At 73.2% G+C, this 57,087-nt stretch carries 48 protein-coding genes (1 of these 48 only partly in view); 29 read left to right on the forward strand and 19 right to left on the reverse strand.

Features of this window, described 5'->3' with window-relative positions:
* Positions 1–108 precede the first annotated feature (108 nt).
* Both aceB and AB0946_RS29555 read right to left on the reverse strand, forming a co-directional pair.
* Positions 109–1,734, reverse strand: a complete 1,626-nt coding sequence (aceB, locus tag AB0946_RS29550; RefSeq protein ID WP_366763714.1) for a malate synthase A — start codon at positions 1,732–1,734, stop codon at positions 109–111.
* A gap of 184 nt (positions 1,735–1,918) precedes the next feature.
* Positions 1,919–2,527, reverse strand: a complete 609-nt coding sequence (locus AB0946_RS29555; protein ID WP_366763715.1) for a nucleotidyltransferase family protein — start codon at positions 2,525–2,527, stop codon at positions 1,919–1,921.
* Positions 2,528–2,672: 145 nt separating this feature from the next.
* On the opposite strand from AB0946_RS29555, the gene AB0946_RS29560 reads away from it, so the two are divergent.
* Positions 2,673–3,026: a DUF5955 family protein gene (locus tag AB0946_RS29560; RefSeq protein ID WP_366763716.1), complete on the forward strand. Its 354-nt coding sequence runs from the start codon at positions 2,673–2,675 to the stop codon at positions 3,024–3,026.
* 82 nt (positions 3,027–3,108) lie between these two features.
* Here the strand turns inward: AB0946_RS29560 and AB0946_RS29565 are convergent, their stop codons facing one another.
* Together AB0946_RS29565 and AB0946_RS29570 are read right to left on the reverse strand one after the other, a co-directional pair.
* Positions 3,109–3,531 carry a DUF6234 family protein gene (locus AB0946_RS29565; RefSeq protein WP_366763717.1) on the reverse strand — a complete coding sequence of 141 codons (423 nt, stop codon included), beginning with the start codon at positions 3,529–3,531 and terminating at the stop codon, positions 3,109–3,111.
* 108 nt (positions 3,532–3,639) lie between these two features.
* Positions 3,640–4,437: an IclR family transcriptional regulator gene (locus AB0946_RS29570; RefSeq protein WP_366763718.1), complete on the reverse strand. Its 798-nt coding sequence runs from the start codon at positions 4,435–4,437 to the stop codon at positions 3,640–3,642.
* A gap of 274 nt (positions 4,438–4,711) precedes the next feature.
* Between AB0946_RS29570 and allB the strand changes: the two genes are divergently transcribed.
* The 5 genes from allB to AB0946_RS29595 all read left to right on the forward strand — a co-directional run bounded on the left by allB (position 4,712) and on the right by AB0946_RS29595 (position 11,819).
* On the forward strand, positions 4,712–6,052 hold the full coding sequence (gene allB, locus AB0946_RS29575) for an allantoinase AllB (RefSeq protein WP_366763719.1): 1,341 nt from the start codon (positions 4,712–4,714) through the stop codon (positions 6,050–6,052).
* 53 nt (positions 6,053–6,105) lie between these two features.
* Positions 6,106–7,221 (forward strand): allantoicase, encoded by a 1,116-nt coding sequence (gene alc / locus AB0946_RS29580; RefSeq protein WP_366763720.1) that lies wholly within the window; start codon positions 6,106–6,108, stop codon positions 7,219–7,221.
* 127 nt (positions 7,222–7,348) lie between these two features.
* Positions 7,349–8,164 (forward strand): AIM24 family protein, encoded by an 816-nt coding sequence (locus tag AB0946_RS29585; RefSeq protein WP_366763721.1) that lies wholly within the window; start codon positions 7,349–7,351, stop codon positions 8,162–8,164.
* Positions 8,165–8,340: 176 nt separating this feature from the next.
* A complete protein-coding gene (locus AB0946_RS29590) occupies positions 8,341–9,249 on the forward strand; it encodes a DMT family transporter (RefSeq protein ID WP_366763722.1) in 909 nt (302 codons plus the stop codon).
* Between the two features lie 194 nt (positions 9,250–9,443).
* The gene (locus AB0946_RS29595) at positions 9,444–11,819 is read left to right on the forward strand and encodes an MFS transporter (protein WP_366763723.1); all 2,376 of its coding nucleotides are present in this window, start codon (positions 9,444–9,446) and stop codon (positions 11,817–11,819) included.
* Positions 11,820–11,907: 88 nt separating this feature from the next.
* Here the strand turns inward: AB0946_RS29595 and AB0946_RS29600 are convergent, their stop codons facing one another.
* Entirely contained in the window at positions 11,908–12,294 is a 387-nt protein-coding gene (locus tag AB0946_RS29600; RefSeq protein WP_366763724.1) for a ribonuclease domain-containing protein, read from the reverse strand.
* A gap of 112 nt (positions 12,295–12,406) precedes the next feature.
* Positions 12,407–12,607, reverse strand: a complete 201-nt coding sequence (locus tag AB0946_RS29605) for a hypothetical protein (protein ID WP_366763725.1) — start codon at positions 12,605–12,607, stop codon at positions 12,407–12,409.
* Between the two features lie 192 nt (positions 12,608–12,799).
* Between AB0946_RS29605 and AB0946_RS29610 the strand changes: the two genes are divergently transcribed.
* The 3 genes from AB0946_RS29610 to AB0946_RS29620 all read left to right on the forward strand — a co-directional run bounded on the left by AB0946_RS29610 (position 12,800) and on the right by AB0946_RS29620 (position 16,141).
* A complete protein-coding gene (locus tag AB0946_RS29610; protein WP_366763726.1) occupies positions 12,800–14,071 on the forward strand; it encodes a histidine kinase in 1,272 nt (423 codons plus the stop codon).
* A 100-nt stretch (positions 14,072–14,171) separates the two neighbouring features.
* Positions 14,172–14,855: a response regulator transcription factor gene (locus AB0946_RS29615; RefSeq protein WP_366763727.1), complete on the forward strand. Its 684-nt coding sequence runs from the start codon at positions 14,172–14,174 to the stop codon at positions 14,853–14,855.
* 101 nt (positions 14,856–14,956) lie between these two features.
* Positions 14,957–16,141: a cytochrome P450 gene (locus tag AB0946_RS29620; protein WP_366763728.1), complete on the forward strand. Its 1,185-nt coding sequence runs from the start codon at positions 14,957–14,959 to the stop codon at positions 16,139–16,141.
* Between the two features lie 60 nt (positions 16,142–16,201).
* On the opposite strand, the gene AB0946_RS29625 is transcribed toward AB0946_RS29620, so the two are convergent.
* Positions 16,202–17,218: a Gfo/Idh/MocA family oxidoreductase gene (locus tag AB0946_RS29625; protein ID WP_366763729.1), complete on the reverse strand. Its 1,017-nt coding sequence runs from the start codon at positions 17,216–17,218 to the stop codon at positions 16,202–16,204.
* Positions 17,219–17,348: 130 nt separating this feature from the next.
* Here AB0946_RS29625 and AB0946_RS29630 point away from each other — a divergent pair, with 130 nt between their 5' ends.
* The 8 genes from AB0946_RS29630 (at position 17,349) to AB0946_RS29665 (ending at position 28,509) form a co-directional block, all read left to right on the forward strand.
* The gene (locus AB0946_RS29630; RefSeq protein ID WP_366763830.1) at positions 17,349–18,086 is read left to right on the forward strand and encodes a GntR family transcriptional regulator; all 738 of its coding nucleotides are present in this window, start codon (positions 17,349–17,351) and stop codon (positions 18,084–18,086) included.
* A gap of 163 nt (positions 18,087–18,249) precedes the next feature.
* Positions 18,250–19,254, forward strand: coding sequence for a sugar ABC transporter substrate-binding protein (locus AB0946_RS29635; RefSeq protein WP_366763730.1), 1,005 nt, complete (start codon positions 18,250–18,252; stop codon positions 19,252–19,254).
* Positions 19,251–20,294, forward strand: a complete 1,044-nt coding sequence (locus AB0946_RS29640) for an ABC transporter permease (RefSeq protein WP_366763731.1) — start codon at positions 19,251–19,253, stop codon at positions 20,292–20,294. Before AB0946_RS29635 ends, AB0946_RS29640 begins: the two co-directional genes overlap by 4 nt.
* On the forward strand, positions 20,291–21,061 hold the full coding sequence (locus AB0946_RS29645) for an ATP-binding cassette domain-containing protein (protein WP_366763732.1): 771 nt from the start codon (positions 20,291–20,293) through the stop codon (positions 21,059–21,061). Before AB0946_RS29640 ends, AB0946_RS29645 begins: the two co-directional genes overlap by 4 nt.
* A 136-nt stretch (positions 21,062–21,197) precedes the next feature.
* Positions 21,198–22,343 carry an ROK family glucokinase gene (locus tag AB0946_RS29650; RefSeq protein WP_171151491.1) on the forward strand — a complete coding sequence of 382 codons (1,146 nt, stop codon included), beginning with the start codon at positions 21,198–21,200 and terminating at the stop codon, positions 22,341–22,343.
* Entirely contained in the window at positions 22,340–22,921 is a 582-nt protein-coding gene (locus AB0946_RS29655; protein WP_366763733.1) for a sugar kinase, read from the forward strand. Before AB0946_RS29650 ends, AB0946_RS29655 begins: the two co-directional genes overlap by 4 nt.
* A 96-nt stretch (positions 22,922–23,017) precedes the next feature.
* Positions 23,018–25,873 carry a DEAD/DEAH box helicase gene (locus AB0946_RS29660; protein WP_366763734.1) on the forward strand — a complete coding sequence of 952 codons (2,856 nt, stop codon included), beginning with the start codon at positions 23,018–23,020 and terminating at the stop codon, positions 25,871–25,873.
* A gap of 857 nt (positions 25,874–26,730) precedes the next feature.
* Entirely contained in the window at positions 26,731–28,509 is a 1,779-nt protein-coding gene (locus tag AB0946_RS29665) for an SWIM zinc finger family protein (RefSeq protein ID WP_366763831.1), read from the forward strand.
* Positions 28,510–28,675: 166 nt separating this feature from the next.
* Here AB0946_RS29665 and AB0946_RS29670 read toward each other — a convergent pair whose 3' ends face one another.
* Positions 28,676–29,911, reverse strand: a complete 1,236-nt coding sequence (locus AB0946_RS29670; RefSeq protein WP_366763735.1) for an MFS transporter — start codon at positions 29,909–29,911, stop codon at positions 28,676–28,678.
* A 145-nt stretch (positions 29,912–30,056) separates the two neighbouring features.
* Between AB0946_RS29670 and AB0946_RS29675 the strand changes: the two genes are divergently transcribed.
* Positions 30,057–33,440 (forward strand): BTAD domain-containing putative transcriptional regulator, encoded by a 3,384-nt coding sequence (locus AB0946_RS29675; RefSeq protein WP_366763736.1) that lies wholly within the window; start codon positions 30,057–30,059, stop codon positions 33,438–33,440.
* A gap of 63 nt (positions 33,441–33,503) precedes the next feature.
* Positions 33,504–35,228 (forward strand): RecQ family ATP-dependent DNA helicase, encoded by a 1,725-nt coding sequence (locus AB0946_RS29680; RefSeq protein ID WP_366763737.1) that lies wholly within the window; start codon positions 33,504–33,506, stop codon positions 35,226–35,228.
* Between the two features lie 83 nt (positions 35,229–35,311).
* On the opposite strand, the gene AB0946_RS29685 is transcribed toward AB0946_RS29680, so the two are convergent.
* Complete coding sequence (locus AB0946_RS29685) at positions 35,312–35,800, reverse strand: SPW repeat protein (RefSeq protein WP_366763738.1); 489 nt, start codon at positions 35,798–35,800, stop codon at positions 35,312–35,314.
* A 230-nt stretch (positions 35,801–36,030) separates the two neighbouring features.
* The gene (locus AB0946_RS29690; RefSeq protein WP_366763739.1) at positions 36,031–38,088 is read right to left on the reverse strand and encodes a SpoIIE family protein phosphatase; all 2,058 of its coding nucleotides are present in this window, start codon (positions 38,086–38,088) and stop codon (positions 36,031–36,033) included.
* Between the two features lie 253 nt (positions 38,089–38,341).
* Here AB0946_RS29690 and AB0946_RS29695 point away from each other — a divergent pair, with 253 nt between their 5' ends.
* The 5 genes from AB0946_RS29695 to AB0946_RS29715 all read left to right on the forward strand — a co-directional run bounded on the left by AB0946_RS29695 (position 38,342) and on the right by AB0946_RS29715 (position 42,574).
* Positions 38,342–39,169 carry an alpha/beta hydrolase gene (locus tag AB0946_RS29695; protein ID WP_366763740.1) on the forward strand — a complete coding sequence of 276 codons (828 nt, stop codon included), beginning with the start codon at positions 38,342–38,344 and terminating at the stop codon, positions 39,167–39,169.
* Between the two features lie 196 nt (positions 39,170–39,365).
* A complete protein-coding gene (sigJ, locus tag AB0946_RS29700; RefSeq protein WP_366763741.1) occupies positions 39,366–40,295 on the forward strand; it encodes an RNA polymerase sigma factor SigJ in 930 nt (309 codons plus the stop codon).
* Positions 40,296–40,379: 84 nt separating this feature from the next.
* A complete protein-coding gene (locus tag AB0946_RS29705) occupies positions 40,380–41,318 on the forward strand; it encodes an NADP-dependent oxidoreductase (RefSeq protein WP_366763742.1) in 939 nt (312 codons plus the stop codon).
* Positions 41,315–41,797, forward strand: coding sequence for a cupin domain-containing protein (locus AB0946_RS29710; RefSeq protein WP_366763743.1), 483 nt, complete (start codon positions 41,315–41,317; stop codon positions 41,795–41,797). Before AB0946_RS29705 ends, AB0946_RS29710 begins: the two co-directional genes overlap by 4 nt.
* 294 nt (positions 41,798–42,091) lie before the next feature.
* Positions 42,092–42,574 carry a GNAT family N-acetyltransferase gene (locus AB0946_RS29715; protein WP_366763744.1) on the forward strand — a complete coding sequence of 161 codons (483 nt, stop codon included), beginning with the start codon at positions 42,092–42,094 and terminating at the stop codon, positions 42,572–42,574.
* Positions 42,575–42,645: 71 nt separating this feature from the next.
* Here the strand turns inward: AB0946_RS29715 and AB0946_RS29720 are convergent, their stop codons facing one another.
* Positions 42,646–43,203 carry a hypothetical protein gene (locus AB0946_RS29720; RefSeq protein ID WP_366763745.1) on the reverse strand — a complete coding sequence of 186 codons (558 nt, stop codon included), beginning with the start codon at positions 43,201–43,203 and terminating at the stop codon, positions 42,646–42,648.
* Between the two features lie 148 nt (positions 43,204–43,351).
* Entirely contained in the window at positions 43,352–43,489 is a 138-nt protein-coding gene (locus tag AB0946_RS29725) for a hypothetical protein (protein ID WP_366763746.1), read from the reverse strand.
* A 94-nt stretch (positions 43,490–43,583) separates the two neighbouring features.
* Here AB0946_RS29725 and AB0946_RS29730 point away from each other — a divergent pair, with 94 nt between their 5' ends.
* On the forward strand, positions 43,584–43,988 hold the full coding sequence (locus AB0946_RS29730; RefSeq protein ID WP_366763747.1) for an ATP-binding protein: 405 nt from the start codon (positions 43,584–43,586) through the stop codon (positions 43,986–43,988).
* Positions 43,989–44,015: 27 nt separating this feature from the next.
* On the opposite strand, the gene AB0946_RS29735 is transcribed toward AB0946_RS29730, so the two are convergent.
* Together AB0946_RS29735 and AB0946_RS29740 are read right to left on the reverse strand one after the other, a co-directional pair.
* On the reverse strand, positions 44,016–45,701 hold the full coding sequence (locus AB0946_RS29735; protein ID WP_366763748.1) for a ribonuclease J: 1,686 nt from the start codon (positions 45,699–45,701) through the stop codon (positions 44,016–44,018).
* 219 nt (positions 45,702–45,920) lie between these two features.
* Positions 45,921–46,733, reverse strand: a complete 813-nt coding sequence (locus AB0946_RS29740) for a maleylpyruvate isomerase family mycothiol-dependent enzyme (protein WP_366763749.1) — start codon at positions 46,731–46,733, stop codon at positions 45,921–45,923.
* Between the two features lie 174 nt (positions 46,734–46,907).
* On the opposite strand from AB0946_RS29740, the gene AB0946_RS29745 reads away from it, so the two are divergent.
* On the forward strand, positions 46,908–47,822 hold the full coding sequence (locus tag AB0946_RS29745; RefSeq protein WP_366763750.1) for an acetoacetate decarboxylase family protein: 915 nt from the start codon (positions 46,908–46,910) through the stop codon (positions 47,820–47,822).
* Between the two features lie 14 nt (positions 47,823–47,836).
* On the forward strand, positions 47,837–49,483 hold the full coding sequence (locus AB0946_RS29750) for a succinic semialdehyde dehydrogenase (protein WP_366763751.1): 1,647 nt from the start codon (positions 47,837–47,839) through the stop codon (positions 49,481–49,483).
* 240 nt (positions 49,484–49,723) lie between these two features.
* On the opposite strand, the gene AB0946_RS29755 is transcribed toward AB0946_RS29750, so the two are convergent.
* Entirely contained in the window at positions 49,724–50,968 is a 1,245-nt protein-coding gene (locus AB0946_RS29755; protein ID WP_366763752.1) for an NADH:flavin oxidoreductase/NADH oxidase family protein, read from the reverse strand.
* 95 nt (positions 50,969–51,063) lie between these two features.
* Between AB0946_RS29755 and AB0946_RS29760 the strand changes: the two genes are divergently transcribed.
* Positions 51,064–51,660, forward strand: a complete 597-nt coding sequence (locus AB0946_RS29760; RefSeq protein WP_366763753.1) for a TetR/AcrR family transcriptional regulator — start codon at positions 51,064–51,066, stop codon at positions 51,658–51,660.
* A gap of 39 nt (positions 51,661–51,699) precedes the next feature.
* Here AB0946_RS29760 and AB0946_RS29765 read toward each other — a convergent pair whose 3' ends face one another.
* The gene (locus tag AB0946_RS29765; protein WP_366763754.1) at positions 51,700–52,404 is read right to left on the reverse strand and encodes a hypothetical protein; all 705 of its coding nucleotides are present in this window, start codon (positions 52,402–52,404) and stop codon (positions 51,700–51,702) included.
* A 44-nt stretch (positions 52,405–52,448) separates the two neighbouring features.
* Here AB0946_RS29765 and AB0946_RS29770 point away from each other — a divergent pair, with 44 nt between their 5' ends.
* Positions 52,449–52,688, forward strand: coding sequence for a DoxX family protein (locus AB0946_RS29770; protein WP_366763755.1), 240 nt, complete (start codon positions 52,449–52,451; stop codon positions 52,686–52,688).
* Positions 52,689–52,742: 54 nt separating this feature from the next.
* On the opposite strand, the gene AB0946_RS29775 is transcribed toward AB0946_RS29770, so the two are convergent.
* The 3 genes in view from AB0946_RS29775 to AB0946_RS29785 are tightly spaced (at most 47 nt apart) and all read right to left on the reverse strand, a layout consistent with a single transcriptional unit that may run on beyond the window.
* Positions 52,743–54,764, reverse strand: coding sequence for an acetoacetate--CoA ligase (locus tag AB0946_RS29775; protein WP_366763756.1), 2,022 nt, complete (start codon positions 54,762–54,764; stop codon positions 52,743–52,745).
* Between the two features lie 16 nt (positions 54,765–54,780).
* Positions 54,781–56,346, reverse strand: a complete 1,566-nt coding sequence (locus AB0946_RS29780) for a bifunctional 3-(3-hydroxy-phenyl)propionate/3-hydroxycinnamic acid hydroxylase (RefSeq protein ID WP_366763757.1) — start codon at positions 56,344–56,346, stop codon at positions 54,781–54,783.
* Between the two features lie 47 nt (positions 56,347–56,393).
* Positions 56,394–57,087, reverse strand: the 3' portion of a protein-coding gene (locus tag AB0946_RS29785; protein ID WP_366763758.1) for a fumarylacetoacetate hydrolase family protein. It continues 245 nt past the right edge of the window; the window shows 694 of its 939 coding nt (coding positions 246–939); its start codon lies beyond the right edge, outside the window; it ends in the stop codon at positions 56,394–56,396.

The following is a 57,087-nucleotide window of genomic DNA, read 5'->3' on the forward strand; positions in this document are numbered from 1 at the left end:
ACGTCCCGCCCTCCCGTTTTTTTGTTTCTGGTCTTTGTTCCTCGGGGTTTCCGTCGCCCCGGGGGGCGCGCGCCGGCCGGCCCCGGCCCCCCCCCGGCGGGCTCGGCGTCAGCCGCGCAGCTGCCGGTACGCCGGCAGGGTGAGGAAGTCGGCGTAGTCCTCGTCCAGGGCCACCTTCAGCAGCAGGTCGTGCGCCTCCTGCCAGTGACCGGCGGCGAAGGCCTCCTCGCCGGTCTCCTCACGGATGGCGTCCAGCTCCTCGGCGGCGATCTTGCGGGCCAGCTCCGGCGTGGCCTTCTCGCCGTTCTCGAACTCGACGCCCGCGTTGATCCACTGCCAGATCTGCGAGCGGGAGATCTCGGCCGTGGCCGCGTCCTCCATCAGGTTGAAGATGGCGACCGCGCCGAGCCCGCGCAGCCAGGCCTCGATGTACCGGATGCCGACCTGGACGGCGTTGACCAGCCCGGCGTACGTCGGCTTCGCGTCGAGCGAGTCGACGGCGATCAGGTCGGCCGCCTCGACGTGGACGTCCTCGCGGAGGCGGTCCTTCTGGTTCGGCTTGTCGCCGAGGACCTTGTCGAAGGACTCCATGGCGATCGGGACCAGGTCGGGGTGGGCGACCCAGGAGCCGTCGAAGCCGTCGTTCGCCTCGCGGTCCTTGTCGGCCCGGACCTTCTCGAAGGCGACCTTGTTGACCTCGGCGTCCTTGCGGGACGGGATGAAGGCCGCCATGCCGCCGATGGCGTGCGCGCCGCGCTTGTGGCAGGTGCGGACGAGGAGTTCGGTGTACGCCCGCATGAACGGGGCCGTCATGGTCACCGCGTTGCGGTCCGGAAGGACGAACTTCGCGCCGCCGTCACGGAAGTTCTTGACGATGGAGAACAGGTAGTCCCAGCGGCCGGCGTTCAGTCCGGAGGCGTGGTCGCGCAGTTCGTAGAGGATCTCCTCCATCTCGTAGGCCGCCGTGATGGTCTCGATCAGCACGGTCGCGCGGACGGTGCCCTGCGGGACGCCCACGTGGTCCTGCGCGAAGACGAACACGTCGTTCCAGAGCCGGGCTTCGAGGTGCGACTCGGTCTTCGGCAGGTAGAAGTAGGGGCCCTTGCCGAGGTCGAGCAGCCGCCGCGCGTTGTGGAAGAAGTACAGCCCGAAGTCGACGAGGGCGCCGGGGACGGCACGGCCGTCGGCGTCGGTCAGGTGCCGCTCGTCCAGGTGCCAGCCGCGCGGGCGCATGACGACGGTCGCCAGTTCCTCGTTCGGCCGCAGGGCGTACGACTTGCCGGTGCGCTCGTCGGTGAAGTCGATGTTCCGGGTGTAGGCGTCGATCAGGTTGAGCTGGCCGAGGACCACGTTCTCCCAGGTGGGGGCGGAGGCGTCCTCGAAGTCGGCGAGCCAGACCTTCGCGCCCGAGTTGAGCGCGTTGATGGTCATCTTGCGGTCGGTGGGGCCGGTGATCTCGACGCGCCGGTCGTTCAGCGCGGGCGGGGCCGGGGCGACCTTCCAGGAGTCGTCCGCGCGGACCGGGGCCGTCTCCGGCAGGAAGTCGAGCGTGGAGGTGCGGGCGATCTCGGCGCGGCGCTCGGCCCGGCGGGCCAGGAGTTCGTCACGGCGCGGGGTGAACCGCCGGTGCAGCTCCGCCACGAAGGCGAGCGCCGCGTCCGTGAGGACCTCCTCCTGCCGGGGCAGGGGCTCGGCGTCGACGATGGCCAGCGGGGACGGCGCTGGTGCGGACATGAGCTGTCACTTCCTTCAGCGGTGGCACCTGGTGCCAAGGGGCACGAGCAGGACGGTGAGCGCCGGATGTGCGGACAGGCGCTTCTGGTCAGTGGATACTAGTTTCCTCATCGTGGAAGTTCAATGGTTTGTTGATGTCGAGATTCTTCGGGTCGAGGCAAGGCGGCGCCCGGTGTCACCCCGGTCACCGCAGGTGGCTGAGGTCGGCCTCCGTGTCGATGTCGTACGGCTCGGCGACGTCCCCGCACTCCACGAGCCGGACCTCCCGCTCGTGCGCCTTCAGGTACGCCCGCGCCCCGCGGTCCCCGGTGGCCGTCTCCGCGATGCCCGCCCAGTGCGCCGCACCGAACAGCACCGGGTGCCCGCGTACCCCCGCGTAGGCGGCCGAGACCAGGGACGTCTCGTCGTGCCGGGCGGCGAGCACCCGCGCCGTCGCCGCCGGGCCGATGCCGGGCTGGTCGACCAGGCTCACCAGGGCCGCGCGGACGCCCGTGCCGGCGAGGGAGGCGAGTCCCGCGCGCAGCGAGGAGCCCATGCCCGCGGCCCAGTCCGGGTTGTCCACCAGCACACAGCCGTCGAGCCGGGCGCGGTCCCGCACCTCGTCCGCCGCGGCGCCCAGCACCACGTGGATCCGCCCGCACCCGGCCGCGCGCAGCACCCCGACCGCGTGCTCGACGAGGGGCCGGCCCCGGTGCGGGAGCAGTGCCTTGGGGCGTCCGCCGAGCCGTCTGCCACCGCCGGCGGCGAGCAGCAGACCCGCGACGTCCCCCTGGAGATCCTGGTTGTCCGTCATGGGTCCTGCATACCCCGACGGCCGTGGATTCGGCCGGTTTTCCGGTGCCGCTTCCGTGGGGCTGAATTTCGGCCCGCCCTGTGGCGCTCCCGCACGCGGTGGCGTTTACTGACCCGCGCACGACGGCGTGTCAGGGGGGAGGGCTGTGTTGCGGAGCTTGGGGCAGAGGCCAGTGACCGGCAGCGACGAGGACCCGAGGGTGGCGGAACTGCGGACCGCGGTGGCCCGTCTGCGCCGCGAACTGGCCGCGGTGCCCGCGGACTTCCCCGACCGGGTGATAGCCGAGGACGAACTCGCGGCGCTGGCCGCGATGGCCGCCGGCGGTCTGCCGGAGATCCCCCGCCTGCGCAGCTCCCTGTTGCTCGTCGCCGGCGCGATCGGCTCGATGAGCGCGCTGGCCAGGGGACTGTCCCAGGTGCGCGACGCCGTGGACCTGTTCGGCGAACCGCCCCGCGACTGGGCCCCGCCACGCCGGCCTGATCCGGACGAGAGGCCTTAGGGTCTTTCGTCTGGATCAGGCCGGGTCAGGCACCAGGGCCCGCGAGCCCGGCATGATCTGGACGAGAGGCCCCAGCCGTCCGCTACGGATGTTCGGCGCCCCGGCAGCCCGACGCCGTCGGCAGGTCACGGCAGCGCTGGTCCTCGTGGGACTGCGCGGCGGCCCCGCCGAAGACGAGGAGGCAGACCAGGACGGCCATGACGGCCTGGCTGACCACCGTGACGACGGCACCGGCCCGCGCGGCGACCAGACCCGCCACGAGAGCGAGGGCGCCGACCCCGCCGGCGGCGGCCAGGTAGTTCCACAGCGGATCGGTCGTGACGGTCTCCGCCGTGTCGAAGGTCCATCCCGACAGCGCCCACAGCCCGAAGATCACCACCAGGGCGACCAGCTCCAGGAACACCAGCCCGCACCCGGCTCCGACGTCGGCACCGCGGTCGGCACGGCGGCGGGGCCCGGGGCCGGTGGTGGCGTCGAAGGCGGGCGGGGCGACGGGGAGGTCCATGCCGTCGACCCTGCCCGGGCGGGCGGGGGCGGCGCATGAGTACGGGTACTCAGCCGGTACCGCCCGGGAGGGCGGTGCCCGTGCGAATCGGCTTCCGGCGTCCCGGGGTCAGCCCTGGTTCTGGCTGGCCAGTGCCGTCGACAGTTCACCGGCGATCTGCTGGAGCACCGGCACGATCTTCTCCGTGGCCGCTTCCGTGACCCGTCCCGCCGGTCCGGAGATGGAGATGGCGGCCGCCGTGGGGGAGTCCGGCACGGACACCGCGAGGCACCGCACCCCGACCTCCTGCTCGTTGTCGTCCACGGCGTAGCCCAGAGCGCGCACCTCCTCCAGCGCCGCCAGGAACCCCTCCGGCGTGGTGATGGTCTTCTCCGTGGCGGCCGGCATGCCCGTCCGGGCCAGCAGCGCCCGCACCTCGTCGTCCGGCACCCCGGCCAGCAGCGCCTTGCCCACACCGGTCGAGTGCGGCAGCACCCGCCGGCCGACCTCCGTGAACATCCGCATCGAGTGCTTCGACGGCACCTGGGCCACGTACACGATCTCGTCCCCGTCGAGCAGCGCCATGTTCGCGGTCTCGCCGGTCTCCTCCACCAGCCGGGCCAGGTACGGCCGCGCCCAGGTGCCGAGCAGCCGGGAGGCGGACTCGCCGAGACGGATCAGCCGGGGCCCGAGGGCGTAGCGCCGGTTGGTCTGCTGGCGGACGTAGCCGCAGGCGACCAGCGTGCGCATCAGCCGGTGGATGGTCGGCAGCGGCAGCCCGCTCGCAGCGGACAGCTCGCTCAGCCCCACCTCGCCGCCCGCGTCCGCCATCCGCTCGAGCAGGTCGAAGGCGCGCTCCAGGGACTGCACACCGCCGGCGGCGGAGGGCTTGGCGGAGTCGGTGGTGCTGGCGCTGGACGTCGGCACGGCGCGTTCCTTTCGGGACTGGCGGGGAGAGCAGAAGCCTACCCGGCAGTCGGTTGACTCCCTGCTTGTACGTAGCTACGTTCTGCTTACTGGAATTCTAATTCCGCTTTGTGGAAACGTCCAGACCCGGCGACGCTTCGATGCTGCCCAAAAGTGTGCCTCTTGACGACGGGGAAGCGTGGGTGAAGACTCCTTCAACAGAACGTTGAAGTCCGTTACGTGGGTGTAAATCCCGTTTCCTGGACGTAAAACGGCGGGAGAGAGAGGGGTTCGGGTGTCCGACGCTGAACTGGTGCTGCGCTCCACGCGCGTGATCACTCCGGAGGGGACACGGGCCGCCACGGTGACCGTGTCCGCCGGGACGATCACGGCCGTCCTGCCGTACGACGCCGAGGTCCCGCCAGGCGCCCGGCTGGAGGACGTCGGCGACCACGTCCTGCTGCCCGGCCTGGTCGACACCCATGTGCACGTCAACGACCCGGGCCGCACCGAGTGGGAGGGCTTCTGGACCGCGACCCGCGCGGCGGCGGCCGGCGGCATCACCACCCTGATCGACATGCCGCTCAACTCCCTGCCCCCGACCACCACGGTCGGGCACCTGCGGACCAAACAGGACGTCGCCCGGGACAAGGCGCACATCGACGTCGGTTTCTGGGGCGGCGCCCTGCCCGACAACGTCAAGGACCTGCGTCCGCTGCACGAGGCCGGCGTCTTCGGCTTCAAGGCCTTCCTGTCCCCCTCCGGCGTGGACGAGTTCCCGCACCTCGACCAGGAACAGCTCGCCCGGTCCCTGGCCGAGGTCGCCGCTTTCGACGGGCTGCTCATCGTGCACGCCGAGGACCCGCACCACCTGGCCGCGGCGCCGCAGCGGGGCGGCCGGAAGTACGCCGACTTCCTCGCCTCCCGGCCGCGCGACGCCGAGGACACCGCCATCGCGAACCTCATCGCGCAGGCCCGGCGCCTGAACGCACGCGTGCACGTGCTGCACCTGTCCTCCGGCGACGCCCTGCCGCTGATCCGCGCCGCCCGCGCCGAGGGCGTCCGTGTCACCGTGGAGACCTGCCCGCACTACCTCACCCTGACCGCCGAGGAGGTCCCGGACGGCGCCAGCGAGTTCAAGTGCTGCCCGCCCATCCGCGAGGCCGCCAACCAGGACCTGCTCTGGGAGGCGCTCGCCGACGGCACCATCGACTGCGTGGTCACCGACCACTCGCCCTCCACCGCCGACCTGAAGACGGACGACTTCGCCACCGCGTGGGGCGGCATCTCCGGCCTCCAGCTCAGCCTGTCCGCCGTCTGGACCGCGGCCCGCGAGCGCGGTCACGGCCTGGAGGACGTCGTGCGCTGGATGTCCACCAGGACCGCCGGCCTCGTCGGCCTCGGCGCCTCCAAGGGCTCCATCGCCCCGGGCCACGACGCCGACTTCGCCGTCCTCGCCCCCGACGAGACCTTCACCGTCGACCCGGCCGGCCTCCAGCACCGCAACCGGGTCACCGCCTACGCCGGCAGGACCCTGTACGGCGTCGTCAAGTCCACCTGGCTGCGCGGCGAACGCATCGTCGCCGACGGCGAGTTCACCGCCCCGAAGGGCACGCTGCTCGCCCGCCCCCAGTGAGCCACCACCGCAACCGCACCCGGCCGACTCCCAGAGAGGACCCACTGATCACCGTGACGGCGATTGAGAGCTTCACCGGCGACGCGAACCCCTACGGAGGCGGCGACCCGTACGCGGACTACCGCACCGCCGACTTCCCCTTCACCCGGTACGCCGACCTCGCCGACCGGCGGCTCGGCGCCGGTGTCATCGCCGCCAACGACGAGTTCTTCGCCGAGCGCGAGAACCTGCTGGTGCCCGGGCGGGCGGAGTTCGACCCCGAGCACTTCGGGCACAAGGGCAAGATCATGGACGGCTGGGAGACCCGCCGCCGCCGCGGCGCCTCCGCCGGGCACCCGTGGCCCACCGCCGAGGACCACGACTGGGCGCTGGTCCGCCTCGGCGCCCCGGGGGTGATCCGCGGGATCGTCGTCGACACCGCCCACTTCCGCGGCAACTACCCGCAGGCCGTCTCGGTCGAGGCCACGTCCGTACCCGGCTCCCCGTCCCCGGAGGAACTCCTGGGCGACGACGTGAAGTGGACGACGGTCGTCCCGCGCACCGCCGTCGGCGGCCACGCGGCCAACGGCTTCGAGGTCACCGCCGAGCAGCGCTTCACACACCTGCGGATCAACCAGCACCCCGACGGCGGCATCGCCCGCCTGCGCGTGTACGGCGAGATCGTCCCGGACCCCGGGTGGCTGGCGGCCCTCGGCACGTTCGACGTGGTCGCCCTGGAGAACGGCGGTCGGGTCGAGGACGCCTCCGACCTCTTCTACTCCCCGGCCACCAACACCATCCAGCCGGGCCGCTCCCGCAAGATGGACGACGGCTGGGAGACGCGCCGCCGCCGCGACCAGGGCAACGACTGGATCCGCTACCGGCTCGTCGCCCAGTCCCGGATCCGCGCCGTCGAGATCGACACGGCCTGCCTGAAGGGCAACAGCGCCGGCTGGGCCTCGGTGTCCGTCAAGGACGGGGAGGACGGCGCGTGGCGGGAGATCCTGCCCCGCACCCGCCTCCAGCCCGACACCGGCCACCGCTTCGTCCTGCCCGAGCCGGCAGTCGGCACCCACGCGCGGATCGACATCTTCCCCGACGGCGGCATCTCCCGCCTGCGCCTGTTCGGCTCCCTGACCGAGCAGGGCGCGAACGGCCTCGCCGCCCGCCACCAGGAACTGGGCGGCTGACCCGGCGCCCGCCCACGCGCGCGGAGCGCCCCGGCCGGACAGCACCGGGGCGCCCCGCGCGTCACCCGCGCGGAGCCTCGTTCCGGGCTGCCGGAACTCTTTCCTCCCGCTTTCGCGTTCCTTCCACGTGACCCTTAAGCAAGAGATCGTCGGCAACGCCATGCAGATGGCGGTCGTCAACCTGCACCCCGGCCAGACCGTGTACTGCGAAGCCGGGAAGTTCCTGTTCAAGACCACCAACGTGACCATGGAGACGCGGCTGTCCGGCCCGTCCGGCAGCGGCGGACAGCAGCAGGGCGGTCCGGGCGGCGGCATGGGCGGTCTGCTCCGCCAGGCCATGGGCACCGCCATGCAGGTCGGCCAGCGCATGCTCGCCGGTGAGTCGCTGGCCTTCCAGTACTTCACCGCCCAGGGCGGCGAGGGCACGGTCGGTTTCGCGGGCGTGCTCCCCGGCGAGATGCGCGCCCTGGAGCTGGACGGAACGCGCGCGTGGTTCGCCGAGAAGGACGCCTTCGTGGCCGCCGAGTCCACCGTCGACTTCGGCATCGCCTTCGCCGGCGGCCGCACCGGCATGAGCGGCGGCGAGGGCTTCGTCCTGGAGAAGTTCACCGGACACGGCACGGTGATCATCGCGGGCGCGGGCAACTTCATCGACCTCAACCCCGCGGACTTCGGCGGCCGGATCGAGGTCGACACCGGCTGTGTGGTCGCCTTCGAGGAGGGCATCCAGTACGGCGTCCAGCGCGTCGGCGGCCTCAACCGCCAGGGCCTGATGAACGCCGTGTTCGGCGGCGAGGGCCTGTCCCTGGCCACGCTGGAGGGCAACGGCCGGGTGATCCTCCAGTCCCTCACCATCGAGAGCCTCGCCAACGCCCTGAAGAAGGCCCAGGGCGGCGACAAGCAGGGCCCGACCGGCGGACTGTTCTCCACGCACGCCGGCTGAGCCGGACTCCCCGCGGCGAGCCGGGCGGCGCCGGAGCGCGTGGGCGCCCGGCCCCTGTCGGTGGAGGCGTCCTCGTCCTGGCCGGGGATCGTCGCGGCCGGTAGCGTGAGCGCGCCCCCGTGCGAGCCGCCGAAGTCTCCGCACCCCTTCCCGGAGACCAGGAGGGCCGCACCCCCATGTCCTCGCTCGCCGTGCCCGCCGCGCTCGCGCCCCGCCGGACCTGGCACACCGACCTGCCCGTGCTGCTCGTCGCGGTCTGCTGGGGCGCCAGCTACCTGGCGGCGAAGGAGATCACCACCGCCCGGACGGTGCTCGCCGTCCTCGTGCTGCGGTTCGCCCTCGCCCTGCCCGCCCTGGCCGTCGCCGGCCGCCGCTCCCTGCGCGCGCTCACCGGCGCCCAGTGGCGCGGCGCGGCCCTGCTCGGGCTGATCCTCGCCGGGATCTTCCTGCTGGAGACGTACGGGGTGGTGCACACCTCGGCGACCAACGCCGGTCTGATCATCAGCCTCACCATGATCCTCACCCCGCTCGCCGAGGCCGCCGTCACCCGCACCCGGCCCACGCCGTCCTTCCTCGGCGCGGCGGCCCTGTCGGTACTGGGTGTCGTCCTGCTCACCCAGGGCGCGGGTTTCACCCGGCCCTCCCTCGGCGACCTGCTGATGCTGCTCGCCGCGTGCGCCCGCACCGTGCACGTCCTGGCCATGTCCCGGAGCAAGGCCGTACGGGGCGCCGGCGCGCTGCCGCTGACGGCGGTCCAGCTCGGCTCCGCGGTCGCCGTCTTCGCCCTGCTGTCGGCCGCCGGCGGCGGACCGGCGCCGTGGACGGCCGCGACCGGCTTCGGCGCGCGGGAGTGGGCGGCGCTGCTGTTCCTGTCGGCCCTGTGCACGGTGTTCGCGTTCTTCGTGCAGATGTGGGCCGTCCGCCGCACCTCCGCCTCCCGGGTCAGCCTGCTGCTCGGCACCGAACCGCTGTGGGCCGCCGGCGCCGGTATCGCGCTCGGCGGCGACCGGCTCGGCGCGCTCGGCCTGGCGGGCGGCGCGCTGGTGCTCGCCGGGACGGCCTGGGGGCGCCGGGCGGCGGGCTGACCGGGGCCCCGCGCGCCCCGGTCCGTGACCTGCCGCACATCGCCCGGAGGGCCATCGAAACCTTTGAGTTTCGCTGCGGGATTGCCTACCTTTGCAGTACGAAACTGTTTCGGACCGATGGCGGCGGGGACACGGTCGTCCTGCCGGCGCTGACGCACAACCGAGCAATCCAAGCCCCCTGAGGGAGTTCCATCGTGGAAGCCATCCCGGTCGCCACCGTCCAGGCCGGGCCGTCCGGCCAGACCCACGCCCCGCCCAAGCACCGGTGGTGGGCACTGGCCGTGATCGGCCTCGCCCAGCTCATGGTCGTGCTCGACGCCACGATCGTGAACATCGCGCTGCCGTCCGCCCAGCAGGACCTGGGCTTCGACAACAACGGACGGCAGTGGATCGTCACCGCCTACTCCCTGGCCTTCGGCAGTCTGCTGCTGCTCGGCGGCCGGCTCGCCGACCTCTTCGGCCGCAAGACGACCTTCATCATCGGCATCGCCGGTTTCGCCGCCGCCTCCGCGGTCGGCGGCGCGGCGAACGGCTTCACCATGCTGGTCGTCGCGCGCGCCGTGCAGGGGCTGTTCGGCGCCCTGCTCGCCCCCGCGGCGCTCTCCCTGCTGACCACGACGTTCACCGAAGCCAAGGAACGCGCGAAGGCGTTCGGCATATTCGGCGCCATCGCCGGCTCCGGCGCCGCCGTCGGCCTGGTCCTCGGCGGTCTGCTGACCGAGTACCTCAACTGGCGCTGGACGCTCTACGTCAACGACGTCATCGCGATCCCCGCGCTGATCGGCGCGGTCGTCCTCATCGGCCGTTCCGTCCCGGCCGAGCGGCCCAAGCTGGACATCCTCGGCGCCGCCCTGGTCTCCGGCGGCCTGTTCGGTGTCGTCTACGGCTTCGCCAACGCCGAGACGCACGACTGGGACAACTGGATGACCTGGGGCTTCCTCGCCGCGGGCGGTCTTCTGCTGGTGGCGTTCTTCCTCTGGCAGGCCCGTGCGAAGCACCCCGTCCTGCCCCTGCGCGTCCTGGCGGACCGCGACCGCGCCGCCGCCCTGTCGACCGTGCTGATCTCCTCGGCCGGGATGTTCGGCGTCTTCCTCTTCCTCACCTACTACCTCCAGGCGACGCTGGGCTACTCGCCGGTGAAGAACGGCGTGGCCTTCCTGCCGATGGTGGGCGCGCTGATGGTGATGGCGCAGCTGTCCACCAACTGGCTGGTGCCGAGGATCGGGCCCAAGGTCGTCGTACCCGTCGGGATGCTGCTGGCCGTGGGCGGCATGGTCTGGCTGACCCGCCTCGACCTGCACAGCAGCTACGCGCCGCACGTGCTGCCGCCGCTGCTGCTGCTGGGCGCGGGTCTCGGAATGTCGATGCCCGCGGCCATGAGCTACGCCACCCTCGGGGTGCGGGCGAGCGACCAGGGCGTGGCCTCGGCGGCCGTCAACACCACCCAGCAGGTGGGCGGTTCGATCAGTACGGCCCTGCTGAACACCCTGGCCGCCAGCGCGGCCACCGACTACGCGAAGCACCACCTGACCGACCCCCTGGTCAAGGCGAACGCGGCGCTGCACAGCTACACCGTCGCCTACTGGTGGTCGGCCGGCTTCTTCGCCTTCGCCGTGCTCGTCACCGTGCTGCTGTTCCGCGCCAGGAAGAAGGCGAACGTGTCCGCCGAGGACGCCGGCGGGCCGGTCCGGGCGGAGGCCACCCCCGCCGCCGGGGCCGAATCCCCCGCCGGAGCCACGGCGGCCACCGAGACCGTGCCCGGGGCCGTCGGCACCACCGCCACCGCCCCCCTTCCGCCCGTCGGCGCGGACGGTGCGGCGGCCATCCGCGGGCAGGTGCGGGACGGTGCGGGCGTACCCGTGCCCCGTACCGCGATCACCGTGCTGGACACGGCGGGTCAGCAGCTGGCCCGCACCACCTCCGGGGACGACGGCCGGTACGCCGTGGACGCTCCCGTGCGCGGCAGCCTGGTCCTCATCGGCTCGGCGCCCGGGTACCGGCCGCAGGTCGCCACGCTCAGCCTGGACGGCACACCCGTCGCCCACGACCTCGTGCTCCTGCCCAGCCCCGGCGGCGTGGCCGGCACGGTGCGCGGCGGGGACGGGGAGGTGCTCCCCGGCGCCCTGGTGGTGGCCACGGACCGGCACGGTGACGTGACGGCTTCCGCGACCACCGGTACGGGCGGCGGCTACCGGCTCGGCGACCTGCCGCCCGGGGACTACACGCTCAGCGCCAGCGCGCCCGGTCACCGCCCGGCCGCCGTGCCGGTCACCGTCTCCGGCGAGACGACCCGCTGTGACATCCGGCTGTCCACGGCGGCGACCCTGTGGGGGACGGTGCACACCCAGGACGGACGGGCACTGGAGGACGCCCGGGTGACCCTGATCGACGCCGCGGGCAACGTCGTCGGGACCCGCACCACGAGCGTCGACGGCAGCTACTCCTTCACCGACCTCGCCAGTGAGCAGTACACCGTGATCGCCGCGGGGTACGCGCCGGTGGCCACGCAGGTCACCGTGGACGGCGGCCAGGCCGCGGTCGACATCCTGCTCAGCCACAAGGAGGCGTAGTCCGCGCCTCCGCGCGCGCCGGGCCGGGCTCCTCGCTTCCGGGTCCTCCGTGGGGGGAGCACACGGGGCGGGGAGCCCGGCCCGGACCTCAGCAGCCGAAGTCGACGAGGTCGAACGTGGCGTAGTGGTCGGAGGTGTAGTAGTCCTCCCGGTCCTCGTCGCCGGTGACGATCCGGCGGGCGCCGCGCGTGGGCGAGCCGGGGGTGATCACCGTGTACTCGTGGTAGTAACCGGACGGCCGGCCGGGCAGGACGCGTTCCCGGTTCTGGAAGACGATGCCGTCCTGCGCGTACGGGAAGGGCCCGCCCCGCTCGATCAGGCCGAGCGTGTCGTGCGCCTGTGCGGGCAGGTCGCCGTAGCAGACGCTGCCGACCGCGGCGGCCGCCGGGGTGGCGGTGACGGTGCCGCCGAGGAGGAGGGCGGACAGGACGGCGGCCGCGGCGCCGGCGCGTGTGATCCGTGGGGGGAATCTCATGGCCTCATGATGACGCGCGTAGAAGGTGGCATGTCAATGACAACACTGGCGAACGTCTCGTGAAGTCCGGGGAGTTTTCGCGCAGTCGGGCCGGTGCCGGGCGCCCGGCACGTCAGTCGGGCCCCGCGCTCTGCGCCGCGGCGAACAGGGCGAACGCCAGCAGCAGGAGCGCGACGCTCACGTAGACCTCGTAGCCTTCGAGGAAGCCGATCCGCTGCACGAGGCCCACATGCCAGTCGGTGAACTCGTGCGCCAGGCCCAGCGCGCCCTGCACCAGGGCGATGAACCCGAGGAACTCCAGTACCTGTTTCACCCCACGACTCTCGCCGGGCGACCGCCGTCCGCGCATCGGCCGCGGGACGGAGGCCCGGCGCCGAAAGGCCGCGCCCGCGCCGGCGGGCGGTGGCCGAAGGTCCACGGCGGTGCGACTTGGGTCGACGCTCCCGGTCGCCCGGTCGGTGATCCGGCGACCGGGACGGCCGCGGGGCCCGGTCCATGCGTAGATTTGCCGACCGTGACCGAAGACGAACAGGTGTGGGCGCCCAGGGAGTTCACCGGCCGCCGGTGGCTGTTCCCCTCCGCCCTCGTCCACGAGCTGGACCCGGACGCCGGGGTCCCCGGCCGACGGCCACGGCGCACGGCACGCGACTGGGTCGTCGACTTCTCCTGCTTCCTCCTGGCCGTCCTCCTCGGCCTGGCCGCCGCCCAGGGCCTCGACGAGGAACCCGGCCTGCCGCACTCCCTCGCCGTACTCGACCAGGTGCTGGGCGTCCTCTCCTGCGGCGCCGTCTGGCTGCGCCGCCGATGGCCCGTCGGGCTCGCCGTCGCCATGATCCCGGTCGGCCTGCTGTCCAACAGCTCGGGCGGCGCCGCGATGGTCGCCCTGTTCACGCTCGCCGTCCACCGGCCCTTCCGGTACGTCGCCTGGACCGCCGGCGTGGACCTCGCGCTCGTCCCGCTCTTCTACTGGATGCGGCCCGACCCCGACCTGCCCTACGCCGGTGTCGTCGCGTTCACCGCGCTGCTCACCGTGTCGGTCACCGGCTGGGGCATGTTCGTCCGCTCCAAACGGATGCTGATGCTGAGCCTCAGGGACCGGGCGCACCGGGCGGAGACCGAGGCCCGGCTCCGCGCCGAGCAGGCGCAGCGGCTGGCCCGCGAGGCCATCGCCCGCGAGATGCACGACGTGCTCGCCCACCGGCTCACCCTGCTCAGCGTGCATGCGGGCGCCCTGGAGTTCCGGCCGGACGCGCCCCGCGAGGACATCGCGCGGGCCGCCGGCGTGATCCGGGAGAGCGCCCACGAGGCCCTCCAGGACCTACGGGAGATCATCGGTGTCCTGCGGGCCGGGGAGTCCGAGGAGCCGCCCGGCGGGCGTCCCCAGCCGACGCTGACCGCGCTGGACGCCCTCGTCGCCGAATGCCGCGAGGCCGGCATGAACGTCACCCTCGACCACCGTGTCGCCGACCCGGCCGCCGTCCCCGCCTCCGCCGGCCGCACCGCCTACCGCATCGCCCAGGAGGCCCTGACCAACGCCCGCAAGCACGCCCCCGGCACCGAGGTCACGCTCCGCCTCACCGGCACGCCCGGCGACGGCCTGACGATCACGGTCGCCAACCCCGCCCCGCCCGCCGAGGTCCCGCCCGTCCCCGGCTCCGGACAGGGCCTGATCGGCCTGCGGGAGCGGGCCACGCTGGCCGGCGGGCACCTGGAGCACGGCACGCGTCCGGACGGGGGGTTCGCGGTGCGGGGGTGGCTCCCGTGGCCACGCGGCTGAGGGCCCCGGCGCCGTACACCGGCGTACGCACGCGCACGCGTGCCCCCGGCTCCCGGCCGATCCCCCCGTCCGGCCTCCGCACCCGTGATTACGTGACCCCATGACTGCGACGCCCATCAGACTGCTCCTCGTGGACGACGACCCCCTCGTACGCGCCGGTCTGGCGCTGATGATCGGTGGGGCCGGGGACATCGAGATCGTCGGCGAGGCGGCCGACGGCGCGGAGGCCGAGGAAGCGGTGGCGCGGGCCCGGCCGGACGTCGTCCTGATGGACCTCCGGATGCCCGCGGTGGACGGGATCACCGCGACACGACGGCTGCGCGCGCGGCCGGACGCGCCGCACGTCGTCGTGCTCACCACCTTCCACGCCGACGAACAGGTCCTGCACGCCCTGCGCGCCGGGGCCGCCGGTTTCGTGCTGAAGGACACCCCGCCCGCCGAGATCGTCGACGCCGTGCGCCGGGTCGCGGCCGGCGACCCGGTCCTGTCGCCCGCCGTCACCCGGCAGTTGATGCGGCACGCGGCCGGTACCGCCGCCGACGCCCGGCGCACCCGCGCGCGTGCACGTCTCGCCGTGCTCAACGACCGCGAACGCGAGGTGGCCGTCGCCGTCGGCCGCGGCCTCGCCAACGCCCGGATCGCCGGCGAACTCTTCCTCAGCGTGGCCACCGTCAAGGCCCACGTCTCCCGCGTCCTCACCAAGCTCGGCCTGGACAACCGGGTCCAGATCGCCCTGCTCGCCCATGACGCGGGACTGCTGGACGACACCGGCGACGAGACCTGAGTGGCCGGGCGACCGTGCGGCCGGCGGGCACGATCCGGGTGCCGTGCGCGTTGTCCCGGTACCGGCCGCCGTCCGACTCGGGGCAGTCCACAGGGGGAGACATGGAACGAGTGATCGACCTGACGGAGTGCGGCGAGGCGCTCCGCCGGGACCCGCACCCGATGTACGCGCGGCTGCGCGAGCGGGGTCCCGTCCACCGGGTCCGGCTCGCCATGCCGGGCGGAGCCTGGGAGACCTGGCTGGTGGTGGGGTACGAGGAGGCGCGGGCCGCCCTCGCCGACCCCCGGCTGGCCAAGGACAGTGCCAAGACGGGCTACGTGCCCCTGGACGAGCAGCTGATCGGCAAGTACCTGCTCGTCGCCGACCCGCCGCAGCACACCCGTCTGCGGGGCCTGGTCGCGCGTGCCTTCACCATGCGCCGGGTCGAGCGGCTGCGCCCGCGGATCCAGCGGATCACCGACGACCTGCTGGACGACATGCTGCCGCGCGGCCGTGCCGACCTCGTCGACGCCCTCGCCTACCCGCTGCCGATCACCGTCATCTGCGAGCTGCTCGGGGTGCCCGAGATCGACCGCGCGGAGTTCCGGAAGCTCTCCACGCAGGTGGTGGCGCCCACCGACGCGGACTCCGAACGCGCGGCGACCGTCCGCTTCGCCGAGTACCTCACCGAGCTGATCGAGGACAAGCGGCGCGCGGGCCCCACGGGCGACCTGCTCGGCGATCTGATCCGCACCACCGCCGAGGACGGCGACCGGCTCTCGATGGACGAGCTGCGGGGCATGGCCTACCTGCTGCTCATCGCCGGTCACGAGACCACGGTCAACCTCATCGGCAACGCCGTCCTCGCCCTGCTCACCCACCCCGCGCAACTGGCGGCCCTGCGCGCCGACAGCACCCTCCTGGAGGGAGCGGTGGAGGAGACGCTGCGCTGGGAAGGGCCGGTGGAGAACGCGACGTACCGGTACGCCGCCGAGCCGCTGAAGATCGCGGGCAGCAGCATCGGGCGGGGCGACGACGTGCTGATCGGCCTCACCGCCGCCCAGCGCGACGGCCGCCGGTTCGCCGACCCCGACCGCTTCGACATCCGCCGCGACACCCGGGGCCACCTCGCCTTCGGCCACGGCATCCACTACTGCCTGGGCGCACCCCTGGCCCGGCTGGAAGCCGGCATCGCCATCGGCACGCTCCTGGACCGCGCTCCCGGCCTCGCCCTGGACGGTGAGCCGGGGGAGTGGCTGCCGGGCATGCTCATGCGGGGCGTGCGAAGCCTGCCGGTCCGCTGGTGACGGGGCGCCGTGGCCCCCCGTCGGCAGGGCTGCGGGGCGCGCCGGCCGCGGACGAGGGGCCTACGGCACCCCCGTTGCGCCCGGCACCTCCGCCAGTGCCACCGGGCGCCGCTCGCGGCGGGAGCGTTCGCAGGCCTCGGCGACGCGCAGGGCCTGGAGCGCCTCGCGGCCGTCGCAGGGGTTGGGCCGTTCGCCGCGGACGACCTCCACGAAGGCGTTCAGTTCGGCCTCGTAGGCGGGGCCGAACCGCTCCAGGAAGCCCGTCCACGGCTTGTCCGCGGGCGGGGGACCGGTCGGCTCGGTGGACGCGAGGGGCGTACGGTCGTCCAGGCCCACCACCACCGTGTCGCGCTCCCCGGCCAGCTCCATGCGGACGTCGTAGCCGGCCCCGTTCAGCCGGGTCGCCGTCGCCGTGGCCAGGGTGCCGTCGTCCAGCGTGAGCAGCGCGGCGCCCGTGTCGACGTCCCCGGCCTCACGGAACATCGCCGGGCCGTGGTCCGAGCCGGCGGCGTACACGTCGGTCACCTCGCGGCCCGTCACCCAGCGCAGCACGTCGAAGTCGTGGATCAGCGTGTCCCGGAACAGCCCGCCGGACAGCGGCAGCCACTCCACAGGCGGCGGGGCCTGGTCGCAGGTCAGGGCCCGTACGGTGTGCAGCCGGCCGAGCCGGCCCGCGCGTACGGCCTCCCGCGCGCCGGCGTAGCCCGCGTCGAAGCGCCGCTGGAAGCCCATCTGCAGCACCGTGCCGGCCGTCTCCACCTCGGCGAGCGCGTGCAGCGTGCCCGGCAGGTCCAGCGCGATGGGCTTCTCGCAGAAGACCGGCAGGCCCGAGCGGGCCGCCCGGCCGATCAGCTCGGCGTGGGCCGCCGTCGCCGTGGTGATCACCACGGCGTCCACGCCCCACCGGAAGATCTCGTCGACGCCCGGCGCCGCCGTCTCGCCCAGCCGGTGCGCCAGCGCCTGCGCCCGCGCCGGGTCCGTGTCCGTCAGGATCAGGGACCCGACCTCGCGGTGACGGCTGAGCGTCCTCGCGTGAAGGGTGCCGATGCGGCCCGTACCGATGACCCCGATGCGCATGGAAACAAAGTGAGGGCCGACCCCGTACCCTGTCAATGCGTATGTCCGGACAACCGGACTACACGACTTCCCGTCAACCGGGCACGGGGCTACGCTCGGGCCCGTGCCGAAACCAGATGTGGACCCGACCGTGTCGCTCGACCTCCGCGTGGACCGTAGCTCCCCGGTGCCGCTGTACTTCCAGCTCTCCCAGCAGCTGGAGGCGGCCATCGAGCACGGCAGCCTCACCCCGGGCAGCCTGCTGGGCAACGAGATCGAGCTGGCCGCGCGGCTCGGGCTGTCCCGGCCGACCGTCCGCCAGGCCATCCAGTCCCTGGTCGACAAGGGGCTGCTCGTGCGGCGCCGGGGCGTGGGCACCCAGGTCGTGCACAGCCAGGTCAAGCGCCCGCTGGAACTGAGCAGCCTCTACGACGACCTGGAGGCGGCCGGTCAGCGCCCCGCGACGAAGGTGCTGGTCAACACGGTCGTCCCGGCCTCCGCCGCGGTCGCCGCCGCGCTCGGCGTTGCGGAGGGCGGTGACGTGCACCGCATCGAGCGGCTGCGCCTCGCGCACGGCGAGCCGATGGCGTACCTGATCAACCACCTGCCGCCCGGCCTGCTCGACCTGGACACGGACCAGCTGGAGGCCACCGGTCTGTACCGGCTGATGCGCGCCGCCGGGATCACCCTGCACAGCGCCCGCCAGTCCATCGGCGCCCGGGGTGCGACGGCCACCGAGGCCGAGCGGCTCGGCGAGGCCGAGGGGGCCCCGCTGCTCACCATGCAGCGCACCACCTTCGACGACACCGGCCGCGCGGTGGAGTTCGGCGACCACACCTACCGCCCGAACCGCTACTCCTTCGAGTTCCAGCTCCTCGTACGCCCCTGAACGACCGGCCGCCTTCGTCGCAATGTCCGGACAAGGTGACCCGTGGGGGCTCCCCGGTCATGTCACGGGTGTTCCCCGTGTTCGATACTGGAGCGTTTGGGGCCGCTGACGCGATCGACGGCCCCTTGCGTCTGTACGAACACGGCAAGAAGGGCACGGCCTCGTGGCACGGTTTCGGACCTGGGTAGGCATAGCGCTGGCGGGGGCACTCTCCGTGTCCCTGGCGGCATGCAGCAGCACCGGCGGCAAACGGGCGGAGGACGCCCGCAAGGCCGCCGCCGCCCGGGGCAGGGCAGCGGTGGACACTCCGCGCTGGACCTTCGCGATGATCACCCACTCGGGTGATGGCGACACCTTCTGGGACATCGTGCAGAGCGGCGCCAAGCAGGCCGCCGTCAAGGACAACATCAACTTCCTGTACTCGCACGACGACGAGGCCCAGCAGCAGGCCCAGCTGGTGGACGCGGCCGTGGACAAGAAGGTCGACGGCATCATCGTCACGCTCGCCAAGCCGGACGCCATGAAGGCGGCCGTGGCCCGTGCCGAGAAGGCCGGCATCCCGGTGATCACCGTGAACTCCGGCTCGGAGGAGTCCAAGGCCTTCGGCGCCCTCACCCACATCGGCCAGGACGAGACCGTCGCCGGCGAGGCCGTCGGCGAGGAGCTGAACAAGCGCGGGAGGAAGAAGGCCCTGTGCGTGCTGCACGAGCAGGGCAACGTCGGCCACGAGCAGCGCTGCGACGGCGTGGCCAAGACCTTCCGCGGCACGCTGCGCAAGCTCTACGTCAACGGCACCAACATGCCCGACGTGCAGTCCGCCGTCGAGGCCAAGCTCCAGGCCGACAAGTCCATCGACTCCGTCGTCACCCTCGGCGCGCCGTACGCCGACACCGCCGTGAAGGCGCGCACGGACGCGGGCAGCAAGGCCGAGATCGACACCTTCGACCTCAACGCCAAGGTGGCGGCGTCGCTGAAGAACGGCACCCTCGGCTTCGCCGTGGACCAGCAGCCGTACCTCCAGGGCTACCAGGCCGTCGACCTGCTGTGGCTGTACAAGTACAACGGCGACGTCCTCGGCGGCGGCCGGCCGGTGCTGACCGGCCCCCAGATCATCACCAAGGACCAGGCGTCCGCCCTCGCGGAGTACACCGAGCGGGGCACCCGATGAGCGCGGTCACGGACGACAAGCCGCTCGACGAGAGACTTCTGCGCGGCTCCCCGCTGCGGACGCTGCTGACCCGCCCGGAACTGGGCTCGGTCGTCGGCGCCCTCGCCGTCTTCGTCTTCTTCGCGTTCGCCGCCGACGGCTTCCTGCGCGCCACCAGCCTCAGCACGGTCCTGTACGCCTCCTCGACCATCGGGATCATGGCCGTACCGGTGGCGCTGCTGATGATCGGCGGCGAGTTCGACCTCTCGGCGGGCGTCCTGGTGACGTCGTCGGCGCTGGTCTCCTCGATGTCCAGCTACCAGATGACGGCGAACACCTGGGTCGGCGTGGGGGTGTCCCTGCTGGTCACGCTGGCCATCGGTGCCTTCAACGGCTTCATGCTCACCCGCACCAGGCTGCCCGGCTTCATCATCACGCTGGGCACCTTCCTGATGCTGACCGGCATGAACCTCGGCTTCACCAAGCTGATCGACGGCACCGTCTCCACCAAGACCATCGCCGACATGGAGGGCTTCTCCAGCGCCCACGCCGTCTTCGCCTCGACCATCGGCGTCGGCGGGGTCGACATCAAGGTCACCATCCTGTGGTGGCTGGGGCTGGTCGCCCTCGCCTCCTGGATCCTGCTGCGCACCCGCACCGGCAACTGGATCTTCGCCGTCGGCGGCAACGAGGACGCGGCCCGCGCGGTCGGCGTCCCGGTCGCCCGGACCAAGATCGGCCTCTACATGGGCGTCGCGTTCGGCGCCTGGATCTCCGGCCAGCACCTGCTGTTCTCCTTCGACGCCGTCCAGTCCGGCGAAGGCGTCGGCAACGAACTGATCTACATCATCGCGGCCGTCATCGGCGGCTGCCTGATCACCGGCGGCCACGGCAGCGCGGTCGGCTCGGCCGTCGGCGCGCTCCTGTTCGGCATGACCAGCAAGGGCATCGTCTTCGCCGAGTGGAACCCCGACTGGTTCAAGTTCTTCCTCGGAGCGATGCTGCTCCTCGCGACCCTGCTCAACGCCTGGGTCCGCAAGCGCGCGGAGGCCACCAAGTGACACTCGTCGAGCTGACCGACGTCAGCAAGCGCTACGGCACGGTGCGCGCCCTCGAAGGGGTCTCGCTGGAGGTCCACGCCGGTGAGATCACCTGCGTCCTCGGCGACAACGGCGCGGGCAAGTCCACCCTGATCAAGATCGTCGCGGGCCTGCACCGGCACGACGGCGGCACCCTGCGTGTCGAGGGCGAGGAGACGACCCTCTCCTCCCCGCGCGAGGCCCTGGACCGGGGCATCGCCACGGTCTACCAGGACCTGGCCGTCGTCCCCCTCATGCCGGTCTGGCGCAACTTCTTCCTCGGCTCCGAGCCCCGCAAGGGCGCCGGCCCCTTCAAGCGCCTGGACACCGACCTCATGCGCCGCACCACCCGCGAGGCGCTGCTCCGCATGGGCATCGACCTCCGGGACGTCGACCAGCCCATCGGCACGCTGTCGGGCGGCGAGCGCCAGTGCGTCGCCATCGCCAGGGCGGTCCACTTCGGTGCGAAGGTCCTGGTGCTGGACGAGCCCACGGCGGCACTGGGGGTCAAGCAGTCCGGTGTGGTCCTCAAATACGTGGCGGCGGCACGGGACGAGGGCCTGGGCGTTGTTCTGATCACCCACAACCCGCACCACGCGTACCTGGTGGGGGACAGGTTCGTGCTTCTGCGGAGGGGCACGATGGTGGGCCATTACACACGGGACGACATCACGCTGGACGAGCTGACCCGGCAGATGGCGGGAGGATCCGACCTGGACGCCCTGCGCCACGAACTGCGGCGGGGGTGAGGGACGCGGGGCCGTGCCGTCGTGCGGCCCCGCGTGGCGCGGGACACCGTGACGCGCCCGCACCCCGCGTCCGGCACGCACACCTCCCCCTGCCCCGCGCAGCACCCGGCGTGAGCGTGCGGCACAATCGAGCCCGATGAGCACCTACCGCGACCTCACCGCCCCCATCGGTTCCCGCCGAGCCCCGGTCCTGCGCACCGTGGGAACACGAGAGCGCCGGTCACATCTGACCGCACCCCGTGTCCCCACCGTCGGCATCGACATCGGCGGCACCAAGGTCATGGCGGGTGTCGTGGACGCCGACGGCAACATCCTGGAGAAGCTCCGCACGGAGACCCCGGACAAGTCCAAGAGTCCCAAGGTCGTCGAGGACACCATCGTCGAACTGGTGCTGGACCTGTCCGACCGGCACGACGTGCACGCGGTCGGCATCGGCGCCGCCGGCTGGGTCGACGCCGACCGCAACCGCGTCCTGTTCGCCCCCCACCTGTCCTGGCGCAACGAACCGCTGCGCGACCGCCTCGCCAGCCGCCTGTCCGTCCCGGTCCTCGTGGACAACGACGCCAACACCGCCGCCTGGGCGGAGTGGCGCTTCGGCGCCGGCCGCGGCGAGGACCACCTGGTGATGATCACGCTCGGCACCGGCATCGGCGGCGCCATCCTGGAGGACGGCCAGGTCAAGCGCGGCAAGTTCGGCGTCGCCGGCGAGTTCGGTCACATGCAGGTCGTTCCCGGCGGACACCGCTGCCCGTGCGGCAACCGCGGCTGCTGGGAGCAGTACAGCTCCGGCAACGCGCTGGTCCGGGAGGCGCGCGAGCTGGCCGCCGCCGACTCACCGGTCGCCTACGGCATCATCGAGCACGTCAAGGGCAACATCGGCGACATCACCGGCCCGATGATCACCGAGCTGGCCCGCGAGGGCGACGCGATGTGCGTGGAGCTGCTCCAGGACATCGGCCAGTGGCTCGGCGTCGGCATCGCCAACCTCGCCGCCGCCCTCGACCCCTCCTGCTTCGTGATCGGCGGTGGCGTCTCGGCCGCCGACGACCTGCTCATCGGCCCGGCCCGGGACGCCTTCAAGCGGCACCTCACGGGACGCGGCTACCGCCCCGAGGCCCGCATCACCCGCGCCCAGCTCGGCCCCGAGGCGGGCATGGTGGGCGCCGCCGACCTGGCCCGGCTGGTCGCCCGCCGGTTCCGCAGGGCGAAGCGGCGCCGGGTGGAGCGGTACGAGCGCTACGAGCGGTACGCCCAGACCCGCCGCGACCAGGACACCGCATGACACCGTCGCTGCCCCACCAGGGCGGCCCGCCGGACGAGCCGCAGCGGCCCGCCGAGGACCCGCGGCACAAGGCCAGACGGCGGGCGCTCACCCTGCTGATCATCGTGCTGCTGATCGGCGTCCCGGCCGGCTACCTGGTGATCTCCGCGAACCAGAGCCGCGACAGCGGCAAGGACAAGGAGGCGAAGTACTCGGCGACCGGGCTCACCCCGGGGTGGCCGTCGAAGGTGCAGCGCCGTCTCTACCAGGTGAGCGTCCCGCACCCCGCCGACGACATCGCCTACTACGAGACGAACAACTGGAAGACCAGCCGCCTCTACGTGCAGTTCCGCACCAACCCCGCCGGCCTGGACAGCTTCCTCCAGGCCATGGGCGTGCGCCGGGACCAGCTCAGGAAGGGCGACATCGCCGTCGGGGAACGCGACCGGAAGGTCAGCGGCTGGACCTTCGGCGGCACCGGCCCCTGGTGGGGCCTGACCCACGAGCAGAAGAACCCGGCGCCGACCCAGGACGTGGTCGTCAACCTGTCCGACCCGCAGTATCCGATGGTGTTCGTGGTCTCCCGCACGGTCCCGTGACGACGGCCGGCGCCCGCCTCCGGAGCCGATTGTCAGACCCCGCCCGTAGAGTCGGAGACGTCTGATCCGACACACGGGCGGGAGGTGGCAGGACGTATGAGCGGCACGGCTGCGGTGGCCGAGCGCACGGCGGGACTCCGGGAGACGGGGACCGGGCACCCGGTCCCGGTGCGCCTCGCGTCCGTCTACCTGCCCGCGCCCCTGCCGCGCCAGGGCCGCCTGGCCTTCTGGGACCCCGCCGGCGACCCGCTGCCCACCGCGGGCGGCGGCGACCTGGAGGAGCTGACGGTCGTACGACGGCACGGCGCCGGGGTGCGCCGCCGGCAGGTGCCCGCCCTGATCCTGCCCCTCGCCGAGGCACTGCCGCTGCTGGCCGGCGCCCGGCGCGACCCGGCCGCCCACCCGGCCACCGCATGCTGGAGCGCCGCCACCCTGCACGCGCTGCGGCTCGTCGCCCGCGGCCGGCTGCTGCCGGGCCTGACCCCGGCCGGCCACGACGCCTGGCGGGCCGGCCCGCTGGAACCCGGCGACATCGCCCATCTGCGGGCCATCGCCGCTGCTCTGCCCCCCGAGGGCCATGCCGTCCCCCTCCCCGGCCCGGGCGCGCTCCGGCTGCCCGAACCCGAGGCCCTGATCCGCTCCTTCCTGGACGCGGTCGCCGACTCCCTGCCGCGCACGCCGGCGGCCCCGTGCACGGCCGGCCGGCCCTTCGCCGCCCGCGAGCCCCAGGCCCTGCCCGCGGCGCACGAGTGGGCGGCCGAGGTCGCCGCCGGGATGGACGCGGGCGTCCGGATCTCGCTCCGCCTGGACCTGTCCGCGTACGACGTCTTCGACGCCGCCGCCGACGAGGGCGCCCGCGCCGCCGGAGCGGCCGTCGTCCAGGTGCACAGCCTCGCCGACCCCACGCTGGTGGCCGACGCCGCGGCCCTGTGGGCGGGCGAGGCCGACGCGGCGTTCGGGCCCCGCGCGCGCGTCGACGCCGCCCTCGCCGTGCGGCGCGCCGCCCGCGTGTGGCCGCCCCTGGACCGCCTCGCCGAGCAGGACGTCCCCGACGTCCTCGCGCTGTCCGAGGAGGAGCTGGGCGAACTGCTCGGGGTGGCCGCCTCCCGCCTCGCCGCCGCCGGCGTCGCCGTGCACTGGCCCCGGGACCTGGCCCGCGACCTGACCGCCACCGCCGTGGTCCGTCCGGCGCCCGGCTCGGCGACCGACGGCACCGGCTTCTTCGAGAGCGAGGACCTGCTCCGGTTCCGCTGGCAGCTGGCCCTCGGCGGCGACCCGCTCGGCGAGGCCGAGATGGACGCCCTGGCCGAGGCCCACCGCCCGGTCGTACGGCTCCGGGACCGCTGGGTGCTGGTCGACCCCGCGCTGGTCCGCAAGGCCCGCGCACGCGAACTGGGCCTGCTGGACCCGGTCGACGCGCTCGCCGTCGCCCTCACCGGCACCGCCGAGGTCGACGGAGAGACCGTCGAGGCCGTCCCCGCCGGCGCGCTGGCCACCCTGCGCGACCGCCTCACCGCCGGCCTGCGCCCCGCCGACCCGCCCCCCGGCCTGCACGCCACCCTCCGCGACTACCAGCTGCGCGGCCTGGCCTGGCTCGACCTGATGACCTCCCTCGGCCTCGGCGGCTGCCTCGCCGACGACATGGGCCTCGGCAAGACCGTCACCCTCATCGCCCTGCACCTCAAGCGGGCCCGCACCGAGCCGACCCTCGTGGTCTGCCCGGCCAGTCTCCTCGGCAACTGGCAGCGGGAGATCACCCGCTTCGCGCCCGGCGTCCCCGTCCGCCGCTTCCACGGCCCCGAACGCACCCTGGACGGCGTGGACGGCGGCTTCGTCCTCACCACCTACGGCACCATGCGGTCCACCGCGGCCCACCTGGCCGAACAGTCCTGGGGCATGGTCGTCGCCGACGAGGCCCAGCACGTGAAGAACCCCTACTCCGCCACTGCCAAGGCACTGCGCACGATTCCGTCCCCCGCGCGCGTGGCGCTGACCGGCACCCCCGTGGAGAACAACCTCTCCGAACTGTGGGCCCTGCTCGACTGGACCACCCCCGGGCTGCTCGGCCCGCTGAAGTCCTTCCGCGCCCGGCACGCGCGGGCGGTGGAGAACGGCGAGGACGGGGAAGCGGTGCAGCGCCTCGCCCGGCTGGTCCGCCCCTTCCTGCTGCGCCGCAAGAAGTCCGACCCCGGCATCGTGCCCGAGCTGCCGCCCAAGACGGAGACCGACCACCCGGTGCCGCTCACCAGGGAACAGGCCGCGCTGTACGAGGCGGTGGTGCGCGAGTCGATGCTGGCCATCGAGACGGCGCAGGGCATGGCCCGCCGGGGCCTGGTACTCAAGCTCCTCGGTGCCCTGAAGCAGATCTGCGACCACCCGGCGCTCTACCTGAAGGAGGACCCGCGACCGGACCGTCTGGCCGCCCGCTCCGGCAAGCTCGCCCTCCTGGACGAACTGCTGGACACCCTGCTCGCCGAGGACGGCTCGGCACTCGTCTTCACCCAGTACGTCGGCATGGCCCGCCTGCTCACCGCCCATCTGTCCGCCCGCGCGATCCCCGTCGACCTGCTGCACGGCGGCACGCCGGTGCCGGAGCGCGAACGCATGGTCGACCGCTTCCAGGACGGCGGCACACCGGTGCTGGTGCTGTCCCTGAAGGCGGCCGGCACCGGCCTGAACCTCACCCGCGCGGGCCATGTCATCCACTTCGACCGCTGGTGGAACCCGGCCGTGGAGGAACAGGCCACCGACCGCGCGTACCGCATCGGCCAGACCCAGCCGGTGCAGGTCCACCGCCTGGTCACCGAGGGCACGGTGGAGGACCGCATCGCCGAGATGCTCGCGTCCAAGCGTGCCCTGGCCGATGCGATCCTCGGCTCCGGCGAGGCGGCCCTCACGGAGCTGACGGACCGCGAGCTGTCCGACCTCGTCTCCCTGCGGAGGACCCCGTGACGCCCCCGCCCCGACCCGGCGACGCCGCCCGCCGGGCCCTCCGCGCGGCCCGCGAACGAGCGGAGACCGAGCGGGAGCGGACGGTGGGACCGACGCGGGACACCCCGGAGGAAACGGCCGCCGAGCCGGCCGGGGCACCACGGGCCCGCGCCGAGGAGGCGACGCTTCCCGCGGGAAGCGGGGACAGGAGCGAACCGGGGCCGGCGGATGAGGGGCGAGCGGGGTTCTCCGGCGGTGGGGCGAGGCCCGGCGGAGGGCTGCCGGCCGACGAGGACAGCGAGCCGGGCGACGTGCCCCGCGCGGCGCTCGTCGCGCGGGGCGAGACCGAGCAGGGTGCGGGGGCGGCGGGGTCGTCCGACGGTGAGGGCGAGCCGGGTGCTGACGGGCCGGCCGGGCTTGCCGGCCCCCCGGGGGCCAGGCCCGGCGATGTGGCGCGCGCGGCTCTGCGGGCGGCCGTCGCCACGCGGCGGGGCCGGGGCGTACCGCCAACGGCCACCGGCCCGGTGGCGGAGGGCGAGCAGGAGGCCCCGGAGCCTGGAGTGGGGCGCGGGCCCGGAACGGACGAGGCTGCTGCCGGTGCTGACTCCGGTGCCGCGGGCGCGCCGGGTGCGGGCGGCGGCGCTGGGCCGGCCGGTGCCACGGGCGGGCGTCCCGGTGACGTCGCCCGCGAGGCGCTGCGCGCGGCCCGGCGGGAGGCGTCGCGCGAGCAGGCGGCGGAACCCGGGAGCGAGCGGCAGGCGCCGGCGCGTTCGGCTGCCGCGACGCCGCGCACCCCGCCCGCACCGGGACAGCGGCCCTCGGCCGCCAGGGCCAAGGCCGCCCAGGACATGCGGCACTACTTGGCGACCGCCTTCCGCATGCCGACGTGGTCGGAAACCCCCGAGGAGCCGGAGGAGTCCGAAGAGCACGCCTCGCCCACGCCGGCCGGACCGACCCCGTCGGCCTCGGCGCCGGCACCGCCGCCCCCGGCGTCCGGTCCGGCCGCCCCGGTCCCCGCCGTGCGGACCCCGGCCCTCCCGACGGAGCCCTCGGACTCCGTCCCGTCCGCGGAGGTGTCCCGGACCACACCCTCGACCCCATCCGCGCCGGCGCCCCCGTCCGCGTCTTCGGCGTCTGCGCCAGTGTCTTCGGAGCACGTGTCCGCGTCCCCGGGGCACACGCCCGAACCCCCGGCGTCCACCCCCGGCCCTTCGCGGCACGCGCCCGCCCACCCCGGCCCGGCCGGACCGTTCGCCCGTTGGACGCCGGCCGCCCGGGTCACCCCGGCCGGGGGCTCCTCGGCGCCGGCCGGACCGTCCGAGGCTTTCGCGCACCCCGGCCCCGGTACCCCGCCCGGCCCGGCCGCCCCGCAGCTGCCGACGACCATGGCGGCTCCCCACCGTGACACCGAACTCCGCCGTACGTTCCCGGCGTTCGCCCCGCGTGAGACCGCCGGTGGCACCGGGCCGTTCGCCGGGACCTGGTGGGGCAACGCCTGGGTCGGGGCGTTGGAGCAGGGCGCGCTGGACGCCAGGCGGCTGGCGCGGGGGCGGGGGTACGCGGACCAGGGGCACGTGGACGCGATCACCGTCACCCCGGGGCTCGTGCTGGCGTACGTGCGCGGAAGCCGGCCCCGGCCGTACCGCGTGCAGGTACGGGTGCGGACGCTGGAGGACGAGGACTGGGAGAGGTTCCTGGACGCCGCGGCGGACCGGCCGGGGCACATCGCGGCGCTGCTCGACAAGGAGTTGCCCCACTCGCTCGCCGACTGCGGGGTGCCCCTGCTGCCCGGCCCCGGTGACCTCGCCCCCCGGTGCAGCTGCCCCGACTCCGGTCACCCCTGCAAGCACGCCGCGGCCCTCTGCTACCAGACGGCCCGTCTGCTCGACGCCGATCCGTTCGTGCTGCTCCTGCTGCGCGGCCGGGGGGAGAGGGAACTGCTCGACGCGCTGTCCCGGCGCAGTGCCGCCCGCGCGGCCCGCGCCGCCCGGGAACGGCAGCCGCAGACGCTGCCCGGCGTCCGTGCCGCCGACGCCCTCGCTCCGCGCGAACTGCCGCCACCGCCCCCGCCGTTGCCGGTTCCCCCGCACCCGGAGCAGCCCCCGGTGTACCCGTCGGCGCCCGGCGGACCCGACCCCTTCGCGCTGGACCAGCTGGCGACCGACGCCGCCGCCCGCGCCCACGCCCTGCTCGCCACCGGACGCGACCCGGTCGGTGAGCTGACCCTGTGGCAGGACGCGGTACGGCTCGCCGCGGCCCGGCCCGGATCCGGGCTGACCGCGGCCACCCGCACGCTGTACGCCACGCTCGCCGACGCCGCCCACCGCACCCCGGCCGATCTCGCGCGTGCCGTAGCGGCCTGGCGGCAGGGCGGCGCGGCGGGGCTGGCCGCGCTGGAGGAGCCGTGGGACCCGCCGGCCGGACGCTTCGACCGGGCCCGCCCGCTGCTGCTCGCCGCCGACCTGCCGGCGTTCCGGCCCTGGCGCAACCGCCTCACCCACCCACGCGGCCACGTCCAGCTCCGCCTCGGGCGCGACGGCCTGTGGTACGCCTACGAGTCGGACCCCGGCCAGGACGACTGGTGGCCCCGCGGCACCCCGGACCTCGACCCGGTCGGCGCCCTGACCGGCCTGGGCATACCCGACGACGCGACCTGAGCCGCCGCGCACACCAAGGGCGTTGCGCGGGGGCGCGAGGTCGGCGCTGCCGCTGGAGGCCGGCCTCGGTGCGGGCGCCGTTCAGGGCGCGGCGCAGCGCGGGCCGGCCCCGGCCGGCCGGGGAGCCCCGCACGTCGGGCGGCGGACCGTCACCGGCGTACGCGTGTCACGTGGTGCGCCGCCGGGAGGGGAAGCCGTGGGTGCGGGCGGCGAGGACCACGGCGAGCACGGGCAGCAGGAGCACCAGCACGGTCCAGGGCAAGGAGCCGCTGCCGGCCGCGTCCAGCAGGACGCCGCCGAGCACGCCACCGCCGGCCATGGCCACGTTCCAGAGCGTGACCAGCATCGCCTGCGCCGCGTCGGCCCGGTCGCCGCCCGCGTCCCCGACGGCGGTCTGCAGCAAGGTCGGCAGCCCGCCCCAGCCCAGCCCCCACAGCGCGGCGGCGGCGTACACCGGCGCGCCACCGTCGCCGAGCACCCCGAGCCAGGCCGCGGCCACCGCCACCAGCACGGTGCCCGCGATGGTCAACGAGCGCAGCCGGTACTGGATCCGGGCCCCCACGACCCAGACGCCCAGCAGTGAGGCGACGCCGAACGCGAGCAGCACCAGGTCGGTGTCGTCGCCCATCCCGAGACCGTCCAGGAACGTGGCGACGTAGGCGTACAGGACCGTGTGGGCCAGCACGAAGACGAGTGTGACGAAGAGCACCGGGCGCACGCCCGGAACCCCCAGCGCCCGCAGCATCCGCGGGCGTTCGCCGCGCGGCAGGCCCGGATGGTCGGGCACCACAGAGGTGATCCACAGCAGCAGCACCACCGTGAGCGCCGACATCGCCAGGAACGCCACGCGCCAGCCGAGGGCCTGGCCGAGGAAGGTCCCGGCAGGCACACCGAGGGAGAGCGCCACCGGAATCCCCGTCATGGCCACGGCGATCGCCCGGCCCTGGAGAGGGACCTCCACCATGCGCCGCGCGTAGCCGGCGAGCAGGGACCACGCCAGACCCGCGGCGACACCGGCGAGGAAGCGGGCCGCCATCGTCAGGCCGTAGACGGACGACACGGCCGTGACCGTGTTGGCCACGGCGAAGCCCGCCACGGCGGTGAGCAGCAGCCGCTTGCGCCGCCAGGCGGCGGTGGCCGCCGTCAGCGGGAGCGCGGTGAGCGCCGTGCCGAGCGCGTAGACCGTGACCGTCTGCCCGGTCGCGGACTCGCTCACCCGCAGGTCGTGACTCATCCCGGGGAGCAGGCCCGCCGGGAGCGTCTCGGTGAGGCTGGTGAGGAACACAGCGGTGGCGAGGGCGAGCAGCGCCGGCAGCGGCAGTCGCCCGCCGGTCCGCCGCTCGGGCGGCGCGGCACCGGAATCGCCACCGGACCGGGCGGCCGTGTCGGGGGAGGCGGTCATGGTGAGGCACTCCGTATCTCGTGGATCCGTGTCTCGGGGAACTGTGCGGGCGGGCACTTCGGGAGTGCTTCGGAAATCCTTCGGGAACGTTGCGGTGCCGGACGGGACAGCCGGGCCGCGCACGTCGCCGGGTACGGTGGTGCGCATGCGGTTTGGGGTGCTCGGACCACTCGCGGTGTGGGACGACGAGGGGGAACCGCTCCGGGTCCCCGAGACCAAGGTGCGGGCGCTGCTGGCGGCTCTGCTCGCGCACGACGGCGGTCCCGTCTCCACCGACCGGCTCGTCCACGACCTGTGGGGCGACCACCCTCCCGGCAATCCTGCGGGCGCGCTCCAGGCCAAGGTCTCCCAACTGCGCCGGCTGGTGGGCCGCGAGCGGCTGATACGGCAGCCGCCCGGCTACCGGCTGCTCCTCGGCCCGGCCGACGACGTGGACACCGAGCGGTTCGGCCGGCTCGTCGCCGAGGCGCGCCGCGCCGTGGACCCACGGGCACGGGCGGCACTGCTCACCGACGCCGTGGGGCTGTGGCGGGGGCCGGCGTACGCCGACTTCGCCGACGAGGAGTTCGTCCGGGCGGCCCGGGAGTGCCTGGCGGAGCAGCGGCTGGCCGTGCTGGAGGAACGGGCCGAGGCCCGGCTGGCGGCGGGGGACCACCTGCTCCTCGCCGGCGAACTGGCGGCGCTCGTGGCGGAGCATCCGCTGCGGGAGCGCCTGCGCGCGGTGCAGATGCGGGCGCTGTACCGCGCGGGCCGCCAGGGCGAGGCCCTCGCGTCGTACGAGGATCTCCGCAGCCGCCTCGCCGACGAACTGGGCGCCTGCCCCGGTCCCGCCCTGAGCGCCCTGCACCGGGCGATGCTCCGCCAGGACCCGTCGCTGGCCGCCGACCCCGTGGCTCCGGCCGGGGCCGCCGTGCCGCCGACGCGTCCGGCGGACACCGCGCACGGTTCCCCGGTCACCGCGCCGGGTCCCCAGGGCTCCCTCACCCCCGCCCCCACCAACCTCCTCCACCCCCTCACCCCCCTCATCGGCCGCGACCGGGCGCTCGCCGGCCTCGCCCCTCTCCTCGCGCGGCAGCGGCTGGTCACCCTGACCGGACCCGGTGGCGTCGGCAAGACGCGTCTCGCGGTGGCCGTCGCGCAGGGGTTCGCGTCCGAAGACGTACCCGACGGAGTGTGGTTCGTGGAGTTCGCGGGTGTCCGCGGCGCCACCCCCGACGACCTCGCCGGGATCGTCGCCGCGACCCTCGGCATCCGTGACGGCGCTCCCTCCGCCCCGCCCGCCACCGGCACCGCGACCGCGTCCCCCGTGCACCGGCTGGCCGCCGCCCTGCGCGAGCGCCGTACCCTGCTCGTGCTGGACAACTGCGAGCACGTCGTCGCGTCGGCCGCCGAACTGGTCGCGCTGCTCCTGCACAGCGCCCCCGGGCTGCGCGTCCTCACCACCAGCCAGGAACCGCTCGCCCTGGCCGGTGAAACGGTGTTCCTGGTCGAGCCGCTGCCCACCCCGGACGCCGTACGCCTGTTCACCGAGCGGGCCGCCGCCTGCGCGCCCGGGTTCCGGCTCGGCACCGGCGAGGACGACGGCACCGGCGAGGACGACGACGCCGGAGAGGACCAGGAAGCCGACCGCGCCGTCGTTGCCGAGATCTGCCGGCGTCTGGACGGCATCCCGCTCGCCCTGGAACTCGCCGCGTCCCGCGTACGAGCGCTCGGCGTACGGGAGTTGGCCGCGCGTCTCGACGACCGGTTCCGGGTGCTCACCGCCGGGCAGCGGGGCGCGCCGGCACGGCAGCGGACCCTGCGCGCGATGATCGACTGGAGCTGGGAACTGCTCAGCGTGCCGGAACGCCTCGTGCTGAGCCGTCTCGCCGTGCACAGCGACGGCTGCGCCCTCGACGCCGCGGAGGCGGTGTGCGCGGGGAAGGGTGTGCCCGGCGGCGCGGTGCTCGACCTCGTCACCCGGCTCGTGGAGAAGTCCCTCGTCGTCGTCACGGCAGGCCCGGCCGGCCCTCGCTACCGCCTCCTGGAGTCGGTCGCCGCCTACGCGCTGGAGCGGCTGCGCGAGACGGCCGAGGAGACCGCCGTACGCGAGCGGCACCTGCGCCACTACCTCGCGCTCGCCGAACGCGCGGAGCGGCGGCTGCGCGGACCACGGCAACGGGACCGGCTCGCCCGCCTGGACGCCGAGGCGGGCAATCTGCGCGCCGCCCTGGACGAGGCGGTGCGCCGGGCCGCCGCCGGACGGCGTGCGGAGGCCGTACGGCTGGTCACCTCGCTGGCCTGGTGGTGGCTGCTGCGCGGCCGGCTCGCCGAGGCCCGCCGTGGTCTGGCCGCCGTCCTCGCCGCCACCGCCGACGGTCCCGATCCCGAACTCGCCCTGCTGCACAGCGCGTTCGTGCTGCTCACCGGGGAGCGCACGGCGACCCCCGACGCCGAGTCCGTATCCGACCCCGCGCGCCGCGCCAGGGCGCTGTGGCTGAACGCCTACGGCAGGTTCGGCGTGGGCGATCTCGACGGCAGCCGTGCCCTGAACGCCCGTGCCCTGGCCGGTTTCGAGGCGGTGGACGAGCAGTGGGGCATCGCCGCCGCGCTCGGGCTGCGGGCGGCGCTCGCCCTGGTCCGCGGTGATCTGGACGCGGTCGCCCGCGACGGACGGCGCAGCCGTGCCCTCTTCCGGGAACTGGGCGACCGCTGGGGCGAGTTGCAGACCGTCTCGCCCCTCGCCGTGCTCGCCGAGATCACGGGGGAGTACGCGCGGGCGGCCCGCCTCCAGCACGAAGGGCTCCAGATCGCCGGGGAGTTGCGTCTGGAGGCCGAGGTGTCGGCGCGGCTGTCCGGGCTCGGCCGCCTGGCGCTGCTCGCCCAGGACTTCGACCGCGCCCGCGAACTGCACGAGCAGGCCCGCCGGATCGCCGTCGAACAGGGCTACAAGTACGGCGAGATCCACGCCGACATGGGTCTGGCACTCGGCGCGCGGCGCTCCGGCGACATCGACGCGGCCGAGGCGCACCTGCTGCGCATCCGCGCCGCCCACGCCGACGTCTCCTCCCCGGCCGGTGACCACCTCCTGCACGCCGAACTCGGCTTCCTCGCCGAACTCCGCGGCGACGCCGCCCGGTCCGCCGCGCACCACCTGCGCGGTCTGCGGATCGCCCGCTCCCTGGACGAGCCCCGCGCCCTCGCCCTCTCCCTGGAAGGGCTCGCCGGGGCGGCCGCCCGGTGCGGACACCGGTCCGGCGCCACCTGCGCGGCCCTGCTCCTCGGTGCCGCCGACGCCGCGCGCCTCGGTGTGGGCGCGCCCCTGCCGTCCGCCGAGCGCGGCGACGTCGACCGCGTCACCGCCGCGGCGCGGGCGGTCCTGGGCCCGCGCGCCTTCACCGAGGCGTTCGAGCGGGGTGCGCGGCTGACCCCCGCCGAGGCGGTGCGGCACGCACGCACCACCCTGGCCGGGCCGGCGGCCCCGGCCGCCCGAGACGGTGCCCGGAGCACCGTCACCGTCCCCCACGCGCACGGCCCCGCTCACCGCTGACGAGGTGGTTCACCCAGGTCCGTCGGGTACCCGGTGGGCCGAGGCAGTCAGGGAGCGATGCGCATGGTGAGGAACGCGGGGCCGGAAACGGAAGGCGGGGCCCGGGCCGAGCGTCTGCGCCGTACGGCGGCGGACGTCTTCGGCTGGGAGCACCTCCTTCCGGAACAGCTGGCGGCCATGGAGTGGGTGCTCCAGGGCCACGACACCCTGGTCGTCATGCCGACGGGTTCCGGCAAGTCGGCCGTCTACCAGGTGCCGGCGCTGCTGCTGCCCGGTCCGGTCGTCGTGGTGTCACCGCTGCTCGCGCTCCAGCGGGACCAGATCGCGGGCCTTCCCGAGGGCGACGAGGCCCCGGGCGCCGTCGCGGTCAACTCGGACCTGGGCGCGGCCGAGACCGAGGCGGCCTGGGAGGAGGTGCGGTCCGGCCGGGCCCGCCTGGTCTATCTGGCCCCGGAACAGCTTGCCCGGGACGACGTCGTGGACACGCTGGCCGGGGTGGGTCCGGCCCTGTTCGTGGTGGACGAGGCCCAGTGCGTCTCCTCGTGGGGCCACGACTTCCGCCCCGACTACCTGCGCCTGGAGCAGGCCGCAGACCGGGTGGGCAGACCGCCCGTGCTGGCCCTGACCGCGACCGCCGCCCCGCCCGTGCGCCGCGAGATCACCGAGCGCCTGGGCATGCGCCGGCCCCGGCTGATGGTCACCGGATTCGACCGGCCGAACATCCGGCTGGAGGTCCGCCGCTTCCTCGACGAGGACGAGCGCCGGCAGGCCGTGGTCGAGCGGGCCGCCGCCGAGCCCAAGCCCGGCATCGTCTACGCGGCGACCAGGAAGGACACCGAGCGGTACGCCGCCGAACTCGCCTCACTCGGACTGGCCGCCGAGGCCTACCACGCCGGACTGCGCGCCGCCGAACGCGCCCGCGTCCACCGGGCCTTCCTCGCCGGTGAGGCCGATGTCGTCGTGGCGACCTCGGCGTTCGGCATGGGGATCGACAAGGAGGACGTGCGGTTCGTCCTGCACGCCTCGCTGCCCGGCTCCCTGGACGCCTACTACCAGGAGGTCGGCCGCTGCGGCCGGGACGGAGACCCCGCGCTCGCGGTGCTGCACTACCGGGCGCGGGACACCGGGATGCAGACGTACTTCGCGCACCGGGCCCCGGGCCGCACGACCCTGTCCCGGGTGGCCGAAGCCGTCCACCGGCGCAGCGGGGACCCCGCCGGCCCGGAGGAACTGCGCAAGGAGACGGGGCTGTCCCGCAACCGGGTCACCGCCGCGGTCAACCTCCTGGAGGAGGCCGGAGCCGTCGCCACCGCGGAAGGGGGAGCGGTGCGCCCGGCCGAGGGCGTGTCACCGGCGGCGGCGGTGGAGCGGGCGGAAGAGGCGGCCGAGGCGCACCGCCGTACCGACCGGTCGCGGGTCGACATGGCCCGGTCCTTCGCCGAGACGACCGGCTGCCGGCGGCACTTCCTCCTGGGCTACTTCGGCGAGGCGTACGACGCCCCGTGCGGGAACTGCGACACCTGCGAGGAAGGGGCCGCCGACCAGGCCGAACACGGCGCGGGCGGCGACCGGCGGCCCGCGCACCCCACCGCCGCGTCGTTCCCGACCGGGACCGAGGTCCGGCACGAGAAGTGGGGCGAGGGCACGGTGCTCAGCGAGGACGGGGACCGCATCACCGTGCTGTTCGACCGGGCCGGCTACCACACGCTCTCCCTGGAAGCCGTGGCGGACCACGACGACCTGCTCACGGTCCTGCGCCGCCCCGGCGAGGAACAGCGGGGCACCTGACACGGCCCCCGGCACGCACTCGCGGGACCACCGGGTCCTGCCCGGTGGTCCCGCGAGCCGCACGTCCGAGCGCGGAGGCGGCGTCAGCCGCGACCGGGCGCGTACGACGTCGACATGCCGCGCCGTGCCTCGGACGACTCCGCCGTCCGGGCGGCCGCGCTGGCGGCCAGGGCCAGCAGCAGGGCCAGCGCGCCGACGATGACGTTGTTCACGATCGTCTTCGTCGTGCTGACGTTGCCGGCCACCACCCACGGCGCGATGATCGCCCACACGCCGAGGGCACAGGACGCCCACGCCATGCTGTGGGTGCGTTCGAAGGCCCGGCCGAATCCGCCGCTCATCAGGACCGCGTACGCGATGCCGGTGAGCAGGTTGGTCACCGCCAGGGTGGACAGGTTGTTGAAGCCCGTGATCCAGGGTGACGCCGCGAGGTACAGACCGGTGAGCAGTGCCATGGTCTCGATGGCCTGGCCTTGGGGCGTGCTCGTGGCGCGCTCCGCCATCTCGTGCCGAAGGCGCATGTCGACGATGTCGGGGTGCGTCTCCATGGACGGCCTGGGGGAAGTGGTCATGGTCTCCACCTTCGGAGGGTGTAGTACGTCCGGACGTATCGCGAGTACCCCGATCGAGGTGTGCAATCTATGGCGAAAGGGACGATGCGCTCACCGGTCGGGAAGCGGCGCCCTCGCAGCCCTCGTCGTCGGGGAAGGCGGTCATCGAGCGCGGCGGGGAACCGCCCGGCCCCGGCCACCCGGGCGGGACGGCACCGGGCCGCTGAGACGCTCCGGGCGGGCGGCGTTCCTCAGGCTCCCGCCGGCCCTTGCCGGCCGGCGGCGGGGCGGGTGCGGGCCAGCAGGAGGGTGATGTCGTCGTCCACCGGTCCGTCGGGGACCAGGCTGTCGATGACCCACGCGCACAGTTCGTCGAGACCGGAGACGGGCCCGGCGAGAGCGGTGCGCAGCCGTTCCAGCCCGCGGTCCACGTCGCGGTCCGTCTCGATCAGGCCGTCGCTGTACAGCCCGACCACGCTCCTTTCCGGCAGCTCCACCTCGATCGCCTCGTAGGAGCCCAGCCCCACCCCGATGGGCGCGCCCGGGGGCACCTCCGCGAAGTCGACCGATCCGTCGGGGGAGATGATCGCGGGCGGGGGATGGCCGGCACTGGACATGGTGCACCGCTGGGTGGCCGGGTCGTACACGCCGTAGAAGCAGGTGGCTCCGAAGGCCCACGGCATCGAGCGGCCGTCGTCGGAGCGCTCCCGGGCGGCATCGAGGGCGAGTTCGTCCATGAGACGGAGCAACTCGTCCGGCGGCAGTGCCAGCTTGCTCAGCGCACGGGTCGTGGCGCGCAGGCGCCCCATGGTCACGGCCGCGTGGATGCCGTGGCCGACGACGTCCCCCACCACCAGGGCCACGCGGGCGTCGGACAGCCGGATGACGTCGAACCAGTCGCCGCCGACCCCGCCGTGGGTGTCCGCGGGCAGGTAGCGGGTGGCCACCTCGACCGTGCTGCCCCCCGACAAGTGGTGCGGCATCAGGTCGCGTTGTATGGCGAGCGCCGCCGTTCGCCCCCGCGTGAAGCGCAGGGCGTTGTCGATGACCAGTGCGGCGCGGGCCGCGAGCTCCTCCGCGAGGGCGAGGTCCGCCGCGCTGAACGGGACCGGGTTCTCGCTGCGCACGAAGACGGCGATGCCGAGCACCGTGCCGTGGGCCTGCAACGGGACGATCATGAGGGAGTGCATCCCGGTCCGGCGGATGACCCGGGCCCGGTCCGGGTCGTCGTCGAGCCATGTGCCGGGGGAGGTGTCGAGAACAGGCTCGAAATAGGACCTGCGATGGTTCAGCACGGTGGTGAACGGGGACGACGGCGGGACGTAGACCGGTGTCCCGCGTGCCCAGAGGGACTCGCGGAGATCGTCGTGGATGGAGGCGGCGGCCGCGCGGTAGAAGCCGGGGATGCCCGAACCGGTGGGCTTGAGGCGCCTCAGGGGCTCCTTGTCCAGCGGCACGGGCTGGACGAGGTCGATGGTGACGTAGTCGGCGAGGTCGGGTACCGCTGTCTCCGCCAGACTCTGACTGGTGACCAACGGGTCCAGATCCGTGCCGATGCGGCTCTTCGCCGCGTTGAGCAGACACAGTGGCCCGCCCTGCTGCCCGATGCCGGCCCGGACCGCCACGGAACAGACGCCCAGCGGCCGTCCCTCGGACCCGTCGAGACGGACCAGGTCGACACGGTAGCGACCGCCGGGAGGCCGGGACCCGGCCGCCCACAGTTCGTGCCCGAGGAGCGGTTCGCCGGTGCGGAGGACGCGCGCCATGGCTCGTTCCAGGAACTCCGGGTGACGAGCGCGGACCACGTCGGTGACATGACCGCCCAGCTCCGGTCCGGAGCCGTAGAGGTCCCGGTGGTGCACGCTGTCGTTGAACCACACGCAGCGCGCCTCCCGGTCCCAGATGGCCAGACTGACCGGCGAGCGGTGGACGAGCGCGTCCAGCGCCGCCGGATCCAGCCCCGGCCGGTCGTACGCGCTCGGCCCCCACACGAGCCAGCCCGCGCGGCCGTCGGCGTCGAGAGGAGTGATCCGCAGGTACGCGGTCGCCTCACGGCCGTCGCGGCGGCGGATCCGCACCCGCCCCGACCAGGGACCGCCGGCGAAGACACGGGAGCTGTCCGGGGCGCTCGGCACCAACAGCCTCTCGGCGGGGCCGTGCAGCACCTGGCCGGCCGCATAGCCCCAGAGGCGTTCGGCGGCCCGGGTCCACACGGACACCGTCATGCCGGCACCGAGCACTGCCAGGACGTCACCCGGTTCCACAGCCCGCTCCCCGGCCGGGCAGCTCGCGGCGCGATCCGAGGACATACTGCAACTATGCCGCGCCCGCGCCGCTCCCTGCCATGGCAGCGGGGAGCGGCGGCGTTCCGGGCGCCGGGCCGCCGCGGACCGCCCGGCGCGCTGAAGCGGGGGCTCCCGGGTAGCGTGGAGCCACGACGTGCTCATCGGCCGCCTTCGGTGCGGACCCGTCCGTCGTCCCCCCGCGGCGCGACACGGCCCCTGCGGCTCGGGCACCGAATCTTCAGCAAACGCCAACCCGGACAAGGCTGGAGGGGCGATCATGGCCTTCGCCACCGCCAAGGACGGCACACAGATCTATTTCAAGGACTGGGGGTCGGGCCCACCGGTGGTCTTCTCCCACGGCTGGCCGCTGATCGCGGACGCGTGGGACCCGCAGCTGAAACTGATGGCGGACAACGGCTTCCGGGCCGTGGCCCACGACCGGCGCGGGGGCGGACGCTCCGGCCAGCCCTGGCAGGGGAACGACCTCGACACGTACGCCGACGACCTGGCCGCGGTCATCGAGACCCTCGACCTCCGCGACATCGTCCTGGTCGGTCACTCGACCGGAGGGGGCGAGGTCACGCGCTACATCGGCCGGCACGGAACGGACCGTGTCGCCAAGGCGGTCCTGCTCGGGGCGATCCCCCCGCTGATGCTCAAGACGGAGGCGAACCCCGAGGGGCTGCCGGTCGAGGTCTTCGACGAGATCCGCAACGGCGTGCTGACGGACCGCTCCCAGTACTACGAGGACCTCAGCGCCCCCTTCTACGGCGCCAACCGCGAGGGATCGACCGTCTCGCAGGGAACCCGCGACGCGTTCTGGCTCTGGAGCATGACCGTGGGCATCAAGGGCGCCCACGACTGCGTCAAGGCCTTCTCCGAGACCGACCTCACCGAGGACCTGAAGAAGTTCGACGTGCCCACGCTGATCATCCACGGCGACGACGACCAGATCGTCCCCATCGTGGCGTCCGCCGAGAAGTCCTCGCGGATCGTCGAGGACGCGACCCTCAAGGTGTACTCGGGTGCTCCGCACGGCTTGTCGATGGTTCCCGAGTTCGCGGAGCGGTTCAACGCCGACCTCCTGGAGTTCGTCCGGGGCTGACCGGCCCGCCTGTCCGGATGCGGGTGGCTCATGGCCGGAGAGAGGCGGCGTCGGGCGCGCGGGGGCAGGCACTGTGGAAGGCGGACGCGGCGTCCGTGCGCAGGGCGGCGACATCGGAAGGTTCACAGGCCATGAGCGAGATCATCGCGGGGGCGGGATCCCCGGAGCGACTGCGGTCGCCGAAACCACCCACACCATGACGCCGTTCCGCGACAGGGAGCAGTGTCCCGGGCAGGAGGACCGGCTCGCGGCCGAGTGGGAGCGGCACCGGCCCGCCGTCTTCGGCGTGGCCTACAGGCTGCTCGGGAGTGTCGCCGACGCCGAGGACGTGACCCAGGACGTGTGGCTGCGGGCGGCCGGCGCGGATCTGCGGGACATCGGTGATCTGCGGGCCTGGCTGGTGACGGTGGCCGCGCGACGGTCGTACGACGTCCTCAAGAGCGCCCGCTTCCGCCGGGAGACCTATGTCGGACCGTGGCTGCCGGAGCCGCTGCTGACCGGGGCCGACGCGTCGCAGCCGGTGCTCGTCGACGAGTCCGTCAGCGCGGCGATGCTCCTGATCATGGAGGAGCTGCGCCCGCCCGAGCGGGTGGCCCTCGTCCTGCACGACGTCTTCGGCCTGGAGTTCGGCCGGATCGCCGACGTACTGGACGTGTCCGTGCCGGGTGCCCGGCAGCTCGCCTCGCGGGCACGGCGGCGGGTGGCCGGGGCGAGGCAGTCCACGCCGCGGGCGACGAAGACCGAACGCCGGCGCGTCCTCACGGCGTTCCGCGCCGCCTACGAGGCCGGGGACCTGGCCGGCCTGGTCAGGCTCCTCCACCCGGACGCCGTCTACGTCACCGACGGCGGCGGCAAGGTCTCGGCGGCACGCAAGCCCATACACGGCGGCGAGCGCGTCGCCCAGGTCATGGTGCGCACCGGGCGCCGGTGGCATCCGGACCACATCGACTTCGCCGAGGTCGGTGGCGAACCGGCCCTCGTGTTCCACCGGGAGGGCCGGGTCTACTCCGTCGACACGGTCCAGATCGCCGACGGTCTGATCACCGCTTACCACAGGGTCATCAACCCGGACAAACTCGAACGCCTCCGGGCCGTCACACCCGGAAGGGCCGTCTCGTCTCCCTGATGAGAAACGCACGACGGGCGACGCAGGAACGCACGAGCCGAACGGGCCGCGCGTGGGTCGCCGCCCCACCCCGTAAGGACCTGTATGCAAGCCATCACAGTTCGGGACCGTGACGCCGGTGTCGGCGGGATGTCCCTGACGGACCTGCCCTACCCGCACGCGGCCGAGAACGACGTCGTCGTGCGGGTGCACGCCGCCGGCTTCACCCCCGGAGAGCTGGACTGGCCCGCCACGTGGACCGATCGCGCCGGCCGCGACCGGACGCCGAGCGTGCCCGGGCACGAGCTCTCGGGCGTCGTCGTGGAGCTGGGGTACGGCACCACCGGCCTGAGCGTCGGCCAGCGGGTGTTCGGCCTGGCCGACTGGACCCGCGACGGCACCCTCGCCGAGTACACCGCCGTGGAGGCCCGCAACCTCGCCCCCCTGCCCGCCGGCATCGACCACACTCTGGCCGCCGCACTGCCGATCTCCGGGCTCACCGCCTGGCAGGGCCTGTTCGACCACGGCCGGCTCACCACGGGCCAGACCGTCCTGATCCACGGCGCCGCGGGCGGCGTCGGCTCGATCGCGGTACAGCTCGCCCGCGAGGCCGGCGCCCGCGTCATCGGAACCGGCCGGTCATCCGCCCGGGAAAGAGCGCTCGCGCTGGGTGTCGACACCTTCGTCGACCTGGAGACCGGGAAGCTGGAGGAGGCCGGCGAGGCCGACGTCGTGTTCGACGTGATCGGCGGCGACATCCTCGACCGTTCGGCCGCCCTGGTCCGCCCCGGCGGCACGCTGGTCACCATCACCGCGCCGCCCACGACCCGGCCCAAGGACGGGCGGGCGGTCTTCTTCGTCGTCGAACCCGACCGCGCCCGGCTCAGCGACCTCGCCGCGCGGCTCAGGGACGGCCGGCTCAAGCCGCTCGTCGGTGCCGTCCGGCCGCTCGCCGAGGCACCCTCCGCGTTCGCCCCCGGCACGCACAGCCCGGGCAGGACGATCATCCGCGTCACGGACGACCGAACAGGAGACCGATCATGATCGGCATGCGGATCGCCGGCGGTCTGCTGGTCGCCGCCACACTGGCCGCGGCCACGGCCTGCTCGACCAGCGGCCAGGCCGTCCACGCCGTCCGGCCGACCCCGGCCGCGGCATCCCCCGCGGCCATGGCGTCGACACGCCCCGCCGAAACCCTGGAACCGCTGCTCCAGCAGGCACTTCCGAACGTGAAGGGCAAGACGTTCACCTCGGCGATCGTCGACTTCCCGCCCAACGCGCGCGCGATGCCGCACCGGCACGGCCAGGCGTTCGTCTACGCGTACGTCCTCGAAGGCACCGTGCGCAGCAGACTCGGAGACAAGCCCGTGCACACCTACCACCAGGGCGAGAACTGGGTCGAGGAGCCGGGCGCCCACCATGTGCTGACGGAGAACGCCAGCCAGACCCGGCGGGCCCGGCTCCTGGTCGTCTTCGTCGCCGACACCGGAGCCAGGCTCAAGGTCGACGACCCGGCGTCCTAGGGTCTTTCGTCCGGATCAGCCCGGCATGATCCGGACGAGGGGCCCCTGGCCGCCCCGGCTTGCCGCCCGCCGACGGTGCCGGGCGTCCCCCAGGACGAAGTCCGGAACGAACCCGCCGGCGGACGGCAAGCCGGCCCGCCAGGCCCCCGCGGACGATGCGCACCAGCGCCGGATCCGCCTCGCACAGCTCCACCAGCACCTCGGTGAGCTGCCGGTCGGTCCGGTCGTTGCCATGGCCCACGCCGGCCCGACCCCGCCGCACGAAGGCACCCCGCGGTGCGGGATACTCCCCCGATGACCTCACGCACATCCCCCGCCGGTCCGCCGGTCACCATACGGAGGGCCGTCGCGCGGGATGCCAAGCGGCTCACGCGGCTCGTGCGTGGCTCAGGCGCCTACCGGGGTCAGTACGCGGCCGCGGTCGCGGGCTACCGGGTGGGTCCCGACTACATCGAGGCCCACCGCGCCTTCGTGGCCGTCGGCGCCGACGAGCACGCGGGCCGGGTCCTCGGGTTCTACTCGCTCGTCCTCGCCCCACCGGAACTCGACCTGCTGTTCGTCGCCGATGAAGCGCAAGGACGGGGGATCGGACGACTGCTGGTCGCGCACATGCGGTCCGAGGCCCGTGCCGCCGGGCTCGACCGTGTCAAGGTCGTGTCGCACCTTCCCGCCGAGGACTTCTACCACCGCGCCGGCGCGGTGCGGACCGGGACCGCGCTCGCGAACCCGCCCGCCGTGCCGTGGGACCGTCCCGAATTCGAGTTCCGCATCTCCTAGGAACGACGCGTACGCACGGCACCGGCGCCCCTCCCGCCGCCGATGGGAACCGTCCCACGGCAGTTCCAGGCTCACACCCCTGTGTCAGGCAGGCTCTCGGGAGCGTCCTGGGACCGGTGTGGTGCGGGGTGGTGCGAGGAGGCCCTCGCGACCTGCTTGAGCGCGGACGCCGTGGTGGGGTCGCCGACCTTGGCCGGTTGCTCGTGCGGGTGATCCGCGGTGCGGTCCTGGTGGAAATGGGAGGGTGCCAGCCTGTCACCGGGACCGTAGGCCTCCGGGTCGGTGGTCTCCCTGGGCGTGGTGCCGGTGCCGGTCACGGCGGACGGCATGCCGTCCTGTGTCAGCTCCCTCGGCGGGCGCTCGCCTTGCCGGGGGCGTGGCTGGGTCAGCCAGGCGACGGCCGCCCCGGTGAGGGCCACGGGCCACTCCACCACTCCGGCGAGGCCGAGCACCCCGGCTCCGGTGTAGACCGCCACCCGGCGCCCGCGTGGAGAGACGACTCCGATCCAGTCCAGTGCGCTGTCGGCGACCTTGTTCACCTGATCCGCTCCGGGCAAGCGGCGCAGCCCGGAGCCGATGGCCCGCAACGGCTGGGGAAGACCGGATGAACCCTCCTCGATCCGGTTCATGTCGAGCTCCCTCCGTCGGTCCGGCAAGCAGTGCGAGACCCGGGTTTCCCGATGCCGCACCGGCTATGCCGTGCGGCAACGGCGAGGTCCGGCTCTCTTTGCGTCAGACGCACCCCGGCCCTGCGCCGCCGCCGGCCGGACACCCCGGTCAGCCGGCCGACACCGACCTTCCCGAGCGCCGGTCGCGGACGCTCAGGCGGACCTGATCGGCGTCCAGGTCGGCCACGTCGTAGACGTCGTGCCAGCCGCCGCCCACCGAGGGCAGGTCGCCTCTGGGATGGTTCACCGGGCTCGCACGGGCAACCCGACACAAGGCCCCCACCGGCTGCGCAGAGCACCGGTCGGCGACGGCCCGGAGCCACCCGCGCTGGAGGAATCTCGTGAACGGCGACTCGACCATCTCATCCTGCGAGACGCGCTTCCCCGCAGTCACGGCGAGCATCACAGCCGCCCGGCACTGGGTCCGCGCCTGCGTGGACGGTTTCGGCGGCCCGCTGCGCCGGCACCGGATGATCCAGACCGCCGAACTCCTCGCCTCGGAACTGATCACCAATGCCATCCGCCACGGCTCCGGCCCGCCGCTGATCCAGCTCACCTGGAACGGGCGGTGGCTGCGCATAGCCGTCAGCGATTCCAGCGACCGCTGGCCCCGCCATCGCGCCACCGCGGACACCGAGCCCGGCGGTTTCGGCATGCAGCTCCTCGACCGACTCGCCCGACGCTGGGGCGTCACCCCTCGTCAGCCGGGCAAGACGGTCTGGGCCGAACTCGGCCTCGACACCTGAGGGCACGCTGCGCCGCCGGGCCGTGACTCAGGCGTCGATGATGACGGGGATGATGAGGGGCTTGCGGCGGTGGGCGCGGAACGCCCAGTTCGCCACGGCGCGGGCGAGGAGCTGTTCGAGTTGGCGCGCGTCCCCGACGCCTTCCTCGGCCGCTGTGGCCAGGGTCTTCTCGATGACGGGGATGACCGGCTCGAAGGTGGTGTCGTCGTGCACGAAGCCGCGGGCCAGGAAGTCGGGGGCCTCGGCGAGGGCGCCGGTGTCCGCGTCGACGATCGCCACCACCGTGAGCACGCCTTCGGAGGCGAGGGTGAGGCGGTCCTTGAGGGACGCTTCGGTGGCGCCGCCGACTTCCATGCCGTCCACGTAGACGTTGCCGGCGGGGACCTTGCCGGTGATGGACGCGCGACCGTCGACGAGGTCGACGACGACGCCGTCCTCGGCGATGACGACCCGGTCGGGGTCGACACCGGTACGGATGGCGAGGTCGCCGTTGGCCCGCAGGTGGCGCCATTCGCCGTGCACGGGCATGACGTTGCGGGGTTTGACGATGTTGTAGCAGTAGACGAGTTCGCCGGCGCTGGCGTGCCCGGAGACGTGCACCTTGGCGTTGCCCTTGTGGACCACGTGGGCGCCCCACCGGGTGAGCCCGTTGATCACCCGGTAGATGGCGTTCTCGTTGCCGGGGATGAGGGAGCTGGCGAGCAGGACGGTGTCGCCCTTGCCGATGCGGATCATGTGGTCGCGGTTGGCCATCCGGGACAGCGCGGCCATCGGTTCGCCCTGGGAGCCGGTGCACACCAGAGTGACCTTGTGGTCCGGGAGCTTCTCCAGCTCCTTCGTGCTCACGACCAGACCGGAGGGGACCTTCAGATACCCCAGGTCACGGGCGATTCCCATGTTGCGGACCATCGACCGCCCGACGAAGGCGACCTTGCGGCCGTGCTGGTGGGCGGCGTCCAGGACCTGCTGGATGCGGTGCACGTGACTGGCGAAGCTGGAGACGATGACCCGGCGCGGCGCGGTGCGCATCACCTGCTCGATCGCCGGGTTCAGCTCCCGCTCGGAGGTGGTGAAGCCGGGTACTTCGGCGTTGGTGGAGTCGGTGAGGAACAGGTCCACGCCCTCCTCGCCCAGGCGGGCGAAAGCGCGCAGATCGGTGATCCGGTCGTCGAGGGGGAACTGGTCCATCTTGAAGTCGCCGGTGTGCAGCACCAGCCCGGCCCGGGTGCGGATCGCGACCGCGAGGCTGTCGGGGATGGAGTGGTTGACCGCCACGAACTCGCAGTCGAAGGGCCCGAAGCCGCGCCGGTCGCCCTCGCGTACCCGCACCGTGCGCGGCCGGATGCCGTGTTCCTTGAGCTTGGCCTCCAGGAACGCCAGCGTCAGCTTGGAGCCGACGACCGGGATGTCCCTCCGCTCGCGCAGCAGGTACGGCACGCCGCCGATGTGGTCCTCGTGGCCGTGGGTGAGCACCACGGCCACGACGTCGTCCAGCCGGTCCCGGATCGAGGTGAAGTCCGGCAGGATCACGTCCACGCCGGGCTGGGTCTCCTCGGGGAACAGCACGCCGCAGTCGACGATCAGGAGCTTGCCCGCGTGCTCGAAGACGGTCATGTTGCGGCCGATCTCACCCAGGCCGCCCAGGGCGATGACCCGCAGCCCACCTTCGGGAAGGGGAGGGGCGGCTTTTAGTTCGGGGTGTGGATGACTCATACCCTGACGGTACCCGGAGAGCGGCGCAGGATGATCCCTTGCCTGCGGATCCGAGCGCTCGGTACGACCCGACGCACACTCGACGGGGTCGGCCCCGTCGAGTGTGCGTCGGGCCGGCGGACCTCACGTCGACCCGGCTGAACGCGCGACGCCCGCATCGCTCTTCGCGTCTCGAGGAAGCTCAATGTGCGTTCTGGGCGGGACCAGGCGAGCGTTCCGTCATGGTGCGGTGAACAACGCGGGGAAACCTGGCGCGAGCCAGGGCTTGCGCCCCCAGGCGAGGACCTTGCCGCGGGCGATGGCACCGGTGGCACTGCGCCTGCCCAGTGCGAGCAGGAAGAACGTGATCGGTTCGATCATGATCGTGCAGTCGGGACGGCGCGGGGGATCGGCGTGCACGCCCACCGTGCCGTTGGTGAACGTCACTGTGAGCCGAGAGAGGCCGCGCACCCTCAGCTCGTAACAGGCACTGTGCCCGTCAGCCGCTCGTACATCGACGACACGGGGCATCGCAGTGATCAGAAACGGCATCGCCAAATCGACCCTGTCACGGTCGATCATGTGTGGCCGGCCGAGTGCCGCTGCGATGTCATAGCCGTGCCCGAGCATGTGGGTCAGCAGGTAGGAGCCAAGGGTTCCCAAGTCCATGGGCCCCAGCGGTGTCACCGTCGGTGTGTCCGCCGACCGCAGGCCGGCCGCCTCGGTGAACGCCCGCGCATGCCGGACGATGCCGTCCGCCAGGACGGAGGTGTCGCGTTCGGGGAAGGAAACCAGCGAGGCGGCGTTGGCAGCGGCAAGTCCCCCTGGTGTGCCGTCGCCGTATACCTGCTCGTGCCCTGCGGCAAGGGCAGCCATCAACTCGTTGGCCAGGACCAGATGCGCCGCGGACTCGCCAACCGTCCACTCGGCACCAGGAATGGGCACCGTGGCATCTGTACACGACCGGAGCAATCCGGCTATCTCCTCGGCTACGACACGAATGGCTTCAGGCAGCCGCGCTCGCGTGGCAGCCTCACGATGAGGGGCGGTCATGGAAGTGAAGAGTGGACCAGCCCTTCACTTCTGTCCATCCGGGCGCGTGGCACAGGAGTGCCGGCGGCTTGCCGGAGTGGAGCACCACGTGCACCCGACGATTGTTGACGGTGCTTACATTCGGGCCTACTCTCATGTAATCACCGTCAACATGCGAGCCGGGGAGCAGTGCCGATGCCCTTGTCCCAGCAGGAAACAGTCGAGGTCGACCTCGGTGGCCGTACGGTCGCCGTCCCCAAGGGGGGCCTGTACGACCGCTACCGGATGGACACCGATCTGGACGAAGTCGCCCGCGATCCCCGAGTCAGCGGCGTGGACTTCTTCCGCCGGCTGCCCAAGACGAAGGTCGACTCGCCGATCGGCACCACGCTCACCCCGAACTTCTACTACCGCGTCTCGACCGCCCGGATCACGATGCTCGCCCGCTCCCGTGCGATCCGTTCCCGGCTGCCCGGGGAGCTGGCCCCGCTGGAGGTCGCGCCGGGTCTCGGGCTGATATCCGTGATGTTCTTCCGCTACGACGTGTGCGACATCGACTTCTACACCGAGGCCGCCGTCGGGATCGCCGTGAAGCCGGCCCGGCACGGCAAGCTCGGCTTCTTCGACCTCGTCGCCGCCCTGAAGAACGAGCACCTCGATTCCTACGTGCTGTCCCTGCCGGTGAGCACGGACATCGCCCAGGTGCGCGGCCACGACGGCTACGGCTTCCCCAAGTGGGTCACCACGCTTGATGTCGACATCGACGCCGATCGGACGACCGCACGCGTGGCCAACGACGCCGGCGGAACCGACCTGTCGCTGCTCGCGGCGACGCCCGCCCAGACCACCTACCCGAGCGGCCGGCGTGTCTCGACCCTCACCTCGTACACGTCGATCGGTGATGCCTGGCACTCGACGCTGAGCCAGACCAACGTGCTGTCGGCCGGTACCGAGCTGGTTCCGCGCCATCTCGCGCTCCAGGTGGGAGAGGGCCGCATGGCCGACGACCTGCGTTCCCTCAAGCCGATCCGGACGATTCAGTTCGACGTCGTCACCGAGGGCCAGCTCGCCCTGCACATGCCGGTCCCGACCTCGGTCCGCAGCCGGTAGCAAGGAGCTCCGTCATGACCACCGACCACGCCACCCCTTCCGCCGCCACACCCTCGGCCACCGCTCCCACGGACGCCACCCCTCCCACGACCGCTGCCCGCACCTCCGTGCTGCCCGCCTCGCTCACTCCGGCTCTGATCCAGCGGCTGGCCGCGCGGGTGGTGGCGGCGCCCGACGCCGCGCGGGTCACCACCAACGCCCCGTACACCGGTGCGCCGCTGGCCGACCTGCCGGTCTCCACACCGGCGGACGTCGAGCGCGCGTTCACCCGGGCCCGCATCACCCAGAAGGCCTGGGCCGCCACCCCGCTGAGCCGGCGCAAGAAGATCCTGCTGCGCTTCCACGACCTCGTCATGGCCCGCCAGGACGAGGCGCTGGACCTGATGCAGGCCGAGAACGGCAAGACCCGCCGTGACGCCTTCCTCGAGGTGGTCGACATCGCGATCACGTCCCGGTACTACGCGCGCAACGCCGCCAAGTACCTGGAGCCCAAGCGGCGCCGCGGCGCGATCCCGGTGCTGACCCACACCACCGAACTGCGTCACCCCAAGGGCGTCGTCACGGTCATCTCGCCGTGGAACTACCCGTTGAGCATGGCCGCGAGCGACGCCATCGCCGCCCTCATGGCCGGAAACGCCGTCGTCCAGAAGCCCGACACCCAGACCGCGCTCACCGCGCTGTGGTCGCTGGACCTGATGGAGGAGGCCGGTCTGCCGGCGGGCGTGTGGCAGATGGTGGTCGGGCGGGGCAGTTCCATCGGCGGCGCGCTCATGGACAACGCCGACTACATGATGTTCACCGGCTCCACCGCCAGCGGACGCAAGATCGCGAGCGATGCCGGCCGGCGCCTCATCGGCGCGTCCCTCGAACTCGGCGGCAAGAACGCCATGATCGTCCTGGACGACGCGGACATCGACAAGGCCGCCGACGGCGCCGTCGCCGCGTGCTTCCCCTCGGCCGGCCAACTCTGCGTCTCCATCGAGCGGTTGTACGTGGCCGAGTCGATCCGTGACCGGTTCGTCGCCGCGTTCGTCGAGCGCACCAGGCGGCTCAAGGTCGGCGCTGCCTACGACTACAGCATCGACGTCGGCAGCCTCACCACCGCCGCCCAGCTCCACACCGTCAGGGAGCACGTCGACGACGCCGTGGCCAAGGGAGCGACCGTGCTCGCCGGCGGCAAGGCCCGACCGGACCTCGGCCCGCTGTTCTACGAGCCGACCATCCTCACCGGCGTCACCCCCGACATGACACTGTGCGAGCAAGAGACCTTCGGCCCGGTCGTCTCGGTCTACCCCTTCCGTACCGATGACGAGGCGATCGCCCTGGCCAACGCCACGCCGTACGGCCTCAACGCCAGCGTCTGGTCCGGCAGCGGGGCCCGGGGCCGGGCCGTCGCCGCCCGCGTGCACGCCGGCACCGTCAACGTGAACGAGGCCTTCGCCGCCGCGTGGGGAAGCATCGACGCGCCGATGGGCGGCATGGGCGACTCGGGACTCGGCCGTCGCCACGGAGCCGACGGCATCCTCAAGTACACCGAGGCCCAGACCGTCGCCCACCAGCGCATCCAGGGGTTCACTCCGCCGTCGGGCATCTCGCCCGAAACCTGGGCCACCCTCCTGACCGGCGCGCTGAAGGTCCTCAAGGCGGCCGGCGTCCGCTGAAACGCCAACGCCAACGCCAACGGTTACGGCAACGGCACACGTCGGACGCCGGACGGCGCGGTTCCGATGGAGCCGCGCCGTCCGGCGTACAGGGGGCTGGTGCGGGGCGTCGTACCCCAGGCGGGTGTCGCTCCCGTCTTCGAGACGGCCCGGCTCCGACCGGCGATGTGGCGACAGACCGGAAGGGCCCCAGGTGGTCGTGATGAGCGACGAACACCCGGGGCCCTTCCGGTGGCACGCTTACGCGGCGCCCTGTGACGCGGACAGCCAGGCGCGGTAGCGACGCAGGGCCCGTCGCTGCCTGCGCCGCTCGGAGACGAGGGCGATCGCCGGGTGGGTGTGGGGGGTGGGGCGGCTTCCGCGGGCGATGCGGCGCATCTGGTGACGGACCTGTGCCATGCCGGCGGCCGAGGCGAGGGCCTTGTCGGACCAGGTGACCGGCCGCAGCTGGGCGTCGGCCTCGCGGCCGTGGCGCCAGCGGTCGGGCAGGTCCGGGGTGACGGCGAGGGCGGTGCCCATGCCGATGATCGCCACGCCGCTGTCGAGGACCCTGTCGGCGGTCTCGCGGCGGGTGATGCCGCCGGTGAGCATCAGCGGCAGCGGACTGGTCTTGACCAGGTCCTTCGCGAGGTCGAGGAAGTACGCCTCGCGGGCCTGGGTGCGCGCGTCGGCGGCGCGGCCCGACATCGCCGGGCTCTCGTAGCTGCCGCCGGACAGTTCGACCAGGTCGACGCCGAGCGGTGCGAGCATCTCGATCACCTGGCGCGCGTCGTCGGCGTCGAAGCCGCCGCGCTGGAAGTCGGCGGAGTTGAGCTTCACCGCGACCGCGAAGGACGGGGAGACGGCGGCGCGCACGGTGCGGACGACGTCCAGCAGCATCCGGGCCCGGTTCTCCAGCGATCCGCCCCACTGGTCGGTGCGCTTGTTGACCAGGGGGGACAGGAACTGCGACAGCAGGTAGCCGTGCGCGGCGTGGACCTCGACACCGTCGAAGCCCGCCTGTTCGGCGCGCTGGGCGGTGACCGCGTACCGGGTCACGGTGGCCTGGATCTGCTCGGGGGTCATGGCGACGGGCTTGCCGAAGCGGCTGCTGTGCTTGCCCAGATCGACGGCGACCGCGGACGGCCCCCATACGACACCGGGCATGTCGGACCCGATCTGGCGGCCGGGGTGGTTGATCTGCATCCAGATCGCCGCGCCGCCGGCCTTGGCGGCCTCGGCCCACTCGATGAAGGGCTCCAGCGGCGCGGCCTCGTTGAGCACCACGCCGGCGGGGCCGGTCAGCGCCTCGGCGTGGACCATGACGTTGCCGGTGATGAGCAGTCCGGTGCCGCCTTTCGCCCAGCGGCGGTACAGCCCGATCAGCTCCTTGTCCGGGAGCTGGCCGGCACCGGCCATGTTCTCCTCCATGGCCGCCTTGGCGATCCGGTTGTTCAGTACCTGGCCGGAGCGCAGGGACAAGGGCGAGAACAGCTCGCTGGTCATCCGAGTTCTCCTCTCGATCTCGATCGCTTACGATGTATGCAGCGTTCACATTAGGCCAGCGATGTAAGCGACGTAAACATGAGGGAGCGTGACCTGTGTCGCAAGCGAGCGGCTCGTATCACCACGGCGATCTGCGCGCCGCCTGCCTGCGCGCCGCGCGGGAACTGCTCGAGGAGGACGGCAGCGCCGGGCTGTCCCTGCGGGCGGTGGCGCGGCGGGCCGGCGTGTCGGCGACGGCTCCCTACCGCCACTACGCGGACCGTGACGCGCTCGTCTCCGCGGTCGCCGCGGAGGGCTACCGCGAACTCGCCGAACACCTGGCCGCGGCGCATCCCGCGCCCACGACTCCCGATGAGCTCGCCGAGGTCGCCGTCGCCTACGTCCGTTTCGCGCTGGAGCGCCCGGCGATGTTCCGGGTGATGTTCGCCGAGCCCTGCGATCCGGACAGCGAGGAACGGGTCAGCGCGACCGCCGCCATCTCGGAGTACGTCCGGGGTATCGTCCGCGGCGCCTTCCCCGGCGCCGATCCGGACGCGCTGTCGACCACGGTGTGGGCCCTCGTCCACGGCCTGGCGTTCCTGCACCTCGACGGCAAGCTCGACACCTCCACCCCCGAGATCGTCGCCGATCAGGTCCGCGCCGCCGTCCGCGCGCTGTTCACCGCCCCTGCGGCGATGTCGCGGGGGCGGTGACCGCACCGCACGGGCAGGCGACGGCAACGGATGGCGAGGTCAGCGGCTCGTGTCGGCGTCCCCTTCGTCATTCGGAGGGTCTCCCTGTCTCCTGCCGTCCGGAGGGAGGCCGTCCCCGTGCTCTTCCAGCAGTTCGAGAAGCGCGGCGTCCGCTCTCCTCTGGTCTTCCTTCGTCAGCTCGACCGGGGCGTTGTTGTAGACGGTGTAGCGACCTGGATCGATGATGTTGGCGGCTCTCAGGCTGAACGTCAGCAAGGGGCGCCAGCCCTTGCGGTGGCCGACCCGCACCTGTATCTGGGTCTTGTAGTCACGGGCCTCCGGGAGGAATCCGGAGAACGGTGCCTCGAACTCGAGGAAGAGCTGTTGCGCTTCTCGGCCGAGCACGACGAATCCGGCGGGCAGCTTCGCCTCCTCGTCCGGCCCCGGCTGGAGCCGGGACGGCGAGGACACCCACAGGAGCGGCAGATGAGAGGCCGGCTCATCGGGGAAGGTCAGGATGAGGTCCTGCACGACGATCGGTTTGGGACCGGTGTTGTGCAGGACGAGCGGCAGCCGTAGGCGTGCCGTGGAACCGTGGACGATCGCCGCGAAGGAATGAGGTTCCCACGCCTTCAGGCGTCCCTGTCGGGCGTGGAGCCACCAGAACGACGCGACGGTGAAGAACAGTGCGCAGGCTGACACCACACTGGCGCCGGTAAGCGATGAGGACGCGATCTCATCCGCCGCGACCATCAGCGGAACCACGGATTCAGTCTGCCAGTCCCGTCATGGGCCCGCTAACAGGGCGAGTGGACGCCGGCCATGCCTACCGGGTCGTCGGCGGACTGGAGCCGGCGGGCGCCATCGGCGTGGCCCTCGGCCCGGTCGTACCGCTGTGCGGCGAGCTGGCCGGCATCGGGCTGCTGGTGCTGCTCGCCGGTGCCGTGACCACGCACGTGCGCAAGGGCGACGGGCTGCCCAAGCTCATCCCGGCGGTGGCGTGCGCGGCCCTGGCCGCGTGGTACCTCGTGCTGTTCGCCGGCCTGTGAACCGTTTCGGGGGTGAAGACCAGCGCGAGGAGACAGGTCGGCGAGGCGGGGGGATCACGAGACGCCTTCGGGGGTGCGCGGGCGGCGGGCCTGGCGGCGTTCGGCGCCCAGGCCGGCGAAGTAGGCGATCAGGTCGGGGTCGTCGACCGCGGAGGGGTTGAGGACCTGGTCGGCGCGGGCGCCCTGGAGGAGGCGCTTGACCGGGACCTCGAGCTTCTTGCCGGTCCTGGTGTGCGGGACGGCCGGTACGGCGAGGATCTCGTCGGGAACGTGGCGGGGTGAGGCGCCGGTGCGGATCGCGTCGCGGATCTTCTCGCACAGGGACTCGTCCAGACCGACCCCGTCGGCGAGGACGACGAAGAGCGGCATCCAGTAGCCGCCGTCGGGTTCCTCCGCGCCGATGACGAGAGCCTCGGTGATCTCGGGGAGGCGTTCGACGATGTCGTGGATGTCGGCGCTGCCCAGGCGTACGCCGTTGCGGTTGAGGGTGGCATCGGAGCGGCCGTGCACGATCACCGAGCCGTGCGGGGTGAGGGTGATCCAGTCGCCGTGCCGCCACACGCCCGGGTAGGCGCTGAAGTAGGCGTCGCGGTAGCGGCTGCCGTCGGGGTCGTTCCAGAAGTACAGCGGCATGGAGGGCAACGGGCGGGTGACGACCAGTTCGCCGACCTGGCCGACGACCGGCCGTCCGTCCTCGTCGTAGGCCGCGAGCGCCACGCCGAGGTTGGGGGCCGACAGTTCACCCGCCCACACCGGGGTGGTGGGGGCGCTGCCGGCGAAGCCGGTGACGACGTCCGTGCCGCCGCTGGTGGAGGCCAGCTGGACGTCGGCGCCGACGTGGTCGCGGACCCAGGGGTACGTGGAGGCGGGCAGGGCGGAGCCGGTGCAGCCGATGACGCGGATCGAGGACAGGTCGTGCACGGCAGGTTCGATGCCGAGCTTGGCCATGGCCAGCAGGTACTGGGGGCTGGTGCCGAAGACGGTGACCTTGTGGCGGCCCGCCAGTTCCCACAGGATGTCCGGGCGCGCGACCGGCGCGGGGCTGCCGTCGTAGGTGCAGGTGGTGGCGCCGGTCAGCAGGGTGGAGACGGCCAGGTTCCACATCATCCAGTGGGTGGTGGTGTACCACAGCAGGCGGTCCCCGACGTTCAGGTCGCAGTGCAGGCCGAGGGTCTTGAGGTGTTCGAGCAGGACGCCTCCGTGACCGTGGACGATGCCTTTGGGCAGTCCGGTGGTGCCGGAGGAGAAGACGATCCACAGCGGGTGGTCGAACGGAACCGGGGTGATGGCGAGGTGCTCGGCACGGCCGGCCGCGTCCCCCCAGAGAACCGTCGGCCGCGCGGCCCGGGTCGTGGGCCACGCAAGGCCCAGGTGATCCACGAGGACCGTGGCCCTGAGCGTGGGAGGGGCGGCGGCGAGGTCGAGTGAGGCGGCGCGGCGGTCGTGGGTGGTGCCGTTGAAGAGGTAGCCGTCCGCGGTGATGAGCACGGTCGGTTCGAGCTGGGCGAAGCGGTCGGCTGCGGCCTTGGGCGCGTAGTCCTGGCCGCACACCGACCACACCGCGCCCAGGCCGGCGGCGGCGAGGAAGGCGATGATCGCGTGGGGGGTGTTGGGCAGGTAGCCGACCACCCGGTCGCCCGGTCCGACGCCCAGGTCGCGCAGGGTGGCCGCGACGGAGGCGACCTGGGCGCGCAGCTCCCGGCCGGTGATCTCGTAGCCGGCTCCGGTCTCGTCCAGGGCGGTGATCGCGGGGGCGTCCGGGTGCAGGTCGCGCAGCGCGTGGTGCGCGTAGTTCAGCGTGGCGCCGGGGAACCAGCGGGCGCCGGGCATGATCTCCTCGTCCAGCACCCGCTCGTACGCGGTGGTGGCATCGACGTCGAAGTACGTCCACACCGCCGCCCAGAATCCCTCCAGGTCGGTGACCGACCAGCGGTGCAGGGCCCGGTAGTCGGTGGGGTCCTGGAGCCCTTCGGCGTCCCGGTGCCGGGCGGCCCGGCGGGCGAAGTCCGTGATGCGGCTGTTGACGGCCGCCTTCGGGTCGGGAGACAGGAAGGGCTCCGGATAAGGGGTGGTCATGGTGCGGTGCTCCTCGTCAGGGGGCGGGCCGGGCTTCGGCGGGGCGGCGGGTGGTGTGCAGCAGCGGGGCCCAGGCCGCGGTGTCGGTGAAGCCGCCGGCACCGGTGGGGACGGTGTCCAGTACGACGCGGTCGGGGCGCAGCAGGACGGCGTCGGCGCGGCCGCGGGCCAGCCAGGCGGCCAGGGTGCCGTCGTCGCTCAGGTCCCCGACGTGGACCGTGGGCGCGCCCAGTGCCGTGGCCACGCCCGTCATCCGCGCGGTCGGTGGTACGGCGGTCAGGACGCTGAAGGAGTCGCCGAGGACGTCGTCGAGGCGCACGTGCCTGCCGCCCCGCAGTACCCAGGGCTGGGGGCAGAAGGTGCCGGGCAGGGAGCGTCCGGTCAGCCGGGGGCGGCGCCGTACGAGTGGACCGGCGGTCAGGGCGGGGCTGAGGTCACGGCTGACGGCCGCGGTCACGCCGGGGACGCGGCAGGCCGCGCCCACGACGGTCCGGCGGAGCGCCGCGCCGCGGTCCTGGCCGCCGGTCATGGCCCAGCCGACGGCGACCGCGAGACGGATCATGTGTCGGGCGTGCGGTCTGCGCTCCTGCTCATAGGTGTCCAGCAGCCGTTCGTCTGCGCCCTGCCGGAGGACGTGGGCGAGTTTCCAGGTGAGGTTGCGGGCGTCGCGCAGGCCCGCGCACAGCCCCTGCCCGATGAAGGGCGGGGTGAGGTGGGCGGCGTCGCCCAGCAGGAAGACGCGTCCGCGGCGCCAGCGGTCGGCGAGGCGGGCGCGGAAGGTGTACTGCGCCTGCCGGATCACCTCGAAGTCATCGTCCAAGCACCCGTCAGACGGCAGGTCCACCCAGGGGGCGACCAGCTCGCGCAGGCGTTCCCGCCCTGCGGGGCCGTCCAGGGGCTCGCCCTCGGCCATCCGGAACTCCCAGCGGTAGCGGTCCTCGCCGACGCGCATGAACGTGGCCGGCCGGGTGGGGCAGCAGACCTGCTCGGCGCCTTCCCAGGTGCGCACCGCAAGGCTGGTGCGGACGTCGATGACCCTCCAGCTCTCCTCGAAGTGCAGGTCCTCCCATGCGGCGCCGATGGCGTCACGGGTGAGGCTGCCGGCGCCGTCGCAGCCGAGGACGGCGTCGGCCCACACGTGCTCGTCCTCGTCGCTGCCGTCGCGGCGGAAGGTGACCCGGACCGGACCCGTCGGAGCGTGTGATCCGCCGGTGTCCTGGGTGACCGACACGACCTCCACCCCGCCCCGGAGTTCGCACTCGGGGCGGCGCTCGAGGGCCGCGCGCAGCAGGCGTTCCAGCTCGGGCTGGTCGAACATGCTGGTCTGCGGGAAGCCGTGGTGGCCGTGCGGGGAGCGCGGGAACTCGGCGATCACGCGGCGTTGGGGGTCCAGCAGCCGCAGGCCCGGTGCCGGGCGCGCGACGGCGGCGAACTCCTCGTGAACGCCGACGCTCTGCAGGATCCGGCGGACCTCGTCGTCCACGACGACGGCTCGCGGCAGGGGGTAGATGTCCCGGTGGCGTTCCAGGAGCACGCTGGGCACTCCGCGCTGGGCGAGCAGGAGCGCTGCGGTGACCCCCACGGGCCCCGCGCCGATGATCACTACCGGTCTGCGGGCGGCTGCGGCGCTCACCTTGCGTCCGTCACAGGGTTCCGCTGCTCGCCGAGGTCGATCCGCCCGTCCGGGGTGGCGATCGTTGCGGTCACGACGTCACCGGAGTGCAGGTACAGGGGGTTCTTGGCCTGCCCCTTGAAGAACGCCTTCCACTTCACCGTGGGAGGGAGCAGCGCACTGATCTTCGCGACCGGTTTGGGCGGGGCCTTCAGCGCGGTGCCGCCGGGTGTGCCGGTCAGCAGCAGGTCACCCGGGTCGAGGGTCTGGAAGCGGGCGAGCAGGGTGAGCGCCTGCGCGGGCCGTACGATCATGTCGGCGAGGGTGCGGTCCTGGCGCGGTACGCCGTTGACGGACAGCCGCAGCCGCAGGTTCGGCAGGTGGGTGAAGTCGTCGGGCTCCAGCAGGGCCAGGTAGGGACCTGTCGGCGTGAAGGTCGGGTACGACTTGCTCTCGTAGAACTGGGTTTTGGTCAGCTGTACATCGCGGGCGCTGACGTCGTTGGTGAGGACCAGCCCGGCGACGTAGCGCGGCAGGTCCTGCTCTTCCACGACGGTGCCTACGGGCAGGGTCGCGCCCATGACGAGGCCGAGTTCCACCTCGTAGTCGAGGAAGTCGACGTGCGCCGGGCGGACGATCGTGTCGTGCGGGCCGCTGACCGAGCCGGACGCCTTGCGGAAAAAGGTGGGCGGGATGTCGCCGGTGAAGCCC

The sequence above is a fragment of the Streptomyces sp. NPDC046870 genome (assembly GCF_040704595.1).
Lineage (GTDB): Bacteria > Actinomycetota > Actinomycetes > Streptomycetales > Streptomycetaceae > Streptomyces > Streptomyces argyrophylli.

What these genes read in the sequence shown, in the direction of transcription:
- AB0946_RS29660 (WP_366763734.1), top strand. Translation starts at nt 23,018, where the DNA reads ATGAGCGGCACGGCTGCGGTGGCCGAGCGCACGGCGGGACTCCGGGAG.
- AB0946_RS29680 (WP_366763737.1), top strand. Translation starts at nt 33,504, where the DNA reads ATGGTGAGGAACGCGGGGCCGGAAACGGAAGGCGGGGCCCGGGCCGAG.
- AB0946_RS29740 (WP_366763749.1), bottom strand. Translation starts at nt 46,733, where the DNA reads ATGACCGCCCCTCATCGTGAGGCTGCCACGCGAGCGCGGCTGCCTGAA.
- AB0946_RS29685 (WP_366763738.1), bottom strand. Translation starts at nt 35,800, where the DNA reads ATGACCACTTCCCCCAGGCCGTCCATGGAGACGCACCCCGACATCGTC.
- AB0946_RS29620 (WP_366763728.1), top strand. Translation starts at nt 14,957, where the DNA reads ATGGAACGAGTGATCGACCTGACGGAGTGCGGCGAGGCGCTCCGCCGG.
- AB0946_RS29735 (WP_366763748.1), bottom strand. Translation starts at nt 45,701, where the DNA reads ATGAGTCATCCACACCCCGAACTAAAAGCCGCCCCTCCCCTTCCCGAA.
- AB0946_RS29745 (WP_366763750.1), top strand. Translation starts at nt 46,908, where the DNA reads ATGCCCTTGTCCCAGCAGGAAACAGTCGAGGTCGACCTCGGTGGCCGT.
- sigJ (WP_366763741.1), top strand. Translation starts at nt 39,366, where the DNA reads ATGACGCCGTTCCGCGACAGGGAGCAGTGTCCCGGGCAGGAGGACCGG.
- AB0946_RS29675 (WP_366763736.1), top strand. Translation starts at nt 30,057, where the DNA reads ATGCGGTTTGGGGTGCTCGGACCACTCGCGGTGTGGGACGACGAGGGG.
- AB0946_RS29615 (WP_366763727.1), top strand. Translation starts at nt 14,172, where the DNA reads ATGACTGCGACGCCCATCAGACTGCTCCTCGTGGACGACGACCCCCTC.
- AB0946_RS29695 (WP_366763740.1), top strand. Translation starts at nt 38,342, where the DNA reads ATGGCCTTCGCCACCGCCAAGGACGGCACACAGATCTATTTCAAGGAC.
- AB0946_RS29650 (WP_171151491.1), top strand. Translation starts at nt 21,198, where the DNA reads ATGAGCACCTACCGCGACCTCACCGCCCCCATCGGTTCCCGCCGAGCC.
- AB0946_RS29590 (WP_366763722.1), top strand. Translation starts at nt 8,341, where the DNA reads ATGTCCTCGCTCGCCGTGCCCGCCGCGCTCGCGCCCCGCCGGACCTGG.
- AB0946_RS29600 (WP_366763724.1), bottom strand. Translation starts at nt 12,294, where the DNA reads ATGAGATTCCCCCCACGGATCACACGCGCCGGCGCCGCGGCCGCCGTC.
- AB0946_RS29640 (WP_366763731.1), top strand. Translation starts at nt 19,251, where the DNA reads ATGAGCGCGGTCACGGACGACAAGCCGCTCGACGAGAGACTTCTGCGC.
- AB0946_RS29710 (WP_366763743.1), top strand. Translation starts at nt 41,315, where the DNA reads ATGATCGGCATGCGGATCGCCGGCGGTCTGCTGGTCGCCGCCACACTG.
- AB0946_RS29655 (WP_366763733.1), top strand. Translation starts at nt 22,340, where the DNA reads ATGACACCGTCGCTGCCCCACCAGGGCGGCCCGCCGGACGAGCCGCAG.
- AB0946_RS29555 (WP_366763715.1), bottom strand. Translation starts at nt 2,527, where the DNA reads ATGACGGACAACCAGGATCTCCAGGGGGACGTCGCGGGTCTGCTGCTC.
- AB0946_RS29670 (WP_366763735.1), bottom strand. Translation starts at nt 29,911, where the DNA reads ATGACCGCCTCCCCCGACACGGCCGCCCGGTCCGGTGGCGATTCCGGT.
- AB0946_RS29720 (WP_366763745.1), bottom strand. Translation starts at nt 43,203, where the DNA reads ATGAACCGGATCGAGGAGGGTTCATCCGGTCTTCCCCAGCCGTTGCGG.
- AB0946_RS29705 (WP_366763742.1), top strand. Translation starts at nt 40,380, where the DNA reads ATGCAAGCCATCACAGTTCGGGACCGTGACGCCGGTGTCGGCGGGATG.
- AB0946_RS29690 (WP_366763739.1), bottom strand. Translation starts at nt 38,088, where the DNA reads ATGTCCTCGGATCGCGCCGCGAGCTGCCCGGCCGGGGAGCGGGCTGTG.
- AB0946_RS29715 (WP_366763744.1), top strand. Translation starts at nt 42,092, where the DNA reads ATGACCTCACGCACATCCCCCGCCGGTCCGCCGGTCACCATACGGAGG.
- AB0946_RS29625 (WP_366763729.1), bottom strand. Translation starts at nt 17,218, where the DNA reads ATGCGCATCGGGGTCATCGGTACGGGCCGCATCGGCACCCTTCACGCG.
- AB0946_RS29755 (WP_366763752.1), bottom strand. Translation starts at nt 50,968, where the DNA reads ATGACCAGCGAGCTGTTCTCGCCCTTGTCCCTGCGCTCCGGCCAGGTA.
- AB0946_RS29775 (WP_366763756.1), bottom strand. Translation starts at nt 54,764, where the DNA reads ATGACCACCCCTTATCCGGAGCCCTTCCTGTCTCCCGACCCGAAGGCG.
- AB0946_RS29665 (WP_366763831.1), top strand. Translation starts at nt 26,731, where the DNA reads ATGCCGACGTGGTCGGAAACCCCCGAGGAGCCGGAGGAGTCCGAAGAG.
- AB0946_RS29565 (WP_366763717.1), bottom strand. Translation starts at nt 3,531, where the DNA reads ATGGACCTCCCCGTCGCCCCGCCCGCCTTCGACGCCACCACCGGCCCC.
- aceB (WP_366763714.1), bottom strand. Translation starts at nt 1,734, where the DNA reads ATGTCCGCACCAGCGCCGTCCCCGCTGGCCATCGTCGACGCCGAGCCC.
- AB0946_RS29750 (WP_366763751.1), top strand. Translation starts at nt 47,837, where the DNA reads ATGACCACCGACCACGCCACCCCTTCCGCCGCCACACCCTCGGCCACC.